Origin of the sequence: Aeromonas sp. JL9 (genome assembly GCF_024436075.1) — a bacterium.
Classification (GTDB): Bacteria; Pseudomonadota; Gammaproteobacteria; order Enterobacterales; family Aeromonadaceae; genus Aeromonas; species Aeromonas veronii.
Map to the genome: position 1 here is coordinate 1 of NZ_JANFNV010000014.1, position 57,120 is coordinate 57,120.

53 protein-coding genes and 1 tRNA gene (1 of these 54 only partly in view) are annotated in these 57,120 nt (G+C 59.0%); 20 read left to right on the plus strand and 34 right to left on the minus strand.

Features of this window, described 5'->3' with window-relative positions:
* Position 1 precedes the first annotated feature (1 nt).
* Both NOM06_RS11885 and orn read right to left on the minus strand, forming a co-directional pair.
* Positions 2-74, minus strand: a tRNA-Gly gene (locus NOM06_RS11885).
* A 178-nt stretch (positions 75-252) separates the two neighbouring features.
* The gene (orn, locus tag NOM06_RS11890) at positions 253-798 is read right to left on the minus strand and encodes an oligoribonuclease (protein ID WP_201994615.1); all 546 of its coding nucleotides are present in this window, start codon (positions 796-798) and stop codon (positions 253-255) included.
* A 91-nt stretch (positions 799-889) separates the two neighbouring features.
* Here orn and rsgA point away from each other — a divergent pair, with 91 nt between their 5' ends.
* The 5 genes from rsgA to NOM06_RS11915 are packed head-to-tail and all read left to right on the plus strand — an operon-like array spanning position 890 to position 3,724.
* Entirely contained in the window at positions 890-1,924 is a 1,035-nt protein-coding gene (gene rsgA / locus NOM06_RS11895) for a small ribosomal subunit biogenesis GTPase RsgA (protein WP_167565827.1), read from the plus strand.
* Between the two features lie 28 nt (positions 1,925-1,952).
* Positions 1,953-2,825, plus strand: coding sequence for an archaetidylserine decarboxylase (asd, locus tag NOM06_RS11900; protein ID WP_255911727.1), 873 nt, complete (start codon positions 1,953-1,955; stop codon positions 2,823-2,825).
* Positions 2,822-3,091, plus strand: a complete 270-nt coding sequence (locus NOM06_RS11905) for a VF530 family DNA-binding protein (protein WP_255911728.1) — start codon at positions 2,822-2,824, stop codon at positions 3,089-3,091. The genes asd and NOM06_RS11905 overlap by 4 nt, the downstream gene beginning before the upstream one ends.
* On the plus strand, positions 3,081-3,332 hold the full coding sequence (locus tag NOM06_RS11910) for a DUF2960 domain-containing protein (protein WP_005338984.1): 252 nt from the start codon (positions 3,081-3,083) through the stop codon (positions 3,330-3,332). The genes NOM06_RS11905 and NOM06_RS11910 overlap by 11 nt, the downstream gene beginning before the upstream one ends.
* A gap of 2 nt (positions 3,333-3,334) precedes the next feature.
* Positions 3,335-3,724, plus strand: coding sequence for a hypothetical protein (locus NOM06_RS11915; protein WP_159162966.1), 390 nt, complete (start codon positions 3,335-3,337; stop codon positions 3,722-3,724).
* 96 nt (positions 3,725-3,820) lie between these two features.
* On the opposite strand, the gene NOM06_RS11920 is transcribed toward NOM06_RS11915, so the two are convergent.
* The 5 genes from NOM06_RS11920 to gpt form a co-directional block, all read right to left on the minus strand.
* Entirely contained in the window at positions 3,821-5,074 is a 1,254-nt protein-coding gene (locus tag NOM06_RS11920) for a glutamate-5-semialdehyde dehydrogenase (RefSeq protein ID WP_255911729.1), read from the minus strand.
* Positions 5,075-5,108: 34 nt separating this feature from the next.
* The gene (proB, locus tag NOM06_RS11925) at positions 5,109-6,212 is read right to left on the minus strand and encodes a glutamate 5-kinase (protein WP_005338991.1); all 1,104 of its coding nucleotides are present in this window, start codon (positions 6,210-6,212) and stop codon (positions 5,109-5,111) included.
* Positions 6,213-6,391: 179 nt separating this feature from the next.
* Entirely contained in the window at positions 6,392-6,784 is a 393-nt protein-coding gene (gene crl, locus NOM06_RS11930; protein ID WP_005341019.1) for a sigma factor-binding protein Crl, read from the minus strand.
* A gap of 62 nt (positions 6,785-6,846) precedes the next feature.
* Positions 6,847-8,115: an esterase FrsA gene (frsA, locus tag NOM06_RS11935; RefSeq protein ID WP_005349360.1), complete on the minus strand. Its 1,269-nt coding sequence runs from the start codon at positions 8,113-8,115 to the stop codon at positions 6,847-6,849.
* Between the two features lie 172 nt (positions 8,116-8,287).
* A complete protein-coding gene (gpt, locus tag NOM06_RS11940; protein ID WP_005339007.1) occupies positions 8,288-8,755 on the minus strand; it encodes a xanthine phosphoribosyltransferase in 468 nt (155 codons plus the stop codon).
* 947 nt (positions 8,756-9,702) lie between these two features.
* Here gpt and NOM06_RS11945 point away from each other — a divergent pair.
* Positions 9,703-11,154 (plus strand): aminoacyl-histidine dipeptidase, encoded by a 1,452-nt coding sequence (locus tag NOM06_RS11945; protein WP_255911730.1) that lies wholly within the window; start codon positions 9,703-9,705, stop codon positions 11,152-11,154.
* A gap of 81 nt (positions 11,155-11,235) precedes the next feature.
* On the opposite strand, the gene djlA is transcribed toward NOM06_RS11945, so the two are convergent.
* From djlA to NOM06_RS11960, 3 genes are read right to left on the minus strand one after another with little or no spacing between them, the layout of a single operon-like run.
* Complete coding sequence (gene djlA / locus NOM06_RS11950; protein ID WP_005358354.1) at positions 11,236-12,069, minus strand: co-chaperone DjlA; 834 nt, start codon at positions 12,067-12,069, stop codon at positions 11,236-11,238.
* A gap of 19 nt (positions 12,070-12,088) precedes the next feature.
* The gene (gene murU / locus NOM06_RS11955) at positions 12,089-12,757 is read right to left on the minus strand and encodes an N-acetylmuramate alpha-1-phosphate uridylyltransferase MurU (protein WP_139740053.1); all 669 of its coding nucleotides are present in this window, start codon (positions 12,755-12,757) and stop codon (positions 12,089-12,091) included.
* Positions 12,754-13,764 carry an aminoglycoside phosphotransferase family protein gene (locus tag NOM06_RS11960; RefSeq protein ID WP_255911731.1) on the minus strand — a complete coding sequence of 337 codons (1,011 nt, stop codon included), beginning with the start codon at positions 13,762-13,764 and terminating at the stop codon, positions 12,754-12,756. The genes murU and NOM06_RS11960 overlap by 4 nt, the downstream gene beginning before the upstream one ends.
* Positions 13,765-13,938: 174 nt before the next feature.
* On the opposite strand from NOM06_RS11960, the gene lptD reads away from it, so the two are divergent.
* The 6 genes from lptD to NOM06_RS11990 are packed head-to-tail and all read left to right on the plus strand — an operon-like array spanning position 13,939 to position 20,700.
* Positions 13,939-16,383 (plus strand): LPS assembly protein LptD, encoded by a 2,445-nt coding sequence (gene lptD, locus NOM06_RS11965; protein WP_255911732.1) that lies wholly within the window; start codon positions 13,939-13,941, stop codon positions 16,381-16,383.
* Between the two features lie 26 nt (positions 16,384-16,409).
* Entirely contained in the window at positions 16,410-17,708 is a 1,299-nt protein-coding gene (gene surA, locus NOM06_RS11970; RefSeq protein ID WP_005349338.1) for a peptidylprolyl isomerase SurA, read from the plus strand.
* Positions 17,708-18,703, plus strand: a complete 996-nt coding sequence (pdxA, locus tag NOM06_RS11975; protein WP_255911733.1) for a 4-hydroxythreonine-4-phosphate dehydrogenase PdxA — start codon at positions 17,708-17,710, stop codon at positions 18,701-18,703. The genes surA and pdxA overlap by 1 nt, the downstream gene beginning before the upstream one ends.
* Entirely contained in the window at positions 18,693-19,505 is an 813-nt protein-coding gene (gene rsmA, locus NOM06_RS11980; RefSeq protein ID WP_005339016.1) for a 16S rRNA (adenine(1518)-N(6)/adenine(1519)-N(6))-dimethyltransferase RsmA, read from the plus strand. The genes pdxA and rsmA overlap by 11 nt, the downstream gene beginning before the upstream one ends.
* A gap of 4 nt (positions 19,506-19,509) precedes the next feature.
* Entirely contained in the window at positions 19,510-19,872 is a 363-nt protein-coding gene (apaG, locus tag NOM06_RS11985) for a Co2+/Mg2+ efflux protein ApaG (protein WP_031227971.1), read from the plus strand.
* 6 nt (positions 19,873-19,878) lie between these two features.
* A complete protein-coding gene (locus tag NOM06_RS11990) occupies positions 19,879-20,700 on the plus strand; it encodes a symmetrical bis(5'-nucleosyl)-tetraphosphatase (protein ID WP_255911734.1) in 822 nt (273 codons plus the stop codon).
* Between the two features lie 76 nt (positions 20,701-20,776).
* On the opposite strand, the gene NOM06_RS11995 is transcribed toward NOM06_RS11990, so the two are convergent.
* Complete coding sequence (locus NOM06_RS11995; RefSeq protein ID WP_219269602.1) at positions 20,777-21,277, minus strand: 2TM domain-containing protein; 501 nt, start codon at positions 21,275-21,277, stop codon at positions 20,777-20,779.
* A gap of 226 nt (positions 21,278-21,503) precedes the next feature.
* A complete protein-coding gene (locus NOM06_RS12000; RefSeq protein WP_255911735.1) occupies positions 21,504-22,493 on the minus strand; it encodes a luciferase-like monooxygenase in 990 nt (329 codons plus the stop codon).
* A 305-nt stretch (positions 22,494-22,798) separates the two neighbouring features.
* Between NOM06_RS12000 and NOM06_RS12005 the strand changes: the two genes are divergently transcribed.
* Positions 22,799-23,137: a hypothetical protein gene (locus NOM06_RS12005; protein ID WP_255911736.1), complete on the plus strand. Its 339-nt coding sequence runs from the start codon at positions 22,799-22,801 to the stop codon at positions 23,135-23,137.
* An 85-nt stretch (positions 23,138-23,222) separates the two neighbouring features.
* On the opposite strand, the gene NOM06_RS12010 is transcribed toward NOM06_RS12005, so the two are convergent.
* The 4 genes from NOM06_RS12010 to rplU form a co-directional block, all read right to left on the minus strand.
* Complete coding sequence (locus NOM06_RS12010; protein WP_139493733.1) at positions 23,223-24,593, minus strand: YjiH family protein; 1,371 nt, start codon at positions 24,591-24,593, stop codon at positions 23,223-23,225.
* Positions 24,594-24,958: 365 nt separating this feature from the next.
* Positions 24,959-26,161 (minus strand): Obg family GTPase CgtA, encoded by a 1,203-nt coding sequence (cgtA, locus tag NOM06_RS12015; RefSeq protein ID WP_005339026.1) that lies wholly within the window; start codon positions 26,159-26,161, stop codon positions 24,959-24,961.
* A gap of 200 nt (positions 26,162-26,361) precedes the next feature.
* Positions 26,362-26,619 (minus strand): 50S ribosomal protein L27, encoded by a 258-nt coding sequence (gene rpmA / locus NOM06_RS12020; protein WP_005339028.1) that lies wholly within the window; start codon positions 26,617-26,619, stop codon positions 26,362-26,364.
* A 17-nt stretch (positions 26,620-26,636) separates the two neighbouring features.
* On the minus strand, positions 26,637-26,948 hold the full coding sequence (rplU, locus tag NOM06_RS12025; RefSeq protein WP_005304210.1) for a 50S ribosomal protein L21: 312 nt from the start codon (positions 26,946-26,948) through the stop codon (positions 26,637-26,639).
* 242 nt (positions 26,949-27,190) lie between these two features.
* Between rplU and ispB the strand changes: the two genes are divergently transcribed.
* Positions 27,191-28,162 (plus strand): octaprenyl diphosphate synthase, encoded by a 972-nt coding sequence (gene ispB, locus NOM06_RS12030; protein WP_255911737.1) that lies wholly within the window; start codon positions 27,191-27,193, stop codon positions 28,160-28,162.
* Positions 28,163-28,242: 80 nt separating this feature from the next.
* Here the strand turns inward: ispB and NOM06_RS12035 are convergent, their stop codons facing one another.
* The 11 genes from NOM06_RS12035 to NOM06_RS12085 all read right to left on the minus strand — a co-directional run bounded on the left by NOM06_RS12035 (position 28,243) and on the right by NOM06_RS12085 (position 39,054).
* Complete coding sequence (locus NOM06_RS12035; protein WP_005339036.1) at positions 28,243-28,431, minus strand: DUF2065 family protein; 189 nt, start codon at positions 28,429-28,431, stop codon at positions 28,243-28,245.
* Positions 28,432-28,536: 105 nt separating this feature from the next.
* Positions 28,537-29,421 (minus strand): protease modulator HflC, encoded by an 885-nt coding sequence (hflC, locus tag NOM06_RS12040; protein ID WP_005339038.1) that lies wholly within the window; start codon positions 29,419-29,421, stop codon positions 28,537-28,539.
* 3 nt (positions 29,422-29,424) lie between these two features.
* Positions 29,425-30,576: an FtsH protease activity modulator HflK gene (gene hflK, locus NOM06_RS12045; RefSeq protein ID WP_107682589.1), complete on the minus strand. Its 1,152-nt coding sequence runs from the start codon at positions 30,574-30,576 to the stop codon at positions 29,425-29,427.
* 91 nt (positions 30,577-30,667) lie between these two features.
* The gene (hflX, locus tag NOM06_RS12050; RefSeq protein WP_255911739.1) at positions 30,668-31,954 is read right to left on the minus strand and encodes a ribosome rescue GTPase HflX; all 1,287 of its coding nucleotides are present in this window, start codon (positions 31,952-31,954) and stop codon (positions 30,668-30,670) included.
* Between the two features lie 63 nt (positions 31,955-32,017).
* Positions 32,018-32,281 (minus strand): RNA chaperone Hfq, encoded by a 264-nt coding sequence (gene hfq / locus NOM06_RS12055; RefSeq protein ID WP_005339045.1) that lies wholly within the window; start codon positions 32,279-32,281, stop codon positions 32,018-32,020.
* 72 nt (positions 32,282-32,353) lie between these two features.
* Entirely contained in the window at positions 32,354-33,283 is a 930-nt protein-coding gene (miaA, locus tag NOM06_RS12060; protein WP_255911741.1) for a tRNA (adenosine(37)-N6)-dimethylallyltransferase MiaA, read from the minus strand.
* Positions 33,273-35,144: a DNA mismatch repair endonuclease MutL gene (mutL, locus tag NOM06_RS12065; protein WP_255911783.1), complete on the minus strand. Its 1,872-nt coding sequence runs from the start codon at positions 35,142-35,144 to the stop codon at positions 33,273-33,275. The genes miaA and mutL overlap by 11 nt, the downstream gene beginning before the upstream one ends.
* 3 nt (positions 35,145-35,147) lie before the next feature.
* Positions 35,148-35,327 carry a hypothetical protein gene (locus NOM06_RS12070; protein ID WP_255911743.1) on the minus strand — a complete coding sequence of 60 codons (180 nt, stop codon included), beginning with the start codon at positions 35,325-35,327 and terminating at the stop codon, positions 35,148-35,150.
* A gap of 16 nt (positions 35,328-35,343) precedes the next feature.
* Positions 35,344-37,035 (minus strand): N-acetylmuramoyl-L-alanine amidase, encoded by a 1,692-nt coding sequence (locus NOM06_RS12075; protein ID WP_255911745.1) that lies wholly within the window; start codon positions 37,033-37,035, stop codon positions 35,344-35,346.
* A gap of 23 nt (positions 37,036-37,058) precedes the next feature.
* Positions 37,059-37,532, minus strand: a complete 474-nt coding sequence (gene tsaE, locus NOM06_RS12080; protein ID WP_005339056.1) for a tRNA (adenosine(37)-N6)-threonylcarbamoyltransferase complex ATPase subunit type 1 TsaE — start codon at positions 37,530-37,532, stop codon at positions 37,059-37,061.
* A 10-nt stretch (positions 37,533-37,542) separates the two neighbouring features.
* Positions 37,543-39,054, minus strand: a complete 1,512-nt coding sequence (locus NOM06_RS12085; protein WP_255911747.1) for an NAD(P)H-hydrate dehydratase — start codon at positions 39,052-39,054, stop codon at positions 37,543-37,545.
* Positions 39,055-39,114: 60 nt separating this feature from the next.
* Between NOM06_RS12085 and queG the strand changes: the two genes are divergently transcribed.
* Positions 39,115-40,269, plus strand: coding sequence for a tRNA epoxyqueuosine(34) reductase QueG (gene queG, locus NOM06_RS12090; protein WP_255911749.1), 1,155 nt, complete (start codon positions 39,115-39,117; stop codon positions 40,267-40,269).
* Positions 40,270-40,380: 111 nt separating this feature from the next.
* Complete coding sequence (gene ppgK / locus NOM06_RS12095) at positions 40,381-41,121, plus strand: polyphosphate--glucose phosphotransferase (RefSeq protein ID WP_005339062.1); 741 nt, start codon at positions 40,381-40,383, stop codon at positions 41,119-41,121.
* Positions 41,122-41,225: 104 nt separating this feature from the next.
* Here ppgK and NOM06_RS12100 read toward each other — a convergent pair whose 3' ends face one another.
* On the minus strand, positions 41,226-41,681 hold the full coding sequence (locus tag NOM06_RS12100; RefSeq protein ID WP_043822996.1) for a hypothetical protein: 456 nt from the start codon (positions 41,679-41,681) through the stop codon (positions 41,226-41,228).
* A gap of 505 nt (positions 41,682-42,186) precedes the next feature.
* Here NOM06_RS12100 and metN point away from each other — a divergent pair.
* The 4 genes from metN to rfaH all read left to right on the plus strand — a co-directional run bounded on the left by metN (position 42,187) and on the right by rfaH (position 45,287).
* On the plus strand, positions 42,187-43,230 hold the full coding sequence (gene metN / locus NOM06_RS12105; RefSeq protein ID WP_255911750.1) for a methionine ABC transporter ATP-binding protein MetN: 1,044 nt from the start codon (positions 42,187-42,189) through the stop codon (positions 43,228-43,230).
* Positions 43,211-43,864 carry a methionine ABC transporter permease gene (locus NOM06_RS12110; RefSeq protein WP_005339070.1) on the plus strand — a complete coding sequence of 218 codons (654 nt, stop codon included), beginning with the start codon at positions 43,211-43,213 and terminating at the stop codon, positions 43,862-43,864. The genes metN and NOM06_RS12110 overlap by 20 nt, the downstream gene beginning before the upstream one ends.
* A 25-nt stretch (positions 43,865-43,889) precedes the next feature.
* The gene (gene metQ / locus NOM06_RS12115; RefSeq protein WP_005339072.1) at positions 43,890-44,690 is read left to right on the plus strand and encodes a methionine ABC transporter substrate-binding lipoprotein MetQ; all 801 of its coding nucleotides are present in this window, start codon (positions 43,890-43,892) and stop codon (positions 44,688-44,690) included.
* Between the two features lie 96 nt (positions 44,691-44,786).
* Positions 44,787-45,287, plus strand: coding sequence for a transcription/translation regulatory transformer protein RfaH (rfaH, locus tag NOM06_RS12120; protein ID WP_005339074.1), 501 nt, complete (start codon positions 44,787-44,789; stop codon positions 45,285-45,287).
* Between the two features lie 59 nt (positions 45,288-45,346).
* On the opposite strand, the gene NOM06_RS12125 is transcribed toward rfaH, so the two are convergent.
* From NOM06_RS12125 to arcB, 6 genes are all read right to left on the minus strand, one after another.
* Positions 45,347-47,323 (minus strand): methyl-accepting chemotaxis protein, encoded by a 1,977-nt coding sequence (locus tag NOM06_RS12125; protein ID WP_255911751.1) that lies wholly within the window; start codon positions 47,321-47,323, stop codon positions 45,347-45,349.
* 39 nt (positions 47,324-47,362) lie between these two features.
* Positions 47,363-48,574: an EAL domain-containing protein gene (locus NOM06_RS12130; RefSeq protein ID WP_255911752.1), complete on the minus strand. Its 1,212-nt coding sequence runs from the start codon at positions 48,572-48,574 to the stop codon at positions 47,363-47,365.
* Positions 48,555-52,796 (minus strand): transporter substrate-binding domain-containing protein, encoded by a 4,242-nt coding sequence (locus NOM06_RS12135; RefSeq protein WP_255911753.1) that lies wholly within the window; start codon positions 52,794-52,796, stop codon positions 48,555-48,557. The genes NOM06_RS12130 and NOM06_RS12135 overlap by 20 nt, the downstream gene beginning before the upstream one ends.
* 223 nt (positions 52,797-53,019) lie before the next feature.
* Positions 53,020-53,223: a hypothetical protein gene (locus NOM06_RS12140; protein ID WP_167565963.1), complete on the minus strand. Its 204-nt coding sequence runs from the start codon at positions 53,221-53,223 to the stop codon at positions 53,020-53,022.
* Between the two features lie 315 nt (positions 53,224-53,538).
* On the minus strand, positions 53,539-54,903 hold the full coding sequence (gene dgt / locus NOM06_RS12145) for a dGTPase (RefSeq protein WP_255911754.1): 1,365 nt from the start codon (positions 54,901-54,903) through the stop codon (positions 53,539-53,541).
* A 51-nt stretch (positions 54,904-54,954) separates the two neighbouring features.
* Positions 54,955-57,120, minus strand: the 3' portion of a protein-coding gene (arcB, locus tag NOM06_RS12150) for an aerobic respiration two-component sensor histidine kinase ArcB (RefSeq protein WP_005339096.1). The gene runs 147 nt beyond the window's last position; the window shows 2,166 of its 2,313 coding nt (coding positions 148-2,313); its start codon lies off the right edge, out of view — the gene reads right to left on this strand; it ends in the stop codon at positions 54,955-54,957.

The following is a 57,120-nucleotide window of genomic DNA, read 5'->3' on the forward strand; positions in this document are numbered from 1 at the left end:
GAGCGGGAAACGAGACTCGAACTCGCGACCCCGACCTTGGCAAGGTCGTGCTCTACCAACTGAGCTATTCCCGCAACTACCTTAAAACAGGCCGTACAGCATTTGGTTGCTTGCGCTACTGTACGGGAGCCGAATTATAAGAGCAGTCATTCCAATTGCAAGGGCTTTTTTGTCTGGTTGCGCGCGTTCGCTCAAAAGCTGGCCGAACTGTCGATTTTAGCAGCCAGAGTATGACAACCCCTTGCCGGAGAATCAGATCTTGAAGACGTGGCTGCGATAGAACTGCAACTCGGCGATGGATTCGCGGATATCGTCCAGCGCCTGGTGGGTGCCGCTCTTCTTGAACTGATCCAGCAGTTCCGGCTGCCAGCGGCGTACCAGCTCCTTGATGGTGCTGACGTCGACATTACGGTAGTGGAAGAAGGCTTCCAGCTCGGCCATGTGCTTGACCATGAAGCGGCGATCCTGACCGATGCTGTTGCCGCACAGCGGGCTGGTGCGCTCCGGCACCCACTGGCGAATGAAGTCGAGGGTCTCGGCAACGGCTTTCGCTTCGTCGTGCTGGCTCGCCTTGACCCGAGCCACCAGACCGCTCTTGGTATGGGTGTTGACGTTCCAGTCGTCCATCTTGGCCAGCTCTTCATCACTCTGATGAATGGCGATGACCGGCCCTTCGGCCAGTACGTTCAGATCCTTGTCGGTGACTATGGTGGCAATCTCCAGTACCACGTTCTCTTCGGGGTCGAGACCCGTCATCTCCATGTCGATCCATACCAGGTTCTGCGCGCTGACTGTCATGATTGCTCTCTCTATTGGGAGGAATGGCGGAATTTTGCCAATTTGCATGTATCATACTGGCTTTGGATCTGTTCATAAACTGGCGAATCGAGTGGCAAAGAAAGCAAAACTCAATCTGGGTCAACAAAGGCGCGTCCAGGCCAACCGCGAACGGCGGCTGCAAAAAGATCACACCACAGTGGTGGATGACACCCTGTTTGGCCCCGCCATCGAAGGGGTGGTGATCAGCCGTTTTGGTCAGCACGCAGACGTGGAAGCGGTCGATGGCACCATCCACCGAAGCAACCTGCGGCGCAGCAGCATCAGCAGTCTGGTCTGTGGCGACAAGGTGGTGTGGCGTCCCGGCCTCAATGCCGCGACAGCGGGCGTCATCGAGGCGGTGCATCCGCGCCACTCGGTACTGACCCGGCCGGACTTCTACGACGGGGTCAAACCCATCGCCGCCAATATCGACCAGATCATCATCGTCTCGGCGGTGATGCCCGAGTTCTCCACCAACATCGTCGACCGCTACCTGGTGGCCGCCGAGGATGTGGAGATCCGCCCCCTCATCGTGCTGAACAAGGTCGATATGCTCGATGATGCCGCCAGAGTGCGCATCGAAAGCCAGCTCGAAACCTACCGCAAACTCAATTACGAGGTGCTGCTGGTGAGCTGCGAGAGCGGCGAAGGGCTGGATGAACTCAAGGCAGCCCTGACCGACAAGATCAGCATCTTCGTCGGCCAGTCCGGGGTGGGCAAGTCGTCGCTCACCAACGCCCTGATGCCGGGGCTGGATGTACTCACCGGCGAGATCTCCGAAAACTCGGGGCTCGGCCAGCACACCACCACCACGGCGCGGCTCTACCACTTCCCGAGCGGTGGCGATCTCATCGACTCCCCCGGGATCCGCGAGTTCGCCCTCTGGCATCTGGAGGCCGACCGCATCACCTGGTGCTTCGTCGAATTCCGCGACTATCTGGGTGGCTGCAAGTTCCGCGACTGTACCCACAAGGACGATCCCGGCTGTGCCCTGCGCGCCGCGGTCGACGCGGGCGCCATCAGCGCCGATCGCTTCCACAACTATCACCGCATCCTGGAAACCATGCAGGAAGCCCGTCACGGTCGCCAGCAAGCGCGCCTGTGACCCTAATAAACCTACGTTGATGATGAACATGAGCATTACTGACAACCTGAAAATTGCCGGTCAATACTGTCTGCCCAAGCACGCCCTCTCCCGTCTGATCGGCAAGTTTGCCGCCGCCGAAGCGGGCAACATCACCACCAAAGTGATCGAGGCCTTTATCAAGCAGTATCAGGTCGACATGAGCGAGGCACTGCACGAGAGTCCGGCCCACTACAAGAGTTTCAACGAGTTCTTCACCCGCGAGCTCAAGCCCGGCATCCGCCCCGTGATAGAAGATGCCATGACCCTGGCGCTGCCGGTCGATGGCACCGTCAGCCAGCTCGGCCCCATCCAGCAGGGTCGCATCATTCAGGCCAAGGGCCACGACTACAGCGCCCGCGAACTACTGGGCGGCTATGAGGATCTGGTGACGCCGTTCAAGGATGGCGACTTTGCCACCATCTATCTGGCGCCCAAGGATTATCACCGCATCCATATGCCGCTGGACGGTGTGCTGGAGAGCATGGTGTTCGTGCCGGGGGATCTCTTCTCCGTCAACCCGCTCACCGCCGAGAACGTGCCCAGCCTGTTTGCCCGCAACGAGCGGGTGGTCGCCACCTTCCGCACTTCGCACGGCCCCATGGCGCTGGTGCTGGTCGGTGCCACTATCGTGGCCAGCATCGAGACCATCTGGGCCGGCAACATTGCGCCGACCAAAGAGAAGAAGGTGGTGCGCTGGGACTACACCGGCGACGAAGCCATTACCCTGCAGAAAGGCGCCGAAATGGGCCTGTTCAAGCTGGGCAGCACCGTGGTCTGCCTGTTTGGCCCGGGCATGCTGGCCGGTTTTGAACCCCATCTGGCCAATGGCGTCACCACCCGCATGGGTCAGCCCTTTGCCAAGCTGGCGGGGCAGGCATGAGCGAGCAACCGAACGCCTCGCAGAAGAACAACCCGCTGCACGGGCTGACGCTGGAAGCCATCGTCACCGCGCTGGTCGAATACTACGGCTGGGAAAAGCTGGGGCAGCAGATCAATATCCGCTGCTTCACCGATAATCCCAGCATCAAGTCCAGCCTGAAGTTCTTGCGCAAGACCCCCTGGGCTCGGGAGAAGGTCGAAAGCCTCTACCTCTACGTCCAGCGCAAGCAAGCCAAATCGAAGAAGGAAGGGCAAGATGGCCTTTAAGATTACCTACACCTATAAAAAACAGGCCAAAGAGATCGGCTACGCGAACGACAAGTTCCGCAGCATCTACGACGCCATCGCCGCTGCCGAAGGGCTGGATCTCACCAGTTTTCACGCCATGGAGGCCCAGCTGGCTCAGGTTTGTCGCCGCGACAAGAAAAGCGTGAAGGATTATCAGGAGAACTACTTCAAAGAGTTGGGATTCTCCAACATCGTCATCGAACGGGATCTGCAGGAGTAACCATGCGCACCTTGACCCTGATGGCCGCCTCTCTGCTGCTGGCGGCATGCAGTACACCGGAACAACATCTGGTGGGCGGCGATCGTGACAGCCACGGCTGTATCGGCAGTGCGGGCTATCAGTGGTCAGCGCTCACAGGCAAATGTGTGCGCCTTTTTGAAGAGGGTATCCGGCTCAATCCAACCGATGCCAGCCAGACCAGCAGCGCCTTCGTGATGTTCAATGCCGACCAGACGCAGGCCGAACTGCATCTACCAAGCGGCGAGCAGCACCTGCTGACCCGTCAAGGTGCGGAGGGCAATTGGTCGTGGCAGGGCAGCGGCTACACCCTCTTTATCTGGAAGGGTTATGTGCTCAAGTCCGGTGACAAGGTGCTCTATCACGGGGAATAACCCCGAGGGATAGTGCACTGCGTGGTATCGGCGCGATGCCAGCGAAAAAAATGCCGACCCTGTGGTCGGCATTTTTGTATCTGACACAACCGGTTATCAGGCGCGGCTGAGGTAATCGGCCTGCCCTACCCACTTGTAGCTGGTGAGCTCGGTCAACCCCATGGGGCCACGGGCATGCAGCATCTGGGTCGATACCGCCACCTCGGCCCCCAAACCAAACTGGCCACCATCGGTGAAACGGGTAGAGGCGTTGACATAGACAGCCGCCGAACCGGCCCCATTGACGAAACGCTCGGCGTTGGCCAGATCGTTGGTCAGGATGGCATCGGAGTGACCGGCGTTGTGCTCGCGCATATGGGCCAGCGCTTCGTTCACATCCGCCACCAACTTGACCCCCAGGGTCAGCCCGAGCCACTCGGTATCGAAATCCTCCGCCCCCGCCTCGCACAGGTTGTCGGCACCCGCCAGCCGCGCCATAGCGTTGGGCGCGGCCACCAGCGTCACCTTGCGCTCGTTCATCAGCGTCACCAGCTGCGGCAGGAATGTCGAAGCGACTTTCTCGTGTACCAGCAGGGTATCGAGGGCGTTGCAGGCGGAGGGGCGTTGCACCTTGGCGTTGTCGATGACCGCCAGAGAGCGCACCAGATCGGCACTCTCGTCGACGAAAATATGGCTGATACCGAACCCGCCGATGATGACCGGGATGGAGCTGTTCTCCTTGCACATCTTGTGCAGGCCGGCACCGCCGCGGGGGATGATCATGTCCACATAGCGGTCGAGGCGCAGCAACTCGCCGACCAGCGCACGATCCGGGTTGTCGATATACTGCACCGCCGCCTCGGGCAGGCCGGAGGTCACCAAGGCATGCTGGATCACCCGCACCAGCTCCAGATTGGAGTGGAAGGTCTCGCGCCCGCCGCGCAGTATGCTGGCATTGCCGGTCTTGAGGCAGAGGCTGGCAATATCGATGGTGACGTTGGGGCGCGCCTCGTAGATGACGCCGATAACCCCGATGGGCACCCGACGACGGGAGAGCCGTAGGCCATTTTCCAGCACCCGGCTATCCATTTCGGCACCGACCGGATCATCCAGAGTAATTACCTTGCGCACATCTGCCACAATCCCGGCCAGCCGGGCCGGATTGAGCAGCAGGCGATCCAGCATCGCCTCTGACAACCCAGCCTCACGGCCTGCCGCGATATCCTTGTCGTTGGCCGCGAGGATCTGCTCACTGCGCGCCTCCAGCTCGTCAGCGATGGCGGCCAGCGCCCGATTCTTCTGCGCCGTGCTGATGGTAGCCAGCTGATAGGCGGCTTCTCGGGCCGCCTGCCCCATTTTCTCCAGACTCATCTCATTTCCCTTTGTTCATGCCGTGCCGCCCTGATTAGAGCAGCACCATGTCGTCTCGATGGATGGCCACAGAGCCGTAGCCATAGCCCAATACCTGTTCAATCTGATCCGAGTGGACGCCACGCAGCTTATCCAGCTCCAGATGGTCGTAACGGCAGATACCGCGGGCCAACTCGGCGCCTTTGGGATCAAGAATGCGCACCACATCGCCTCGAATAAAGTCGCCCTTGACGGCGACAATCCCCTTGGGCAGCAGGCTGGAGCCTTTATCCTTCATGGCGGCGACAGCCCCCTGATCCACATGTACTTCGCCGTGAGGGGGCGGGCCTGCCAGGATCCAGCTCTTGCGCCCTTCCAGCGGGGAGGCCAGCGCCGGGAACAGGGTGCCAATCCGCTCGCCCTTGGCGAGACGGCCGATCACCTCTGGCATCTGGCCGGTCGCGATCACCACGTTGACACCAGCGCGGCGCGCCACATCGGCGGCCTGCAGCTTGGTAGCCATGCCGCCGGTGCCAAGGCCGCTGACACTGTCACCCGCCAACGAGCGCAGGGTATCGTCGATGGTCTGCACCTCTTCAATGAGCTGGGCGTCCGGATTGGTGCGCGGATCGGCGGTAAAGAGCCCCTTCTGATCGGTCAGCAGGATCAGCAGATCCGCATCCGCCAGAATAGCGGCCCGCGCGGAGAGGTTGTCGTTGTCGCCGACCTTGATCTCGGCGGTCGCCACCGCGTCGTTTTCGTTGATGACCGGAATGATCCTGTGATCAAGCAGGGTGCGCATGGTGTCGCGGGCGTTGAGATAACGCTCCCGATCTTCCAGATCGGCGCGAGTCAGCAGCATCTGGCCGATATGCAAGCCATAGAGGTTGAACAGATCCTGCCATACCCGAATAAGCTGGGTCTGACCAACCGCCGCCAGCATCTGCTTGTTGGGCAGGGTTGGCGCCAGTGGCGGGTGGCCCAGATGTTCACGCCCGGCGGCGATAGCCCCTGATGTGACGACCACGACTCGATGGCCGTGACGGTGCAAGGCCGCACACTGTCTGACCAGCTCGACCATATGGGCACGATTGAGCTGGGAAGACCCCCCTGTGAGCACGCTGGTGCCCAACTTGACGACTATGGTTCTGTTTTCCATGGGAGCATAAAGGCTAAAAAGTAAGGAATATCTTTATACCCACGGCTATGGAGCCCTGCAAGGCAATTAACGCCAGGGTGAGGAGATGAAGCAAATGCCCGGATGATTGCGGGCGGTAGGGAAGATGGCTGACTGATGGCCCGGCAAACAGCGGGATGCTGCTCACCGGGCATCAGGGATCAAGCAGCGGTCACGGTCAACTCATTGGTGACCTGATCCGCTGGCGCTAACTGGCACTCCAGTGCCGTCAGTTTGTCGCTGATGAGCTTGTAGAAACGGTTGAGGGTCCGCTCCACTTCTACCTGGTGCTTCTTGGGGATCGGCTTGTCCAGCCACTCACCATCAGCATTGTAGAAACCGAGCTGATAGTGGTAACGGAAGTGGTGATCGTCCTGCTCCAGCACCAGCCACCAGCCCCAGAACTCCCGTTTGTCCGGCGCCGGCTTGGCGCTGACACAGACCGACAGGCAGTCGAAACGATAATGCCCCTCTTCGCAGAGATCTTCGCGCAAATAGGGGCCAATGGCAGCAAACTGCCTCAGCAGTCGCTTGTAGGTCACTCTTTCAGACATGTTAACCTCCCTGTTAAACAAGCCGCGCCACCTTGGGATGGCGTCAGTTCTTTAGCGCAATATCAGGTACACAAATGCTGTTTCAGCCACTCGACGATTTCGTCCAGTGCCTTGTCATACACCTCCAGCAAAGGCTGTTTGTCGAATACGATGGCCTTGCCGTTACGACTGGCCGCCGCCAATGCCCGTACATCCTGCTCGGGACAAATAAAATCTCGCTTGTGTCCAATACTCAATATCGGCACTGAGGTGCGAGTCCCCAGTAATCCTTGTGTTTTAAGTGAAAAAACCTGGCACTTGGTACGCATGCCGTCCCACTGCGCCGCATCCGCCCCCAACCGGTTGGCCAGACTGTCCCGCATCATGCGCGGACACTTGGCAAACAGCTCCTGATTGGTAAACACCTGATTGACACCGGCGCCGACACAAACCACGGTGCGCAGCTTAAAGGGTTCGATAAAGGCCAGTCTGGCTGCGATATTACCCGCCAGACGCATTCCCACCATGGCGATACGCTGATGATCGACCCAGGCCACTTCGGAGAGGTAATGGAGCACCGCCTGATGAAGACGGCTGGTATCCTGCACCAGTGGCCAATGCTCGGCATAGCCAACCCCGGGCATATCGAGGGAGAGCATGCCGATACCGTTGGGCTCGAGCCGTTTGAGATAGAAGTTGAGGAAATCGAGCTGCAGGGAGTCGATCCCGCCGCTGATGATCACCAGCGGCACCGGTTTTTCGGTCGTCGGCAGGTGGAGATAACCCTGAATATGCTTGCCGCGAAAAGGCACCTGGATCTCTTTGAGCGGCACCTTGAACAGGCGACCCGCCTCGCGATAGGCCATGTTACCGAGCAGCTGGGCCTGATCCGCCAGCTCGTCATCCTTGAGATGGGGATAGCTGGCGATGGAGTAGTAGCGCACCGCCTTGAGCAGCTGCTTCAGGGCGCCAGAAGGATCACCCTTCTCGCGCAGTTCGCGGCCCTGCTTGAAATAGTTGCCAGCCACCTGGCTCCACTCGTAGATCCAGTTGCCGGGCACATAGCCCTTGATGGTATCGAGATAGCAATCGTGGGTGCGCTCGCCGGTCGCCATGGCGATGCGGGCCAGGGTCTGCTCCACTTCGATGGGGTCTGCCCCCTGCCAAGTCCAGGAGGGGCGACGCAGCAGGCGATACCAGCTCTTTGACATGGATCCGTCGATAAACATCTCGTCTGACTCGGCTTGCGCCAGATCAGCCGCACTGGAGTTGGAGATCTCGGATGTTTCCAATACCTTCTTGACGCGGGTAAAGAGCTGTTCGGTCAGGTTTAGGTCTTCGTTCAAGTCCAAGATAGTGTCCCATTCATATCAGGCAATAGCTCATCTTAACCACTTTTACTGCCCATCAGCCACCCTGCAACAGATTGATACACAAAAAAACAGGGCTCCAAATTGGAGCCCTGTGAAACCATTATTGCCGGTTGCGACCAATGGACGCAGCGAGCGTCACATCCCGATCCCGTTACTTTTCGTCGCAGATCGGTGTGGCGAACTCCAGTGCCATATCCCACGGCTGTTCGATCCAGGTATCCTGCGGGATCGCTACTTCGAAATCGTCCAGCAGCGCTTCGCCCATCGGCTTGGCAAAAATCGCGATGAACTTGGCTTTCGGATAGAGCTCGCGGATCGCCTTGGCGGTAGTGCCGGTGTCCACCAGATCTTCCACCACCAGCCAGCCTTCGCCGTCACCGGCGGTGGTGGCAGCCTTCACGACCACCAGCTCGCGCTGGCTGTCATGGTCATAGCTGGAGATGCAGAGGGTTTCCACATTACGAATGCCAAGTTCACGGGCCATCAGGGCTGCGGGCACCAGACCACCACGGCTGACCGCGATGATACCTTTCCACTGGCTGACAGGCAGCTGACGACGGGCCAGACGGCGAGCTTCACGTTGCAGGTTGTCCCACGACACATAGAACTTTTTCGGCATGTTATCGATCTCGAATAGTTATTTAAAAACAATCACTTAAAATAACAACACCCGCAATTCTCCCTGCGGATGCCAGTAAATGGCGGCCCTTGCCCGACTGAATTCAGATTGCACTTCGGCTGCCTCAGGGCTAAGCCTCGGCAGCAAATCTGATAACAATGGAAGCAAGATGGGCTTATCCGGCGATCGGTTAGATGATGTGTCCAAACCGCGGACAGGCTGTTGGGCCGATATGATAACACCGTTTGCAGAGAAAATGCCTGGCAAACGTATGCCAAAAACAGGAAAAATCGGCATCACCCTCTCCATTCGGCACATCTAGAGCGCCAAACGACTAACCTGCCGTCCCTGCTGCCGAGTCCAAATGGGCTGTGCGGCAAATCGCAGATAAAAAAATAGCAGGGGGAGGATTTACCTCACGCACCTGCTGCTTTCTCGCCTCTGCCTGGTTGGGCAGCTCGTCTTAGCGACGAGTGACGAAGGGGTTAGGGTAGCTGAAACCCTGGGTATACAAAGAGGGGGCAAACCAATAGGTTGAGTTGCTGCCTGGCATATTGAAACTCCTGATTGCTTAACAAGTTACGTACCTTTAATGCGGGCTCAAATCCTTGAACGAACACTCGGTTCCATGGAGGCGCACTTGCTTTGCTTCGGTTCCCTGGAGGCTTTCATCGTCATCCTGACGGGTGGCGAACCACGGGAGCTAATTTACCAGTCGGTGCATTAAATTCAATATTTTTGTGAGATCGGTCACACATTTTCTTTTCTATTGGTCAGCGTCGTCCGAACCTGACGATCGTACTGCCTGGTTGCCATCAGCCAGCACAAGCTGCCTGCGATTTGCGCTGATTACTCACATTTTTGTGTGATTGACTGTATTATCGTTATCCTCTTCCCCGGCCCGCTGATGGGGCCCTGTTAATTCCGTGCTGGTAAGGAGTCCCGACGTGGCACAGCTTAGCTCTCTCTCTCCCAAACTGATTTGGCATTTCTTCGAACAGATCTGCTCCATTCCCCACCCTTCCAAACATGAAGCCAAACTGAGCGCCTGGATCATCCAATGGGCTCAAGGAGAAGGTCTGGCGGTCAAGCAGGACAAGGTCGGCAACATCATCATCAAGAAACCGGCCACCCCGGGGATGGAAAACCGCAAAGCCGTGGTACTGCAAGCCCACATCGACATGGTGCCGCAGGCCAACGCCGACACCAAACACGACTTCGCGACCGACCCCATCGATGCCTATGTCGATGGCGAGTGGGTCACTGCCCGTGGCACCACTCTGGGTGCCGACAACGGCATCGGCATGGCCGGTTGCCTGGCTGTGCTGGCTGACAAGACCATCAAGCACGGTCCGCTGGAAGTGCTGCTGACCACAGACGAAGAGACCGGCATGACCGGCGCATTCGGTCTGGAAGCGGGCTGGCTGGAGGGCGAAATTCTGCTCAACACCGACTCCGAAGAGGATGGCGAAGTCTATATGGGCTGCGCTGGCGGTGTGGATGCCAATATCCGCTTCCCGCTCGAGCTGGTTGACGCCAGCGAAGGCGAAGCGTTCGAGCTGGCCGTAAAAGGGCTGCGTGGCGGCCACTCCGGTTGCGATATCCATCGCGGTCGTGGCAACGCCAACAAGCTGCTGGTGCGTCTGCTCAAAGCAGCCGAGCCGATGGGTGTTCGTCTGGCCGAGATCCACGGCGGCACTCTGCGCAACGCCATCCCGCGCGAAGCCCGTGCCACCCTGCTGGTGCCTGCTGCCAGCGTAAACGAGTTCAAGGCGCTGGTTGACCGCTACACCGGGATCTACCAGACCGAACTGGCCGCCACCGAGCCGAACCTGACCGTGCTGGTCAACAGCGCCGCTAAACCGGCCAAGCTGATGAGCGTCTCCCTGCAGCAGCGCCTGCTGGATGCCCTGATGGCCTGCCCGAACGGCGTGATGCGTATGAGCGATGCCATGCCCGGCGTGACCGAAACCTCGACCAACCTGGGGGTCATCAAGACTCAGGATGGCGAAGTGTACGTCCAGTGCTTGATCCGCTCCCTGATCGACTCCGGCCGCGAGAGCATCGAGCAGATGACCCGCTCCCTGTTCACCCTGGCAGGCGCCAGCTGCGAATTCACCGGTGCCTACCCGGGTTGGGCGCCGAACGTGGACTCCCCCGTCATGGCGCTGGTACGCAATAGCTACCAGACCCTGTTCGGCACCATGCCCAACGTGATGGTGATCCACGCTGGCCTCGAGTGCGGTCTGTTCAAGAGCGCCTATCCGGAGTGGGACATGGTCTCCTTCGGCCCGACCATCCGCGGTGCCCACTCCCCTGACGAGAAGGTACATATCCCGGCGGTCGAGCGTTTCTGGCAACTGCTGGTGCACGTGCTGGAAGCGATTCCGGCCAAGTAAGCCAGCCCGGATAAAACAACAAAACAAAGCCCCGCACTGCTGCGGGGCTTTTTATTGTCTGTTCCAATCCGACGTTGGCACTTACCGGATGCCGCGGGCCTCGCGGATCCACTCCCAGGCTTGCTGGATCTCCTGGGTCTTCTCCTTGGCCATCTCCATCATCTCCGGCGGCAGCCCTTTGGCGGCCAGCTTGTCCGGGTGATGCTTGCTCATCTCCTTGCGGTAGGCGCGCTTGATATCCTGATCGCTGTCGCTCTCGCTCACCCCCAGCAGCTGGTAGGCATTCTTGAGGCGATCCGCCGAGGGTGCCGCCTGCCGATACTGCTGGCCACCGGAATGGCCCCCCTGATACTGGCCATGAGCCTGATTGAAGAAGTTCATCTGCGCTTCGGCCATCGCCAGAATGCGGGCCAGCTCGATGCGGCTGAAGCCCAGCTCGTCGGCAATGGTATGAAGAATGGCGCGCTCGCCCTCCTCCACCCGCCCGTCGGCAAAGGCCGCCTGCAACTGCACTTCAAGGAAGAAGCGCAGGATATCGCGCTGCCCCAGACTGGCACGGCGGAACTCGGCCAGGGTCTCGCGCAGCGGGAAGTCGGCCTCCTTACCGAGACGAAACGACTCCTGCGCCCGGGCACGCTGTTCGCCCGCCAGCCGCATCCGATCCATCAGGTTGGAGGCAACCCGGATCTCCTGTTCGGTCACCTGGCCGCTGGACTTGGCGATGTGACCCATCACCGAGAAAGTGGCATGGAAGAAGACGGCTTGCTGCTCCTGACTCGGACCGCGACGAAACGCCCCCTGCAGCCCCATGCCACGGTCGAAACGGTGGCCGATCCAGAGGCCAATCAGGGCGCCGATGATATTGCCGAGCAGAAAACCGAAGAAGGCGCCCAGCACCTTACCCCAAATACGCATGGTTCAAGACCTCTTGAAGTTAATGAGTGCGGGTCTGGAGCTGGTCATCCAGCTCGCGCAGTCGATCGACCGTGCCGATATCGCGCCACTCGCCAGCGAGCAGGCTGCCGCCCACCCGCCCTTGCGCCATCCAGTCACGGAGCAGGGGCGCCAGTTTGCGGGCGCCGCCCGCGAGACCGGCAAAGGCCGCCGGATCATATAGTCCGACCCCGCTGAAGGTAAACGCTGGCGTATCCACGACTCGCCCTTCTTGCAGGGCAAAATCCCCATTCGGGTGCTGGGGCGGATTGGGCACCAGCCAAAGGTGGGCCAAATCATCGCCAAGGGGCTGGCTGACCAGAGTGTGATAATCGAGATCGAGCCAGGTATCGCCGTTGATCACCAAAAAGGCTTCAGAGCCCAGCAGCGGCAGCGCCTGCACAATGCCGCCCGCGGTCTCCAGTGCGCTTTCCTCGGCTGACCAGTAGATGGTCACGCCAAGCGCACGGCCATCACCCAGGCTCTCAACCAGCTTGTGGCCAAGCCAGGCGTGGTTGATGACCAACTCGGTCACCCCGGCGGCTTTGAGTTTTTCGATGTGATGAACGATGAGCGGCTTGCCCCCCACCGCCAGTAGAGGCTTGGGCAGCAGGTCAGTCAGCGGGCGCATCCGCTCGCCACGGCCAGCGGCCAGGATCATCGCCTTCATGATTTAACTCCTGCATTGGCGATCCCCGGCAACACCACCTGCTCCAACCACTGACCAAAACGGGCCAATACCGGATAGGCACCACCATGAGTGCGACAGACATCCACCACGTAGCCGAGGGTACGGGGAATATCCTTGAGATAGCCGGACTTGCCGTCGCGATGATAGAGCCGAGTAAAGATTCCGGCCGCTTTGAGGTGGCGCTGCATGCCGGTCAGGTCGGCATCACGACGGAAACTGGCATAATCGAGCTCGCCAAGCAGACCCGCCTGTTGCAGGGTGGCAAAGCCGTGGCGCATCCCTTCATCGATCACCTCGTCCGGCCAGCGTACGTAGCAATCTTTCAGTAGGGAAACCAAGTCATAGGTAAGCGGCCCGATGACCATATCCTGAAAATCGATGATGGCCAGCCGGCTGCTCTCGGGGGTATCACCGCCACATACCATCAGGTTGCGACTGTGGAAGTCACGGTGCATGACCCCTTGCGGCTGAGCCAGATTGCAGGCGGTGAGGCAGGCAAAGGTCTCGTCCAGCAGTTGCTGCTCTTCATGGCTCAGGGTCAGCTGCAGATGATGACCCAGCAGCCACTCGGGGAAAATGCTGTTCTCCCGCGCCATAAAGGCGGCATCGAAGGGCTCAAGCGCCAGATCCACCGCCGCCAGTGTCGGCAACAGATCGATCGCCTTGCCATACCAGGCCAGCACGTTTTGCTCGTTCAGGCAGCTGATCAGCTGAGTATCGCCCAGATCGCTGACCGCCAGCAGCCCCTGTTCGTAGTCCACCGCCTTCACCTCTGGCGCCAACAGCTGACGCGCCTGCAAGGCAGCAGCGTTACGAACAAACTCATGATTTTTTTCGGTTTTCGGATTGGCATCCACCCACACCAGACCACCACCACGAGAGTAGCGGCGGAAGCTGGCATCACCGGAAATGAGGGTAAGCGTGAGAGTGGCATCACCGGAAATACGGCGTGCCCACTGCAATAGCAGGGAATCGCGATCGTGCATAAGTAGAGGACCAAGGTGGAAAGCAGCACTTGGCTGTTAGCCCTGGCCGCAATAATGCTTTATCATTGCCGGCTAACATAAAGCAATGACATGCAATGTCAACTCGATGAAACCTGTCGTAAAATGCATGCCTTGGATCAACCGTATCTATCACGGATTGCACGAGTCTTTCACATGACAAAATGGACACTGGGGTACCGCTATCCCATCGCCCTGACTATCAGCCTGGCCCCCGCACTCACCCCTATGATGGTGCAGGCGGCCCCGTTCGAAGCGCCGCCAGCCACCGGCATTCTCGATAGTCTCTGCTATGACTATGTTCCCAAGATAGAGAAGCCTGCATCGGATCAGGATGCCAACGCACAGCCGGTCGAGGTTGATGCTGACCGTCTCGAGGCCAAACAGGGCGGCACCGCCGTCTATGAAGGTGACGTCAAGGTTCGTCAGGGTGTTCGCAAGTTTGACTCCGACTATGCCCAGCTCGACCAGAAGAGCCGGGATGTCATCGCCATCGGCAACATCTATTACAACGACGGTCAGGTGACCGTCACCAGCGACAAGACCCTCAAATCCAACCTGGATACCAAGAACTCCGAACTGGAAGAGGGCAAGTATCAGGTGCATGGCTCACCGGTGCGCGGCTTTGCCAAGCGCGTGGTGATGACCAACAACAACCAGAACATCACCATGGAGGGGGCCCAGTACACCACCTGTCCCCCCGGTCAGGAAGTGTGGACCCTCAAGGCGGGCAGTATCGACATCGACCAGAAAGAGGTGTTCGGCGAAGCCTGGAACGCCAGCCTCTGGCTCTATGACTACCCGGTGTTCTACTTCCCCTATATCAACTTCCCCATCAAGGATGAGCGGAAGACCGGTCTGCTTTACCCGGGTTACAAGCAAAGCTCCAGCAACGGCATGGATATCACCCAGCCCTTCTACTGGAACATTGCCCCCAACTATGATGCCACCATCACCTCCCGTTTTATGGACAAACGCGGCCTGATGGAACAGGTGGAGTTCCGCTACATGCCGGACCCAGCCCACACCGGCACCCTCTATTTTGAAAATCTGGCGGATGACAAGCAGTACAGCCCGAGCAATCCGAGTCTGGCTGGCCTGTCCGATGGCCATCGCTACCTGATGAACGTCCGTCACAGCTCCGCCCTGATGGATGGCAGCCTGCGTTTTGGCATCGACTACACCCAGGTGCGCGACAAGGACTACAACTATTTCAACGACTTCAGCCCGCAAGTGGGCACTCAGGTCGACAGCCAGTTGCAGCAATCCTTTACCGCCGGCTATTACCAGCCTAACTGGAACCTCACCTCCGAGGTGCGCCGCTACCAGATCCTGAGCCCATATGCGCTGCTGCCCCACGAGATGCTGCCGCGTATCGACTACAACTACTATCAGCAAGGCAAGTGGTTCGATCTGGCATGGAACAGTGAACTAACCAAGTTTGGCTATGACAGTGGCAGTGCCGCCACTCTGCAAGCAGGTGAGCGCTATACCGCCACCCGCCTGCATCTGGCGCCAACCCTGACCGTGCCCCTGGTGGATGCACCGGGTTACTACCTGACCAGTCAGTACAAGCTGATGTTTACCTCCTACAACCAGGAGGTACCCGATAATCTGGTTAGCCAGGACCGCAGCCGCTTCACCGATGCAGACAGCAAACAGCTGACCCTGAAAGAGGGCACCATTACCCGTACTCTGCCCTCCTTCCGCCTCAAGGGGGGCGTCAACTTCGATCGGCCGCTCGACTGGTATGATGGCAAGGGCACCCAGACCCTGGAGCCCGAGTTCCAGTATCTCTATATCCCTTATAAAAACCAGGACGAGATCGGGATCTACGACTCCACCACCACACGTCAGGATTACTACAGCCTGTTCAGTGATCGCCGCTTTGCCGGTCTCGACCGCATCAGCGATGCCAACCGGGTCACCGTTGGCCTGACCAGCCGGGTCTATGACAATGTGGGTGATGAACGGTTGCGTCTGGCGGTGGCCCAGGCCTTCGAAATGACACCACCCAAGGTGCGCCTCTACCCTTCAAATCCGGAAAGCACCAACGCCCGCTCCCTGCTCTCGTTCGAGGGGGATGCCCGGATCACCGATGAGTGGTTTGCCCACGCGGGGACCCAATACGATACCTCCGAGGGTGAATTTACGGCTGGCAACGGTGCAGTCGAGTACCGGACCGGCAAGCTGACCACTCAGGTCAACTACCGCTACATCAAGGATGGCAACCTGGACTATCGCTATCCGACCAACACGGCGCTGGCAGAAGATCTGAGCCAGGCGGGCCTGGTGATGATGGCGCCAATCGCCGATCAGTGGCAGATGTATGGCGGTTACTACCGTGACATCAAGCAGGATGTGAACATTGACCGCAAGATCGGTGTCAAATACGACTCCTGCTGCTGGAGCATCAACATGAGCCTGGAGTGGCACAATCAGCCGGACAACGTCACCCTGAAGCCCACTTCGGAAAAAGTCATTGGTCTGCAGTTTGAAATGAAGGGACTTGGCAGCGTAGGTACCGGTGGCCGCAGCGTCACCCTGGATACCGAGCTGTTGCCCTATGTTCGCCCGTTTAATCTGAAAGGCCAGCAATGATGCTGGCCCAGCCTTGAGAGATGGATATGAAAAAGACCCTGATTGCCCTGCTGACCGCGGGAATGTTCGGTGCCATGAGCCAGGCCGCACTGGCTGCGCCCGAGCTGATGGACAAGGTTCTGGCCGTGGTCAACAAGGACGTGGTGCTGTCCAGCCAACAGGACGCACTGGTCAACAAGGTAAAACTCTCCGCCCAGGAGAGCGGCCAGTCCCTGCCTGACGATGCCACCCTGCGCAAACAGGCGCTGGATCGCCTGATCCAGGAGAGCCTGCAGCTGCAACTGGCGGAGCGCCAGGGGCTGAAGATCAGCGACACCCAGCTGGAACAGGCTATTCAGGGCATCGCTGCCGACAACAAGATGACCCTGGATCAGCTGCGCGCCCAGCTCGCCCGTGAAGGGATGACCTATGCCCAATATCGGGAAGAGGTGCGCCGCGAGATCCTGATGAACGAGGTGCGCCGCAACCAGGTGCGCCGCCGTATCAACATCTCCGAGCAGGAGGTGAAGCAGGTGGTGGAGATCCTGAAGAAACAGGGTCAACAGCAGAACGAATACCACGTAGGCCATATCCAGATTGCCCTGCCGGACAACCCCACTGCCGCCCAGCTGGATGCCGCCAAGAGCAAGATCGAGCGCATTCTGGCCGCCCTCAAGCAAGGTGCCGACTTCCGCAAACTGGCCATTGCCGAGAGTAACGGACCCAAGGCGCTGGAAGGGGGCGACTGGGGCTGGATGAGCCCGCAAGAGATGCCGACCCTGATGGCGGAAGCGGTACAGGGTGCCAAGAAGGGCGACATCGTCGGCCCGCTGCGCTCCGGTGCCGGCCTGCACATCGTCAAGGTGTTCGACACCAAGGGTCAGCAGCAAGTGATGCAGACCGAGGTGAAAGCCCGCCACATCCTGATCAAGCCGTCCATTATCCTGAGCGAAGAGAAAGCCAAGGGGATGCTGGATGGCATTCTGCACGACATCAAGAGCGGCAAGGCAAGCTTCGCCAGCATGGCGGAGAAGTACTCCGAAGATCCGGGCTCTGCGGTGCAGGGTGGCGAACTGGGCTGGTCTGATCCCAACGTCTATGTCCCCGAGTTCCGCGACATGGTCAACCGTCTGCAACCGGGCCAGATCAGTGCTCCGTTCCGTACCAGCCACGGCTGGCACATCGTGCAGGTGGAAGATCGCCGCAGCCAGGATGCGACCGACAAAGCTCAGGAGCAGCGCGCCTACCAGCTGATCTACAATCGACGCTTCGTGGAGGAGTCCCAGGCGTGGCTGGATGAGCTGCGTGACGAGGCCTACATCCAGATCGAAGGAGCCGGTAGCTGATGAGCTGCCGTCGCCTTGCCGTTACCCCGGGCGAACCGGCCGGGATCGGCCCGGATCTGGTGCTGCAGATTGCCCGGCAGGATTGGCCCCACCAGTTGGTGGTGATCGCCGATCCGGCGCTGCTGCGCGAGCGGGCAACCCTGCTTGGGCTGCCCATCGAGCTTGAGCCCTACGATGCCGCCGCCCCTGCTCATCCGCAGCGGGCGGGCACCCTGACCGTCTGTCCGGTCTCCCTCGGCGCCCCCGTGGTGCCGAGCGAGCTGAACGAAGGCAATGGTGCCTATGTGTTGGCGACCCTGCAGCGCGCCTGTGATGGCAACATGAGCGGCGAATTTTCCGCCGTGGTGACCGGGCCGGTGCACAAGGGGATCATCAACCAAGCCGGGGTCTCGTTCAGCGGCCACACCGAGTTCTTTGCACAGCAATCCAACACCGCCGATGTGGTAATGATGCTGGCAACCGAGGGGCTGCGGGTCGCACTGGCGACCACCCATATTCCGCTGGCCTATGTGGCGATGGCCATCACCGAGGATCGCCTCGGCAAGGTGATCCGGATCCTCAATGAGGATCTCGCCACCAAGTTTGGCATCGCCAAACCCCGTATTTACGTCTGCGGCCTCAACCCCCACGCAGGGGAAGGTGGCCATCTCGGACGTGAAGAGATTGACGTGATCGAACCCGCCCTGGCCACCCTGCGCCAAGAGGGGATCGATCTGGTCGGCCCGTTGCCGGCCGACACCCTGTTCCAGGAGAAATACCTCAAGGATGCGGATGCGGTACTCGCCATGTACCACGACCAGGGGCTGCCAGTGCTCAAATACAAGGGCTTCGGCAGTTCGGTCAATATCACCCTGGGGCTTCCCTTCATCCGCACTTCGGTGGATCACGGCACCGCGCTGGATCTGGCAGGCAAGGGCCTGGCCGATCCGGGCAGCCTTATCACCGCGATTAACCACGCCATCAAGATGGTAGAGAAAAAAAGATATGAGCAGTAAGGTGCACATGGGCCACACGGCCCGTAAGCGTTTCGGTCAGAACTTCTTGCACGACCGGTATGTGATCGATCAAATAGTCGCCGCCATTAACCCGCAGCCGGGTCAGAATCTGGTGGAGATCGGTCCGGGTCTGGCCGCGCTGACCGAGCCGGTTGCCGCCCAGATGGACAAGATGACCGTGGTCGAGCTTGACCGGGACCTGGCAGCTCGCCTGCGCGAGCACCCGACACTCAAAGACAAGCTGACCGTCATCGAAGCGGACGCCATGCGTTTCGACTTCGGCACCCTGATGGGTGAAGGCAAGGGGCCCCTGCGCATCTTCGGCAACCTGCCCTACAACATCTCCACCCCGCTCATCTTCCACCTGTGCGAGTTTGCCGACCGGGTTGAAGACATGCACTTCATGCTGCAAAAGGAAGTGGTGTTGCGTCTGGCCGCCGGTCCGGGCAGTAAGGCTTATGGCCGTCTGAGCGTGATGACCCAGTATTACTGCCAGGTGGTGCCTGTGCTGGAAGTGGGCCCGGGCGCCTTCAAACCGGCGCCGAAAGTGGACTCTGCCGTAGTTCGCCTGATCCCGCACAAGAATCCGACCATAGTCGCAAAAGACATTCGTTGTCTGAATCGCGTCTGTACCGAAGGCTTTGGCCAGCGTCGCAAGACCATCCGCAACAGCTTCTCCAACTTCATCACCGACGCCCAGCTAACCGAGCTTGGTATCGATGGCAACCTGCGCCCGGAGAATCTCTCCCTCGAGCAGTTTGTCATGATCGCCAACTGGCTGGCGGATCAGCAACAGGCCTGATCCTGTGGCACTCCCGCACATCGAGATCCGCCCATACCCCGTGTATGTGGCGGGCTCCAAAGACCCTTACCAGTTTCACTATCTGATCGAGATTGAGAATCTGGGGCCCGGCCCGGTGCAACTGCTGCATCGGCGCTGGCTCATCACCGATGCCAATGGCAAGATGCTGGAAGTGGCAGGCCCGGGCGTGGTCGGGGAACAACCCGTCATTGCCGAAGGTGAGACCTACCGCTACCAGAGCGGCGTGCCGCTGGCGACCCCGCTTGGGGTGATGGAAGGGAGCTATACCCTGCAAGATGGCTCTGGTCAGCAGTTTGAGGCGCCCATCGCCCCCTTCACGCTGGCCATCCCCAATATTATCAACTGAGGTTTCATGGCGAACTGTTTTGTCGGTGACATCCAGGGCTGTTACGACGACTTATGCCGTCTGCTGGATCTTGCCGCGTTCGATCCCGAAAATGACGTGCTCTGGCTCTGCGGCGATCTGGTCGCCCGCGGCCCGGACTCCCTCAATACCCTGCGTTTTGTCAAAGGGCTGGGCAACCGCGCCGTTACCGTGCTCGGCAACCACGACCTGCACCTGCTGGCGGTCGCCGATGGCGTTGCACCGCTCAAGAAGAAAGACAAGCTGCAAAGCCTGATGGATGCCCCTGATCGGGATGAACTGCTGGAGTGGCTGCGCCACCGCCCGCTACTGGCCGAACATCCGGATCTGCCCATCATGATGGTGCATGCCGGGATCTCCCCCGCATGGGATGTCCGCACCGCGCGCAACTGCGCCCGCGAGGTAGAGAGCCTGCTGCGCGGTGACCAGTACAGCTGGCTGCTGCACAACATGTACGGTGACCAGCCCGATGGCTGGAAAGATGATCTGGTCGGGATCGACCGCTACCGCTACATCATCAACACCTTCACCCGGATGCGCTTCTGCTATTTCGACGGTCGTCTCGACTTCAAATGCAAGAAGGGGCCCAAGGAGTCGACCCCGGGCCTGCGTCCCTGGTTCGAGCAGCGCGAACATCACGTGGATGATCCCATTCTGGTGTTCGGCCACTGGGCGGCCCTGATGGGCAACACCGGCAAGAGCGATATCAAGGCACTCGATACCGGCTGCGTCTGGGGCAACAGCCTCACCCTGTGGCGCTACGAGGATGATGCCCTCTTTGCCACCCCCTGCCCCACTCACGCCAGCTAGGGCAGTGATTGCAAAGACCTGAACCAAAAGAGAGCCCGGCAACTTGCCGGGCTCTCTTTTTCCACAACAGCTCTGGTTACAACTTGCGCCCCAACCGTTTCTCGATCTGGCGTCGCTCCCACTCCGGGCCAAACAGTTTGAAAGGCTCGAATATCCGAATGGCATGGGACGCCAACCCCAATCCCCACCCCAGCGCCGGCCACCAGGCCCAGATATAACCCGGGTTGCTCAGGTAGTTGATAACAAACAACCCGCCAATGACCAGCAGATAGCTGGCGACATGGTGATAGAAGCCCTTGAGCCCCTCCACATACTTCATGGCAGCTCGCTCTTCAGCCGATACCTGCAATCCATCCTGCTCCATCGCGTCACTCCCTCTCATCTCATGCTCCTGTTGCCGTGTGCCGTCCAGTTGCGCCACATCGAGCTCAAAGACGGCGGCCAGGGCCTTGAGGGATTCCAGTCCGGGTTGCTGACCCTGCTCGATCCGCTGGATGGTGCGAACGCTCAGGCCGGTAAAGGCGGCCAACTGCTCCTGTGACCAGCCCCGCTGCAATCTCAACTTCCTGACGATCATCTCGAACTCCTTGTGGTTGCTTGACGGAGCCAGCATAGGGGCCGGAGGGTGGCACGCGACACGACAGCAGCCTGACACCAACCTGACTTTCCTTTTAATTCAGTACATTAGATAAAGGCTTGATATCCGGGATCCGGTTCCCCAACCGCCCCTTGCGAGAACCTGACAGCAGGGCGACACCAGACTCTCTCTGCAAGATAGCGCCTTTGTATGCGGAGAGGCGAGCTTATAGATCCCGCATCAACCCGGCTGCGATCTCGAAAGAACGTAAGCGAGCCTGATGATCGACGATGGGGCCGTTGAACATCAGCTCATCGGCCCGGGTTTCCGCCAGCAGCGCCTTGAGGCCATGGCGGATCTGCTCCGGATCGCCCACCAGAGAACGGGCAAGGGTCTGCTCCATCGCCATCAACTCGCGTGGCGACCATTGCTCGCCCAACTCGGCAACCGGTGCTGGCAGCTTGCCCGCATCACCGCGATGGAGGCGTAAGAACTGCTGTTGCACGGTAGTGAACTGGAAGCGGGCCTCCTGCTCGCTGTCGGCGGCAATCATGTTGATGCAGACCACCGCATGGGGCTTGGGCCAGCGAGCGGAGGGGCGATACTGGCTGCGGTAGATCTCCAGCGCTTGCAGCAACATGGCAGGTGCGAAATGGGAGGCAAAACCGAACGGCAAGCCCATCACCGCTGCAAGTTGCGCGCTGTAGAGGCTGGAGCCCAGCAGCCAGATGGGCAGATGCAGCCCCTGACCGGGCACCGCCTGCACAGCGCCGATCTCGTCGCCAAAATAGCTCATCAGCTCGCGCACATCGGCCGGGAAATCATCCACCTCGCCACTGCGCATACGCCGCAGCGCCCGCATGGTGCGCTGATCGGTCCCGGGGGCGCGACCAAGGCCCAAATCGATGCGGTCGGGATAGAGAGAAGCCAAAGTGCCAAACTGCTCGGCAATCACCAGTGGCGAGTGGTTCGGCAGCATGATGCCACCCGCCCCGATCCGCAGAGTGGTGGTGGCTTCGGCCAGATGGCCGATCAGCACCGAGGTGGCGGCACTGGCAATGCCCGGCATGTTGTGATGCTCGGCAAGCCAGTAGCGCTGGTAACCCCAACCCTCGGCATGGCGGGCAAGATCCCGCGAACGGCGAAACGACTCGGCAGGTACAGATCCTTCGGCAACAGGTACCAGATCGAGCACGGAATAGGGGATGGCAGACATGGGTCACTCCATTGATTTACAGGCCAGTAACAAGTGGGGCAATGTAGCACGGGATACCTGAATGAATCACTATCTCCTGCCACACTCTGCCTGCCAAGCGGCAGCAATCGAACGGAACAAATCTCAGGCAAGTATTGTTTGAACGCTCATCCTGCTGGCCGCACAAGCCCGTGGGTGGATCATATTTTCTTACATTTGCGGGCTGGCCTGAGCGCCCCGGGCTGGTTATAACGGCGCCCCTATAGCGAAGGGGGAGCAACAGACTCCCCCTCACTCTTTGTCACACCACACTGTTCAGGTTATCTATGTCAAAACATCTCGTTCTGCTGGGCGCGCTGACTCTCTCCGGTTGCGCCCTGTTGTCTCCCCCCGCCCCTACCGTCACCCCGGTGCACCTTGCCGATACCAGCCAGCGCGGATTCTACATCGAGTGCAGCAGCATGAAAGCCTGCTTCCAGCAGGCCAACCAGACCTGCCCGCAAGGTTACAAGGAGACCGACCGCCGCCAGCAGACGCTCTACAGCACCCAGTATCTGGGGGGAATCTATGACGACGAGAAGAAGGTCTACAAGGCAGCCAAGCCCTATCGCATCGCCAACACAGTCCACTCGCTGACCATCCAGTGTCCCGTCACTACAGGCTAAACCAGCCGAAGGGAGATGCACTCCCCCTCACTGCGAAAAAGAAAACGGTCAACCGAGGTTGACCGTTTTCCACTGCGCTGCGCCCTTAGAACAGCAGGTGTGCCACCCCGGCGATAACCGGCAAGGTAACCAGAGTGCGCAGCAGGAAGATAACGAACAGCTCCCACAGCTTGACCGGGATCTTGCTGCCCAGCAGCAGGGCCCCCACTTCCGACATATAGATCAGCTGGGTTACCGACATGGCGGCAATCACGAAGCGGGTCATGTCACTCTCGATGGTCGAGGCCAGCACCGCCGGAATGAACATATCGGCAAAACCGACCATGATGGTCTTGGAAGCCGCTTCCGCCTCCGGCAGTTGCAGCAGCTCCAGCAAGGGGACAAACGGGGCGCCAAGCCAGCTGAAGATAGGGGTATGTTCGGCCAGCATCAGGGCGCAGGTACCGATCGCCATCACCACCGGCAGCACGCCAAACACCATATCCAGTGCATTCTTCACCCCTTCCCGTGCAACGGCTCCGAGATCAGTCATGCTGTCAGCCTTGGTCAGCGCACGCTCGAAGCCATAGCTCATCACGCTGTGCTGGTGCGGCACGGCTTCCTGCTTGCGGCACAGGGGAGTGCCATCGGCATAGATGTCCTTCTTCCAGCAGAGCGGTGGCAGACGCGGCACCACGATGGCGGCAACCACCCCCGCCAGACAGACGGTCAGGTAGAAGGGGACGAACATGTGCTCCAGCTTCACCTGGGAGATCACCACCAGACAGAAGGTGATGGAGACGGCAGAGAAGGTGGTGCCAATCACCGCAGCTTCACGCTGGGTGTAGAACTTCCCTTCGTACTGCTTGCTGGTCAGCAGGATGCCGACGCTGCCATCGCCAAGCCAGGAGGCAAAGCAGTCCACTGCGGAGCGACCCGGCAACCGGAACACCGGACGCATGATGCGGGTCATCATGGTGCCGACAAATTCCAGCAACCCGAAATCGAGCAGCAACGGCAGCAGCAGGCCGGCAAAAATGAAGACCGAAAACAGCACCGGCAGCAGATCGTTGAGCACCAGTCCACCGGTTGCGCCGGAGTAAAGCACCTCTGGCCCCACCTGGAAGAAGGTCAGCAGCACGAAGATACCGCCCAATACCCGCACGCAGGCCCAGAAAGGGGAGACATTGAACAAGCTGTTGAGGAAAGGACGACGCACCAGAATCGCCGGCTTGAACAACCAGGCAATCACCGTCATCAGCATGGTTGTGGTGATCACCGCACTGACCATGGCGACCAGATAATCGGCAAAAACACGCTGCACCAGCTTGGCCAGCACGGCCACCGGGATGGTGACGTTACCGTCATAGACGACCGGCGTCATGAACAACAGGATCCCGATAAGTGACGGAACCAGAAACATCAACAAGTTACGGCGAGTATTGACCGCAGGTGCTTCGAGACTCTTTTCCAACATGATATGACTGCCCTAATGTTACTTTTCCCTAGCCCGGCCAACCTGCGTATTCATGCATTAACCGGCAAAACGGGCGCAAGAATACTCTAAAAAAATGCACAAACAAGCCCTTAAGGCAGAAATCTGCGCATAAATATTTCCACAGGCAAACCTTCCATTAAAACAATAAGATACAGCGGCGCATATCGATTCAATCGACATCGCCAGATAATTGTTTCGTCATTGTTAATTTTGGTGGGCAGTATAATCGGTTATCAGTAGCAGGCAATAAGTGACATCACAAATATACCTAATGAGTTGCTGCTCGATAGACATAAAAAACCGGAGCCTGTTCAGGCTCCGGTTTTCAATGAGAGTGACGGGGATCAGTCACGGACGTAGATGACTTCAACGCCATCATCTTCGTCGTCATCCCAATCGTCATCATCAAGCCCTTCATCGAAGGCAAGAGAGGCAGCCAGAGCTTCCGCTTCAGCCTTGGCCAACTGGTTCTTGTGGTAGTCGTCCCACTTGAACTCCACCTTCTCGATGGCGTCTTTGGCATCTTCCGCCAGCTGACGGGGCATGGTATCCAGCAGATCCAGAATGTCGTAGCAGACCTTCTTGGTGCCTTCCTTGCTGATGGCAGTGATGGCATAGACCGGACCTTCGTGGTTCAGGGCCGCCTTGACGCGATCCATCACCTCCTGGGCTTCCTCTTCCAGGATCAGGTCCATCTTGTTAAACACCAACCAGCGCGGCTTGCCAGCCAGTTCCGGGCTGTACTTCTCCAGCTCCTTGACGATGGTCACGGCATTTTCAGCAGGATCGGAGCCATCAACCGGGCAGATATCCACCAGGTGGATTAGCACGCGGCAACGCTCGAGGTGTTTCAGGAAGCGGATACCCAGACCTGCACCTTCGGCAGCGCCTTCGATCAGACCCGGGATATCGGCGATCACGAAGGAGCGGGAGTTCTCACCACGCACCACACCCAGATTCGGTACCAGGGTAGTGAAGGGGTAATCAGCCACTTTCGGGCGAGCCGCAGAAACGGCGCGAATAAAGGTAGACTTGCCTGCGTTGGGCAGACCCAGCATGCCGACATCGGCCAGCAGCAGCAGCTCCAGCTTCAGGGTACGCACTTCACCCGGAGTACCGTTACTCTTCTGGCGGGGAGCACGGTTGACGGAGCTCTTGAAGCGGGTGTTGCCCAGACCGTGGAAACCACCTTTGGCAACCAGCAGCTTCTGCTCGTGGTGGGTCAGATCCCCCAGCAGTTCACCGGTATCTTCATCGGTTGCTCGGGTACCGACCGGCACGCGCAGGATCTTGTCCTTGCCGCGGCGACCGGTACAGTTGGCGCTCTGGCCATTCTCACCGCGCTCGGCAGCATGGAAACGCTCGAAACGGTAGTCGATCAGGGTATTGAGGTTTTCGTCGGCGATCAGATATACGTCGCCACCGTCACCGCCGTCACCGCCGTCCGGACCACCGTTGGGAATATATTTTTCACGGCGAAAGCTTACACAACCGTTACCACCGTCACCGGCATCGACTCGAATCTGGACTTCATCAACAAACTTCATAGGTAACCGTCACCTTAATTCGAAAAACCGATACGCAATTATAGTGGTACAGACCCCTGCGGGCGATACGCATCTTGCCAATCATGCCCGTCAGAGCCAAAGTCAGCTGCGTTCCGTTTTTTCGTCAACGACATCAGAAAGACGTCAGAAAAACAAAAGCCCCGCCTGTTGGCGGGGCTTCGGATCCTTGCGGTCCGTAATTACTCAGCAACGATGCTAACGTACTTACGATTCAGCGGACCTTTAACTTCGAACAGGATTTTACCAGTCGCGGTAGCGAACAGGGTGTGATCCTTGCCCAGACCAACGTTGGTGCCCGCGTGGAACTTGGTACCACGTTGACGAACGATGATGCTGCCAGCCAGAACTGTTTCGCCGCCGAAACGCTTCACGCCCAGGCGTTTAGCTTCAGAATCGCGACCGTTGCGGGATGAACCGCCAGCTTTTTTGTGTGCCATTTATCGGACTCCTCTAATTAAGCGCTGATGCCAGTGATTTTGACTTCAGTGAACCACTGACGGTGGCCCGCTTGCTTACGATGGTGCTTACGACGACGGAACTTGACGATAGTCACTTTCTCGCCACGGCCGTGAGCCACAACTTCAGCTACAACCTTGCCACCTTCAACGAAAGGAGCACCTACTTTAAAAGTGTCGCCTGCAGCAACCATCAGAACTTCGTTGAAGTCGATGGTAGCGCCAGTCTCAACGTTCAGCTTTTCCAGACGAACGATTTGACCTTCGGCCACACGGTGTTGTTTTCCGCCGCTTTGGAATACCGCGTACATTTGATTAACTCCGTAAAGGCATGTCTTTTGCTCAAGGCTAGACATGCGCAAAAACCTATAACAATGGGCGGGCATTCTACGCAAATCGATCTGCTCAGGCAAGGCCAATTTAGCAAAAAGTTTATTTTGTGCGCATATCTGCCGCCGTGGATAAACGCCTAACTGTAACCCATTGTGAAATCGTGTAGAATCCCTGCCATTACTAAAATCGCAGTTATTGCTGCTGTCACGTTACGAGACTTATGGACCAACAGACTATCCGTGCGCTCTGTGCCGCCGACATGACGGCGGTCAATGAACTGATCCTGGCCCGACTCCAGTCCGACGTTAGTCTGATTAATCAGCTGGGTTTCTACATTGTCAGCGCCGGCGGGAAACGGATGCGCCCCATGCTGACCGTGATGGCTGCGCGTGCACTGGGCTATGAGGGTGAGGATCACCTGAAACTGGCCGCCATCATCGAATTCATTCACACCTCTACCCTGCTGCATGACGACGTGGTCGACGAATCCGACCTGCGCCGCGGCCGGGAGACCGCCAACGCCATGTTTGGCAATGCCGCCAGCGTGCTGGTCGGTGACTACCTCTATAGCCGCTCCTTTCAGATGATGGCCGAACTCTCCAACCTGCGGGTGATGGAGATCCTCTCGGATGCCACCAACACCATCGCCGAAGGGGAAGTGTTGCAGCTGATGAACTGCAACGACCCGGATACCACCGAAGAGAGCTACATGACGGTCATCTACTGCAAGACCGCCAAGCTGTTCGAGGCCGCCACTCGCCTTGCAGCCGTGCTGACTCATCAGCCCGAGCCCGTCGAGCAGGCCATGACCGATTACGGCAAGTATCTGGGCACCGCGTTCCAGATCATCGATGACGTGATGGACTACTGCTCCCAGAGCGAAGAGATGGGCAAGAACGTCGGCGACGATCTGGCCGAAGGCAAACCGACCCTGCCGCTGCTGCGCGCCATGGAAGTGGGTACGCCGGAAGAGCGCCAGCTGGTGCGCGATGCCATCGAGCACCGCAACGGCATGGAGCATCTTGAGCAGATCCTCGGCATTCTCGACCGCACTGGCGCGCTGGAGTACTCCCGCATGCGTGCCAGGGAAGAGGCCGACAAGGCGATTGCCACTCTCGCCATCCTGCCTGACTCCCAGCACAAGCACGCGCTGGAAACACTGGCCCACATGGCCGTGCAGCGCAGTGCCTGAGTAAACGACATGCATGAAAAAGAGGCCTTCGGCCTCTTTTTTATTGTCTGCTATCTGCTGGACAGTGCATTGCGCCAGACTCAGCGACTCAGCATCCAGAGGATCACGCTACCCGCCACGACTAACGAGCCGCCGATACGGCGCAACTGCTCCGGTGGCTGATCGCTCAGCAGCCGCAACATCTGCTGCCATGCCCTGGGCATCAACAACGGGCCTAGCCCCTCGAACAACAACAGCAATCCCAACCCCATCAGCATGGATGTCAGCATCCGACCTCCTTCAATGCAACCAGCCCCTCGGGTCAACGGCTGGCATTGGCACCAAAAACAAAAGGGTCTGACAATGCAGACCCTTTGAATGTGACCTCGTGGCGATTACTGCTTGGTGCCGTGAGGAGACTTGAGGTAACGGAAGAACTCGCTGTCCGGCTTCAACACCATCAGGTCGTTACCACCGGCAAAGCTCTTGCGATAGGCCTCCATGCTACGCACGAAGCTGAAAAACTCGGGGTCTTTCTTGTAGCTGTCGGCATAGATCTTGGCGGCTTCCGCATCCCCTTCACCACGCAGTTGGCGAGCGTTACTCTCGGCGTCGGCGATCATGACGGTCACCTTGCGGTCGATATCGGCACGCAGGATTTCAGCCTTCTCGCGACCCTGAGAGCGGTGCTCACGGGCAACTGCGGTTCGCTCGGCACGCATCCGTTGGTAGATGGAGTTGGAGACTTCCACCGGCAGGTTGATCTGCTTGATCCGCACATCCACCACCTTGATGCCGAGCTCGGAGGAGCGCGCCATCTTCTTCAGGGCATCTTCCATCACGGTACTGCGCTCACCGGAGACGATGTCCTTGATGGTGCGGTTACCTATCTCGGAACGCAGACCGTTGTTGATCTTGCGTTTGAGCAGATCTTCAGCCTGCAGTTTGTTACCACCACCGGTTGCCAGGTAGTACTTGGAGAAGTCCTCGATCTTCCACTTCACGTAGGAGTCGATGATCAAGTCTTTCTTCTCGGAGGTGACAAAACGGTCGGCCTGGCTGTCAATGGTCTGGATGCGTGCATCCATCTTGCGAACCTGGTCGATGAGCGGCACTTTGAAGTGCAGGCCCGGCTCATAAAGGCGGGGTTCACCGGAGTCAACCCGCTTCACCTTGCCAAACTGCACCACAATCCCCTTCTGACCTTCATCAACGATAAAGACAGAGGAGAAGCAGACCATGGCCGCGACAGCGATTGCACCAATAGCTAGCTTTTTCATCTATCAGTTTCTCCCTGAGCTGAAGCGGTCACCGCTACGCAGCGGCATTGTCGGGGTAGAGTTGGCACCCTCGTTGGAAACGGGGACCTGCTCTGTGACCGGGGCGACAGTGGCACGATCAGACTGGGCAGCCTTCGGCTTGCCAGACAGCTTGTCGAGCGGCAGGTAGATCATGCTGTTGTTGCCAGCCGGCATGTCGACCACCACCTTGTTGGCCTGCTGATAGAGCTCTTCCATGGTTTCCAGATAAATACGCTCACGGGTCAGCTCGGGGGCAGCCTGATACTGGGGCAGCAGCTCGTTGAAGCGAGCGACTTCACCCTGGGCTTTCAACACGATCTGGGATTTGTAAGCTTCCGCTTCCTGCTCCAGACGCTTCACCTGACCACGGGCCTTGGGCTCGACTTCACGGGCATAGGCTTCTGCTTCACGAATGAAGCGCTGTTCATCTTCCTGAGCGGAGATGGCGTCATCAAACGCGTCTTTCACCTCTTCCGGCGGACGCGCCGGCAGGAAGTTGACGTCAACGATCTGCAGACCCATCTGGTAAGGCTCGATGATGCCATCGATCACCTGCCAGGTCTCCTGACGCACCTTCTCACGACCGGTAGTCAGGACGTCATCCATCCGGGTATGACCCACCACGTAGCGCAGGGCGCTATCGGTAGCCTGACCCAGACTCTCGTCGGCATTGGTCACGCTGAACAGATACTGCTCGGGATTGACCACACGGTACTGCACGTCCATCTCGACCCGTACCACGTTCTCATCCTGAGTCAGCATGAAACCGGAGGCAGGCAGAGAGCGCACGGACTCGACGTCCACCGGGATCACCTGATCAATAAAGGTCGGCTTCCAGCGCAGGCCCGGCTCGACAATATGGGAAAACTTGCCAAACCGCAGTACGGCACCACGCTCCGCTTCGCGAATGGTGTAGAAGCCGCTGACGACCCACACCACCACAGCCACAACCAGCGCGATGGAGATACCAAAGCGACCTACATCGCCGCCAGATTTGCCGCCACCAAACAAGCCACCGAAACGGCGACTCACTTTGCGCAGCATTTCATCCAGATCAGGGGGTCCCTGATTCTTGCCGTTATTCCCCCAAGGGTCACGGTCTTTGCCGTTGTTACCAGGCTCATTCCAAGCCATCAGCGTCTCCATTAATACATGCGGATGGATATCATCTCTATCGGGCCGTCATACGTTGCGAAGCCCCTAAGGATTCATCTTCATCAACGAATCAATGCCTGATAAAGCGTTGTAAACTCTCACCTTCCTGTTTCACGAGGCGGTTCCAGTCGGCCACTTGCAAGCGGACTTCCAGCACGAAATCACCCTCCTCGCTAAAACCTTCCTGCTCAATCCCTTTCAGCTGATAGAGCGCACTGCGCAATCTCGCGGCAGAAGGAGGCAACTGCAGGGTGTGATGCACCATAGAGCCAGCCAGCAATTCGGTCAGCGCCGTAAACAGATGCTCACAACCTTCACCAGTCTGGGCCGACAACCAGACGCGCAACGGGCGCCCCTCGTCATCTCGCTCCAGACCTACCGGACGATCCGCCAGCTTGTCTATCTTGTTGCAGATCATCAGCTGGGGCCTGTCATTGGCTTCAATTTCGGCCAATACCTGCTGCACGGAGTCGATATTCTCCTGCATCTGCTCATCGGCACAGTCCACCACATGCAGCAGCAGATCCGCTTCACGGGTCTCCTGCAGGGTCGCCTTGAAGGCCGCGACCAGATCATGGGGCAAGTGTCGAATAAATCCAACTGTATCCGCCAAAATCACATCACCCACATCCCGGATCACCAGTTTACGCAGGGTGGGATCCAGAGTTGCGAACAATTGGTCGGCAGCATACACGCTGGCAGCTGTAAGTTGGTTGAACAAAGTGGACTTTCCGGCGTTGGTATAACCAACCAGTGACACCGTCGGTACTTCGTTGCGGTTGCGGGCGCGGCGTCCCTGCTCCCGCTGCTTGGCCACCTTGTCGAGCCGACGCAAAATCGCCTTGATGCGTTCCCGCAGCAGACGTCGGTCAGTTTCAAGCTGGGTTTCACCCGGCCCACGCAGACCGATCCCGCCCTTTTGACGCTCAAGGTGGGTCCAGCCTCGCACCAGACGAGTGGAAAGATGGCGCAACTGGGCCAGTTCGACCTGCAGTTTACCTTCGTGGGTTCGGGCGCGCTGGGCGAAGATATCGAGGATCAGGCCGGTTCGGTCCACCACCCGGCACTGGAACAGACGCTCCAGGTTGCGCTCCTGGGCAGGGGTCAGGGCATGGTTGAAGATGACGACGTCGGCATCCAGCATCTGGACTTGGGACGCGATCTCTTCAGCCTTGCCACTGCCGACAAAAAATTTGGCACTGGGCGCACTGCGACTGGTGGTAATTACCCCCAGCGCATTGACTCCGGCCGAGCTCACCAACATCTTGAGCTCTTCCAGATCCTCCCGCTCACCCTCATCACTGAAGTTGACATGCACCAGAACGGCCTGTTCGCCAGCTTCATAACGGTCAAACAAGCGCTTGCTCCTTAACAGGAATCATGATGAATCTGAGTTGACGAGTCGACTCGCCCAAGGATATCACGCCTCGGCATCACCCTGTTCATCAGCCGCGCCACCCGGAGTGGGCTGGTGATGATTAACGGCACGGGCCGGTACGACAGTCGAGATGGCGTGCTTGTAAACCATCTGGCTCACGGTGTTTTTCAGCAGGATAACAAACTGGTCAAAAGACTCGATCTGACCTTGCAGTTTGATGCCGTTCACCAAATAGATAGAAACAGGAATCCGCTCACGGCGCAGCGCATTCAAAAACGGGTCTTGGAGAGATTGCCCCTTAGCCATTTTTCTTTTCCTTATAGTTTGTTGTTTTTAAACACCGAATATCAATATAACAACCTGATTATACAGGGAGTGTCAAGCCGCACCAGCGCGAGCAAGCACGCGGTCGAGATTGCCAGACTCACCAGATTCCAACCAGGTCACATCGGGCCAGCCGCGCAACCAGGTCATCTGTCGTTTTGCCAATTGGCGTGTGGCAACAATGCCACGATAACGCATCTCATCATACCCCACTTCACCGCACAGGTAGTCCCACATTTGGCGATAACCCACACAGCGAATGGAGGGGAGATCCGGGTGCAGATCGCCGCGCGCCATCAGCGCACGAACCTCCTGTTCAAAGCCACCTTGCAGCATCTTGTCAAAGCGCTGTTCGATACGCTGATGCAGCACGGCACGATCACTCGGGGCGATGGCAAACTGCTGCACCCGATAGGGCAAGCCCTCCCCCTGCACTTGCGTCAACTCGGTAAGGGTCTTGCCGCTGATGCGGTAGACCTCCAGCGCCCGGGAGAGTCGCTGCGGGTCATTGGGGTGGATCCGCGCCCCGGCCACCGGGTCGATGCGCACCAGCTCATCGTGCAGCGCCTGCCAACCAAGGCGGGCAGCCTCTTCCTCAATCCCGGCTCGAATGGCGGGATCGGCGGAGGGCAGCGGGGACAATCCCTCCAGCAGCGCCTTGAAATAGAGCATGGTGCCGCCCACCAGCAGCGGAATGCGGCCACGGTCGGCGATCTCTTTCATCTCCCGCAGGGCATCCTTGCAAAAATCTGCTGCCGAATAGCTCACAGCGGGATCAAGAATGTCGATCAGCCGGTGCGGAGCACGCGCCAGTTCATCAGCGGTGGGCTTGGCCGTACCTATATCCATGCCGCGATAGATCAGCGCAGAATCGACGCTGATGATGTCGCAGGGCAGCGTCTGGCACAGTTCAATGGCGAGATCCGTCTTGCCGGAGGCCGTCGGCCCCATCAGAAAAATTGCGGTCGGCAAGTCACTCGCCATGTTCAAACTCCTCCAGCACGGTCGCCAGCGAGAGCGGGCGCACCATGCGCATGTCTGCCAGTTGGTCACTGAAATCGGTCACAAGTTCCGTCAGCAGACGACTGGCAGTTGAAAAATCGTATATCTTCTCGCGGCTTATCCCCTGCTCCACCAGCCATTGGCATAATACTTCAGCCTGCTGACCAGCATCACTGTCAGATCCGCCCTCGATAATTTGCAGCAATTCGGGTAACAGACGTACCAGATCGGTCTGGCGCAGCAGAGCCGGTACCCGAGTCAGGATCATGGTGTCGCGCCCCCCGCTTTTCAACTCCAGCCCCATCCGTTTCAGCAAACGCTCCTGCTCGGTCACCAGCGCGATCAAATTCTTCGGCAATTTGAAGGAGACCGGCAGCAACAGTGGCTGGGCCGCCAGCCCCTGACCCCAGGTCTCCAGCAGCCAATGGCGCAGCAGCACCCGCTCGGCGCGCACCAGAGATAGCAGCGCCAGCTGATTATCCCGCTCGATCAACAGGTAGGCCTGCTCCACCAGTGTCAGGGCGCGACATCCCCCCTGTTTGGGTGACGGCACTGTGTCGGTGGACTGTGCGGGAGCAGCCTCAGCCGCAGTTGCGATAGGCAGCGTGGTGAGCAGAGCCCCCATGCCACGCATCGCCTCCCGGCTTGGGGGCTCGGGCGCTTGATAATTGCTGGCTCGGCCAGCCCCACCGCCGCCCTCCCGCACCTGTGCAGGTGCCCGGTAGCTGTGCTCGGCACCGTACCACTCCGGGCGTGGCGCCTGACCGGGATATTCGATCTGCGGACTGACCGGCAACTCGACCAGGGTTTCGGCCAGCGGCACATCCTGATGAGCGGCGCTGACTCCTTCGCGGCGCAGCGCAGTAAACAGCGCCTGAAAGATAAAGTCGTGGATCAGTCGCGCCTGATGGAAGCGCACCTCATGCTTGGCCGGGTGGACGTTGACATCCACCTGACGGGGATCCAGCTCGATATAGAGCACATAGGCGGCGAAGCGGTCGGGAGGCAGCAGCTCGTCATAGGCCTGACGAATGGCGTGGTTGATGAGCTTGTCGCGCATCATCCGGCCGTTGACATAGGTGTATTGCAGATCGTTTTGTGGTCTTGCCCCCTCCGGAGTCGCCAACCAGCCCCACAACCGCACGTCGCTGTGTTCGCTCTCCACCGCCAGCGCATGGTGCATGAAGGGGGTTCCGCAAACGGCGGCGAGGCGACGCTCCTGCTCCGGCACGGTATTGGCGGCCTTGTACTGGCGCACCACCTTGCCATTGTGGCGCAGGATCAGGGTGGCATCGAAGCGGGAGAGCGCGATGCGGCGCACCAGCTCGTCGATATGGGCAAACTCGGTCTTTTCACTGCGCATGAACTTGCGCCGCGCGGGGGTATTGAAGAAGAGGTCCACTACCTCCACCGTAGTGCCCACCGGATGGGCCGCCGGCTTGATGGTGACGCTCATCTCCCGCCCTTCTGCCTGGGCTTGCCAGGCTTCGGACTGCTCGGCGGTACGGGAGGTGAAGGTGAGACGGGAGACCGAACTGATTGAGGCGAGCGCCTCGCCACGAAAACCGAGGCTGTTGATCCCTTCCAGATCGTCCAGCGTGGCCACCTTGGAGGTCGCATGACGCGACAGCGCCAGCACCAGCTCGTCTTTGGCGACGCCACAGCCGTTGTCACGGATGCGGATCAGCTTGGCGCCCCCCTTGTCGATGTCGATCTCGACCCTGTCGGCCCCCGCATCCAGGCTGTTCTCCACCAGCTCTTTCACCACAGAAGAGGGCCGCTCCACCACCTCTCCGGCTGCAATCTGGTTAGCCAGAATGGGTGGCAAAATACGGATCGGCATCATTTACTCCTGAATTTCTATCTTGCGGATGGTCAGTCTCTTAAGGCTCCAGGAGGGCCGCACCACCACCTCTCCACCAACCGGAATCTGGTTAGCCAGGATAGGGGGCAATATACGGATCGGCATCACTTGCTCCTGAATTTCTATCTTGCGGATGGTATTCGCTAACAACGGGAGCGGCATCACCCGCTCCCGCGCGTCAGTTTTGCGGAATGTAGAGCACCTGCCCTACCTGAATATTCCGCGACTTGAGCTTGTTGATCTCTACCAGCCGTGCCTGGCTCACCCCATGTTTCTCGGCAAGGCGGGAGAGACTCTCCCCCCGCTTGACCACATGGCGGATCATCTGCGACTTGTCGTCACTGCGAACGGGGGCGGCACTGCGGCTCTGCCCCTGCTGGGGAATATAGATGGTCTGACCGATCTGAATATCCCGGCTGCGCAGCTGGTTGATCTCCACCAGAGTGGACTGACTCACTCCATGCTTCTCGGCAAGGCGAGAGAGGCTCTCGCCCCGTTTGACCACATGGCGGAGCATCCGCGATTTGTCATAGTCCCCCACACTGCTGACCGGTGCACCGCTCTCTTGCGCTGCCGCCGAGTAAGGCTTGATCACCCCGGCGCCAGAGCCGCTAGCCGCACCGCCGTCGCGGGTGGTGGCGGGCATCTTGTTGGTCACTACCGGCTGCGACTGTGTCTGCCTGGGCTGGCTCACCGGGTGCCGGGCTACCGGTGCAGGGCGAGTGTTCGCGACAGGTTGGCTCACCTGCCCCTTGCCGGTCAGCATGGCCCCCTTGGTCGGGTGGGCGCGGTAGTAGTTGCGGATCCCCTCGAAGATGGCGCGGGCCAGCTGGTCCTGATAGCTGGCGGTAGCCAGCAGCTTCTCTTCCGCATGGTTGGAGATAAAACCGGTCTCCACCAGCACCGAGGGAATATCCGGCGCCTTCAGCACCGCCAGACTGGCGTGTTCCGGCGCCTTCTTGTGCAGTCGGGCAACCTTGCCCATGGAGCGCAGGATCTGGCGGCTAACGTCATATCCTTCGGCACGGGACTTGTCCATGGAGAGGTCGAGGAAGGTCTGTGCCAGATAGGGGTTGGGATCGGATTCCGCCAACACCTTGCCGACACCGCCCAGCAGCTCGCCCTGCTTCTCCTGCTTCTCCAGCCAGCTGCCCATCTCGCGGTTGGCACGGTTGGTCGACAAGACCCAGACCGAGGCACCGCGCGGGGTCGAGTTATGAAAACTGTCTGCATGGATAGAGACCAGCAGATCCGCCTTAGCCTTGCGGGCGATCTCGGATCGCTTGTTGAGATCGACGAAGTAGTCGCCACGACGGGTCATCACGGCGCGCATCCCCGGCTCGCGGTCGATCAGTGCAGCCAGCTTCTGGGAGACCGCCAGCGTGACCCGCTTCTCGTAGGTACGGCGCGGGCCGATGGATCCCGGGTCTTCCCCGCCGTGGCCCGGGTCGATGGCAATCACCACCCCCTTGCCCTTGCCACCGACGGGCGTGGCTTGCACCGCAGCCGCCGAGCGCTTCTCTTCATAAGGGAGGTCGATGACCAGACGGTGGCCATAGGGCCCGGCTGGCGCCAGCGGAAAGACCACCGGCTTGATGGCGGAGCTGAGATCCATCACCAGTCGCAAACCGCCCTTCTCCAGCGGAGTGCTCTGGCGGATCTTGCGCACCAGTTCGCTGTTGTTCTCGATCCGAGCCAGATTGGCGGCGTTGCTCGCCCCTTTCAGATCGATCACCAGCCGATCCGGGCCGGTGAGGGTGAAGTAGTTGTAATTGGGGGCGCTGCTCATATCGAGCACCACCCGGGTGTTATCCGGTGATGGCCAGATTCGTACGCTCTTGAGCTGATTCGCCCAAGAGGGTAACGCCATCAAGGAGAGAGCAATAACAAGGATCAAGCGCACGTAGATGACAACCGTTCCAGAATGGCTTCGCCAATAGCAGTGCGAGCCTCTATCAGAACCTCGCGCTGCTCGCCTACATAGGTGAGGGTAATTTCCAGGTCGGGAGCCGGTAACCAGCCCTCGCCCTTCTCGGACCACTCCACCAGACAGAGTGTGTTGGCGGCAAAATAGTCCCGAATGCCCATGAATTCCAGCTCTTCCGGATCTGCCAGGCGATAGAGATCGAAATGGTAGACCTGCCAGCCATCGAGCTCATAGGGTTCGACCAGGGTGTAAGTCGGGCTTTTTACCTTGCCCTGATGGCCAAGGCCCTGCACCCAGCCGCGGGTCAGGGTGGTTTTACCGGCGCCAAGCGTGCCATGCAAAAACACTGTGGTCGCCTGCTGGCAGGCCTGTGCCAGACGGCCACCCAGTGCCACGGTTGCTGCCTCGTCCGGCAGTGTCATCATCAACTGTTTTGCCATGTTCTTCTTTTTAACTTGTAATGGTGTCGGGATTAACCAGTTTGCGGATCAGCGGCAGCAGATCTGACGCCAGCATGCCCCGCTCGCCGTCAGCGGCGGCCTGATCTGCAGCCTCGCCGTGGATCACGGCGCCCAGCCAGCTTGCCATGGTGGCAGACCAGCCCTGGGCCAAAAGGGCGGCGATTATACCAGATAACAGATCGCCCATCCCGCCACTTGCCATGCCGGGATTGCCTTCACAACAGAGAGCGACCCGCTCGCCGTCATAAATAAGTGTTCCCGCCCCTTTTAACAACACCACACCGCCATAACGCCGCTGCAGCGCCTGCACGGCGGCAAACCGGTCGGTTTCAATCTCGGCAATGGAGCATCCCAGCAGGCGCGCAGCTTCACCGGGATGGGGCGTGAGCACCCAATTATCCTGATGGCGGGGAGATTGCGCCAGCCAATTCAATCCATCGGCGTCCAAAACCAGTGGCAGCCGTTCGGTGAGATTACGAGCGATTTGCGCGCTTCCCCACTCATCCTGACCGAGCCCGGGGCCAATGACCCGCACCGACGCCCACCCCTCGTCATCTGCGGTAGTGAGACTCATCAGTTCGGGTTGATAGAGGCTGACCGGCGGATGTTCCGGATGCTGACATACCCGCACCAGCCCGGCCCCCGCCCGCAGGCAGGCGCGGGCAGCCAGCACGATGGCCCCCTGCATGCCGCGATTGCCCCCCACCAGCAGTACCTTGCCATAAGAGCCCTTGTGGGAAGCGCGCGGGCGCGGGGTCAGCTGCGTGCAGAGCTGCGGATAATCGATACGCCAGGCAGCGGGCAGCATAGTGTCATCAGGCGTGACGCCAAGGGGATCACAGTCGAGCTGGCCGACGCAATCCACCCCATCGCCGGTGAGCATCCCCTGCTTGATACCGATAAAGGTGAGAGTGCGCGTGGCCTGCACCACGGCCCCCATGGCACGGCCGGTATCGCCGTTGAGGCCGGAGGGGAGATCCACCGCCAGCACGGGCACAGCCAAGCCATTGATTGTTGCGACGATCTTTGTCAGTAGTGGCGAGAGGGGCGTGTTGACGCCGGTGCCAAGCAGGGCATCGACCACCAGCTCCGGGGTGGAGTGCTGGTCCTTATCAAACTGCTCGGCCAGCCAGACCCGGCCACCGGCCGCCAGCCACTCATCGGCGGCCCGTCTGGCATCCCCCTTCAGCTGGTCGGGTGCTCTGGCGGCAATCACCACCACCTCGATGCCAATCTGGCGGGCAAGGCGGGCCAGCACATAGCCATCACCGCCGTTATTGCCGGGGCCGACGAAAATCCACCAGCAGCGACTGTCGGGCCAATGCAGAGTGGCATAGGTGCGCAGCGCAGCACCGGCTCGCTCCATCAGGGCATAGAGAGGTTGCCCCTCGCGCGCGGCCCAGTTGCGCTCCAGTGCGCGGATCTGTTCAGTCTGCCACAGCCCCTGTGGTAAACTGCCCCCCTCTTTTGTGCCCAATGCGCCCCTGATGATCTCTACCATGACGGCTCCCGCCTATTATCAATCGACCCACGCCAGCAAACGCCGGCCAGGCCAAGCCGCATGAGCGCACCAGACTTCCACCAGCTGGCCCACGATATCAAGCTCTGGGCACGGGAGCTAGGTTTTGACCAGGCGGGCATCACCGACACCGACCTGCGTATCGAAGAGCCGAGATTGCAGGCCTGGCTGGATGCGGGCTATCACGGCAGCATGGATTACATGGCGCGCCACGGCATGATGCGCGCACGCGCCCACGAGCTGCTGCCGGGCACGGTGCGGGTGTTGTCGGTGCGGATGAACTACCTGCCGTTCGAGGCGGGTTTTGCCGCCACCCTGCGCGATCCGACCCTCGGCTATATCAGCCGCTATGCCCTCGGCCGTGACTACCACAAGGTGCTGCGCAACCGGCTCAAACAGCTGGGTGATCGCATCGAAGCGCGCTGCGCCGAGCTGTTTCAAGGCACTGAAGAGACCTTGGGTGAGTGGCGCCCCTTCGTCGACTCCGCCCCCATCCTCGAGCGGCCACTGGCAGCCAAGGCGGGCCTCGGCTGGGTTGGCAAACACTCACTGCTGCTCAACGAATCGGCCGGATCCTTCTTCTTTCTCGGTGAGCTGTTGCTCAACCTGCCGCTGCCGCTCGACCAGCCAGTGGAGAAGGAGCAGTGCGGCAAGTGCGTCGCCTGCATCAACATCTGCCCGACCGGCGCCATTGTCGCCCCCTATGTGGTGGATGGCCGCCGCTGCATCTCCTATCTCACCATCGAGAACGACGGTCCTATTCCGGAAGAGTTCAGGCCCTTGATGGGCAACCGTATCTACGGCTGCGACGACTGCCAGCTTATCTGCCCCTGGAATCGCTACGCAGATGCCAGCCCGGAACCCGATTTTAGCCCCCGCTCCAGCCTGCACCGCCCGCCCCTGCTGGCGCTGTGGTGCTGGAGCGAGAGCGATTTCCTCAAACAGACCGAGGGGAGCCCGATCCGCCGCATCGGCTATCAACGCTGGCGCCGCAATCTGGCAGTAGCCCTTGGCAATGGCCCGGCGACCCCCGAGGTGATCGCGGCCCTGCAACTGGGGCTGACCACCGCCGATCCCATGGTGGCCGAACATATCGAATGGGCGCTGGCCACCCTTGCCAGGCGTCAGGATGAAGAGAACAAGAAGACCCGTTTGCTGATCCGCTGCATCGAAAAAGGTCTGTCGGATCACGCATAAGTGATCTGCCCCTTGCCGGATTGCAGCACTTTTTTCATGCTCTGCCGACCTGCAGTGCCCATAACAGCGTGGTCACTGCAAACTGGTCGGCACACAACAAGGACAACACAGATGCATATGTTGGGAGTGGATATTGGAGGCTCAGGGATCAAGGGCTGTCTGGTCGATACCAAAACCGGCGAATTGATTGGCGAGCGCCATCGCATTGCCACACCGCAACCGGCCACCCCGGCCGCCATCGCCCATACCCTCAAGGCGCTGGTCGAACACTTCGACTGGAAAGGGCCGGTGGGCTGCGGCTTTCCCGCCACCATCCACAACGGGGTTGCCAAGAGTGCCGCCAATATCGACAAAAGCTGGATCGAAACCGATGCCGAGCATCTGTTTGCCGATGTCACCGGCAAGCCCTGCTATGTGCTGAATGATGCCGATGCCGCCGGTCTGGCCGAGATGCGCTTTGGCGCCGGCAAGGATCGCAAGGGGGTCATCATCCTCATCACGGTCGGCACCGGTATCGGCACAGCTATCTTCGTCAACGGCCATCTGCTGCCCAACACCGAGCTGGGCCATCTGATGCTGGAAGGAATGGTCGCCGAGCACTACTGCTCCGATGCGGCGCGCAAACGGGAGGATCTATCCTGGAACCGCTGGGGCAAGCGCTTCAACAAGTATCTGGCGCGCCTCGAGTTTCTCTTCTCCCCCGACCTCTTCATTCTGGGGGGCGGCAGCGCAGCCAAGCTGGATAAATTTGTCGATCGCATCGAGACCCGGGCGCCGCTTATTCCGGCGGCCAGCCTCAATCAGGCGGGCATTATCGGGGCCGCCCTCTACGCGGCCGAGCAGCAGGGCTGACCGACGTTCACTGCAGATCAGCAGATACCAATGGAAAGGGCCCGGCACTGCTGCCGGGCCCTTTTGTTTTGCGGTCATCTTGCGTGTTTGGTGCTTATCACCCGTTACATGTCGTCGAGTCGGTGCACCCCGTGCACCAGTCGAGTCAGGCGGGTCTGCTCCAGCCCGGCCAGATTCTCGAGCAAAGCGGTGGTGGCCGGTGTCGGGCACTCCCGGGCCAGATGGCTCAGCTCGCCCACCAGCTGCTCTTCCCAGCGGCATACCTGAGTGACGATATCCTGAGTCTGGACTGATGCCGGCAGCTCGAAGCGGGTAATGGCAGGCAGCATATCCTCGCTGAAACTCTGGTTCAGCCAGGTCTCCCTGACCGCCTCTCCCAGCTGAGCGGCATATTCGTGCAGATGGGCGCTGGCCGCATCCTCACGCCCTTGCAGATAGACCAGCAACATCCGGCTGCGTTCGCTGTCCACCTGACTGGTCAAACGCCCGTAACAGAGTCCGAGCTGATGGTGAACCTGTTCAAGATAGTGCAGCAACTCTTTGATCTGTTGGAATCTCATCGCACTGCCCTCCATGCTTGTCGACATCATCAGTATAAAAAACCGGCGCCCCCGACCCAATCCCTATCCGAGCCCCCCTTGCGCTGCATCAAGGTTGACACCGACAAAGTGGCCGTCAGGTGAGCCTGTCACGAATAGGGAACGATTTGTGCAGCTATTTGTGCAACGATGGAGGAGCATTAAGCTCGACAGCAGATGTGAACAGAAACGGGCTGGCACACTAATAAAACCAGCATATACCCGATATAAACCATCTTTAATTCGGTCATATCCCGTAGGGACGAAACAGGATCTGGAAGAGCAACAATACCATCCTGATCGTTATCCGCCTGACAGAAATCCTTATCACTTTTTTAGACGTCTAGACGTAAAAACATGCGTTGACATGGCCATCCAGACATCTTAGCATCATCCTCCATGATGACAGAGTAACCCAGTGGAACCTCTGCCCAATTTCCCCGCCTGTAGCGCCCTGTGCTTTAAGGCTGTTAGCACGGAAGAATCCATGATTAAGTTGATCGGTCTCAACAAAGTCTACGGTACAGGCAGTGACGCCGTGCACGCCCTGCGTGATGTGAGTCTGCATGTACCCCAAGGCAAAATTTTCGGGGTGATCGGTGCCTCCGGTGCCGGCAAGAGTACCCTCATTCGTTGTGTCAACCTGCTGGAGCGCCCGACAGAGGGTCAAGTCATCGTTGATGGCCAGGATCTGGTCGCCCTGAGCGAACGGGATCTGACCCAGGCTCGCCGCCAGATCGGGATGATTTTCCAGCACTTCAACCTGCTTGCCTCCCGTACCGTGTTTGCCAACATCGCCTTTCCGCTGGAGCTGGCAGGCTGGAGCAAAGAGAAGATCCAGCAACGGGTTGCCGAGCTGCTGGCGCTGGTCGGGCTGGAAGCCCGTGCCCATGCCTATCCGTCCGAGCTTTCCGGCGGTCAGAAACAGCGCGTCGCCATTGCCCGCGCACTGGCACCGGCCCCCAAGGTACTGCTGTGTGACGAGGCCACCTCTGCTCTCGACCCGCAGACCACCCGCTCGATCCTGACCCTGCTCAAGGAGATCAACGTCAAGCTGGGGCTCACCATCCTGCTCATCACCCACGAGATGGATGTGGTGAAAGGGATCTGTGACGAAGTGGCCATCATCAGCGACGGCCGTCTGATCGAACAGGGCGAAGTGGCCTGGTTCTTCAGCAACGCCAAGACCCAGCTGGCCCGTGACTTCATCCACTCCACCATCCATCTGGAGGTACCGCAGGAGTATCAGGATCGGATGAGCAGCGAGCGGGTGCCGGGCAGCTACCCGCTGCTGAAGCTCGGCTTTACCGGCAGCACGGTCGATACGCCGCTGATCTCCGAGGCGAGCCGCCGTTTTAATATCGACATCAGCATTCTGAGCGCAGACATCGAATACGCCGGTGGCGTCAAATTCGGTTTCCTGCTGGCCGAGCTGTTCGGGGATGAAGCCCAGTGCGAGGCCACCCAGCAGTTCCTTATCGACAACCACATTCAGCTGGAGGTAATGGGTTATGTCCGAAGCCATGATTAATCTGCTCATCACGGCCCTGGGCGACACCCTGATCATGGTGTTTGCCTCCGCTCTGTTCGGCTGCCTGCTGGGCCTGCCACTCGGCGTAGCGCTGCATGTGACCAAGGCGGGCCAGATCCTGGCCAACCCCTTGCTCAACCGTACTCTGGGCATGGTGGTCAACGTGGGTCGCTCGGTGCCCTTTATCATCCTGCTGGTCGCCATCATTCCGCTAACCCGGCTGATTGTCGGCACCAGTATCGGCACCATCGCTGCCATCGTGCCGCTGACTGTCGGTTGCATCCCTTTCATCGCTCGTCTGGTGGAAGGGGCCCTGATGGAAGTGCCGGACGGCCTGCTGGAAGCGGCCAAGGCGATGGGCGCCAAACCGCTGCAAATCATCACCAAGGTGCTGCTGCCCGAGGCTCTGCCCGGCATCCTCAACAGCGTCACCATTACCCTCGTCACGCTGGTGAACTACTCGGCCATGGCTGGGGCCATCGGTGGCGGTGGTCTGGGGGATGTGGGTATTCGTTATGGTTATCAGCGCTTTGACCCGACCGTCATGCTGGTGACTGTGGTTATCCTGGTAGTGCTGGTTCAACTTATCCAGAGCGCGGGTGAGCGCCTGGTCAACAAATGTGATCATCGTTAATCGTCGATTTCTGACAGGAGGTTTTATGAAATTTGGCATCAAATCCGTTGCGGCTGCCCTGCTGGCTGGTCTGGTTCTGGCCGGTTGCGGTCAAAAAGAAGAGAGCAAGGTTCTGAAAGTGGGCGCTATTGCCGGACCGGAGACCGAACTGGTTGAAGTGGCTGCCAAGGTAGCCAAAGAGAAATACGGTCTGACAGTCGAAGTGGTCAACTTCTCCGACTACGTCACCCCGAACGTGGCGCTGAACGATGGCAGCATCGACGTCAACGCTTTCCAGCACAAACCCTATCTGGATGCGCAAGTACGTGATCGCGGCTTCAAGCTGGTGCCGGTTGGCAACACCTTCGTCTATCCGATTGCCGGTTACTCGAAGAAAATCAAGGCGCTGAGCGAGCTGCAAGATGGCGCCCAGATCGCGGTACCGAACGATCCGACCAACCTGGGCCGCTCCCTGATCCTGCTGGCAAAACAGGGTCTGATCACCCTGAAGGATGGTGCCGGTCTGGAAGCGACCGTGCTGGATATCGCCAGCAACCCGCGCAACTTCAAGATTGTCGAGCTGGAAGCAGCCCAACTGCCGCGTTCGCTGGAAGATGTGGATCTGGCTATCATCAACAACACCTTCGCCGGTCAGATTGGTCTGACCCCGACCGAGAACGGCCTGTTTGTTGAGGACAAAGAGTCCCCCTACGTCAACCTGATCGTCGCCCGTGACAACAACAAGGATGACGAGAAGGTCAAACAGTTCGTACAAGCTTTCCAGACCGATGATGTCTACAAGAAAGGTCTCGAGCTGTTCAAAGGCGGCCTGGTAAAAGGTTGGTAATTGCTCACTCGGCAAAAAAGGCCACGCAATGCGTGGCCTTTTTTATTGGCGCCGCTATCATATCCGCGAGCACGGCAACACGAACATACTCATAACATGAAAAAATGGTATCTGGCCTACTGCAAGCCAAAAGAAGAGGCCCGCGCCCGCGCCCACCTCGATGCCCAGGGTATCGAATCCTATTACCCCATGGTGGAGATCGAGAAGCTGCGCCGGGGCAAAAGAGTTCCGGTACGGGAACCCATGTTCCCCAACTATCTGTTTATCTTTGTCGATCTGGAAGAGGTGACACCGGTCACCCTGAAATCGACCCGCGGCATCAGCAGAATCATCCACTTTGGCAGTGAATGGACCCCCATCAGCAGCAAGCTGGTCTATCAGCTGATGAGCCGCGATGACAGCGACGAGGCGAGAGCCAGCTACGCCAGCCTGCCCTGCTCGGGCGACAAGGTGCTGATTGAAGAGGGGCCGTTGGCAGGTTTCGAGGCCATCTATATGGAGCCGGATGGAGAGAAACGGGCGATTTTGCTGGTCAGCCTGCTCAACCGGGAGACCACCAGCAGCTTCGACAACCACACCTTCAGACGTCTGGACTAAACCCACGGGCCAGACGGCTCGGTGCATGGCAATAGCAATGGCGGGATGATCCCGCCATCTCACGCATCAAGATCAAAGCGGGCGATGACCGCCTTCAGCTTGCCGGTATCACCAGCCAGTCTGGCTACGATCTCCTCCCCCTGCTGACTGCGCTGACAGGATTGCCGACTGAGCGCGGCAATGTCGTCGACCGTCCCGGATACCTCGGCGGCCACCCGCGACTGCTGCTCGGTTGCCACCGAAATGGCCTCCAGCTGGCCCGACAGCGACTGTACCAGCTGGTTCATGGCACTCAGGGTATCGGTCACCAATCCAACAGCATCCCGCCCTTGCTCCACCAACCGGGTACCGCTGCTGACGGTACTCACCGTCTGGCGAGTCTGCTGGGAGATGGCCGCAATGGTCTGGCTGATCTCGGCGGTTGATTGATGGGTGCGAGTCGCCAGTTGGCGTACCTCATCGGCCACCACCGCAAAACCGCGCCCCTGCTCGCCTGCCCGCGCCGCCTCGATCGCCGCGTTGAGGGCCAGCAGGTTGGTCTGCTCCGCAATGGTGGCGATCACCTCGGTGATCTGCCCCACCTGTTCACTCTGATGCTCCAACAGCCCCATGGCTTCGTTAGCTTGTCCAATCATGGCAGCAATCTGCTGCATGGTATCGATCATTCGTGCCAGCGCAGCCTCTCCCTGACGGGTCTGTTGCTTCACCTGATGGGCTCCATCCGCCACACCGGCAATGTTGCCAGCCACATCACGAGCACTCACTGACATCTGATCGATAGCCGCCGCCACCGCATCGACCCGCTGATCCTGCTCAGTCAGATCCGCCACTATGGCTCTGGTGGTGCTGCCCACATCGAGACAGGCCACCTCGACCTGCCCCACAGCCCCCTGCAACTCCCCGACCAGATGATGTAACTGGGCAGACATCCGGTTGATGGAACCGGTTAACTCTCCCAACTCATCCTGCCCTGTGATTGGCAAGGGCTCGGCCGCCAGCCGGCCATCCGCAACCTGCCCCGCCCGGGTCACCAGACAGGCAATGTCACGGGTCAGACGACGACTAAAGAGCCAGGCGACCAGCATGCCAAGCACGATGGCGCTGCCGGTAGCCAACAGCAGAGTCTGGTTGATGGCCCTCCCGGCTCCGGTCATCTGCGCCGAAATCTGATCCACCTCGGCACGGGTTTTCCCCACCTGCTGGACCAGCTGCTCGCTGAGGCTGGACTGCATCGGCTCGATGTCGGTGGCCATCAGGTAGTTTGCCTGATCCCAATCCGGCGCCTGGCGCTTCTCGATCACCTGCCCCACCAGCTCGGAGAAGGGGGTAGCCATCTCTTCAAACAGCTGCCAGAGGCTCTGCTGGGTGTCGGTAAAGAGCGCGGCTTGCTGTTTAACCTCAGCCACACGCTGCTGATGAAACTGGTAGTAATCCTGATACTTGCTGCGGTATTCGGGGTCGCCTGAGATGAGAAAATCCCGCAGGGCTGAGAGAGAGTTGGCGAGGCTGTTGTAGGCATCCCCCACCTGTTTGAGCAGCATGCGGCGATCGCCGGAGAGTTGATCCTGCGGAGTGCCAACTTCTTCATTGGCAAAGGATTGCAGCTGATCAAGCGCCGCCTCCGCCAGCGGACCCGCCTCCTGCAGCATCAGGGTGTGAGCGGGCAGATTCTCTTCACTCTGGGCTATGGTCCACACCTTCTCCTGATGGCTTTTGAAGGTCTCGAGAGACTTGGCGAGCGTCGGACTGAAGGCCTGATGGGCAATGGCCTGCCAGGCCGACTCCCACTCCTGCTTGAGGCGGGAAGCCTGAGCCGGATCCTTGCCGAGGATCAGATAGCCACGCAGGGCAGAAACGGTGGCAACCAGTGCCTTCTGGCTCGCCTCATCCCGCTGCAAAGCGGGCAGCGCCAGCTCCAGCAGGGTGTGTTGGGCCTGATTGATCTGAGTCAGCCGGTAATAGACCAGCGTGGAGGAGAGCAGGATCAGCAGGTTGATAAAACCGAAGCTGAGCAGCAACTTGCTTGAGATTTTCATGAACATCCTTGTTCAAACGGAGGGATCCAGCCAAAAGAATCAGATAGATATCAGTGTAGGCAATCTATCTTGCCAAGTCCGGTGCCAATTAGCCAATTCACTGCGCGGCATCGGGTGGGCAGAGAAAAATCCCTGACAGAGGTCGCAACCGAGTTGGGCCAGCACTCGCCAGGTAGCCTCATCCTCTACCCCTTCCGCCACCGACTTCAGCCCCAGCTTGCGGGCCAACTCGATGCTGGACTCGATAATAGCCAAACGTGACGGATCGGCATGGCAGCGATCGACGAAAGAGCGATCCAGCTTGAGTTCGGTGAACGGCAACAGTGCCAGCTGCTGCATCGAGGAGTAGCCGGTACCAAAATCATCGATGGAGAGGCCAAAACCATGCATCCTCAGCCGGGTCAGCACCTCCAGAGACTTGCCCAGATCCTGCACGAATGCGCTCTCGGTCACCTCGAGGGTGATGAGTTCAGGATTGATACTCCAGCGCTTGCACTGATCAATCAATAAGTTGCAAAGATCCCCTTCAATGAGTGAGGTGGTGGAGAGGTTCATCGACAGATTGAGTGACAACCCGGTTTCCTCCCATAAATGGCCATCACTCAGAGATTTGCTGATGATCACCTCGGTCAACGGATCGATAAGCCCGTTGTGCTCCGCCAGTGAAATAAAACGCCCGGGAGGGATCAGGCCAAACTCGGGGTGTTGCCAGCGGGCCAACGCCTCCATCCCGACCCACTCGCCGGATGCAAAACTCACCTTGGGCTGATACCAGGGCAGCAGTTGATCTTGTTCGATCGCCCGACGCAACTCATCGAGTCCTATTCTGTGCCCCTCTTCCTCCCTGAGGGGTTCCTGCCGGGGTGACCAAGCCTGGATAAGCCGCTGGAGCTGCTGCGGCGTTGAGGGTTTCTCTATGCGACCGAGCACCTGCAGGCCATAAGCGGTACTCATACGCAATACTGCTTCGACCACATCCCCCTCAAGCGCGCTGGAGAGGATAATGCCGCCCTGAAAACCACCCAGCGACAGGCGGCGCAACAGCGCCATGCCATCCATTCCGGGCATTCGCAGATCGCAAAACAGGATATCGACGTTGTGTTGCTGGCTAAGCGCCAACGCCTCGATACCATCAACCGCTTCCAGCAGATTCGGGTAACCCAGGCTGCGGATCTGGTGCAGCAGCGCCTTGCGCTGAAATCCATGGTCTTCCACGACCATGATGACCAACTCATGTTGTGCTTTTTTCATCGAGCCATAATCCAATGTCGTGGGTAATCGCCGTCATCAGCCTCTGCACTGTGCTGACCAGATCGTCGAGCTCGTCGAGCCGCTTCAATCGCGCTGCCGATTCCAGCATGGCAGCCTGGCTGGCAAGCTCCTCCAACCCGACCATTCGGGCAGCCCCCTTGATCCGGTGGGCTGTCTCTACCAAAGCGCTAGCATCATGACAAATCAGTGCTGCCATCATGGCCTCGCCATCCTGCCGGTTGGAATCGAGATACTCCACCGCCATGGCTCGCGCGGTCAGCTCGTCACCAAACAGCGCCAACCAGCGCTCAGCCTGCATGCCTGTAGCCCCAACAACGGGCGCAACCGCGCTTCTGGTTGGCGTCCTCTCTGCCAGCCAATGGGCCAGCATCTGGCGCAAGATATCCAGCGGGTAGGGCTTCAGTAACATGTCACTCATGCCAGCCTCTACCATACGAGCACTCGCCTCTTCCGACGTATCTGCCGTTACCCCTATGATGGGAGCCGTCACTCCCGCAGCCCGCAGCGCCTTGGTCAGGGCATAACCATCCATCACCGGCATATGGCAATCAGTCAACAGCAGAGAGAATTGCTGTCCCTGCCAGGCCCGCAGAGCCTTCTCGCCATCTTCCACGACCTGAGCCTCGATACCAAGAATGGCTAACTGCCGTGCCAGCAAGGCACGATTGACCGGATGATCATCGGCCACCAATACTTTGCCACCCAGCTTCTCTGCAAGCGCAGGGAGGATTGGTGTGACCCGCTCCTGTAGCAATTCGTGGCAGCTCTCCAGCAGAAGATCCGGATAGAGAGGAGATAGACCTAGGCGCCACCATTTCTGTTCACCAATCCGACCCCGTAACGCCTCATCGGGTGACGCAATGATCCCCTTCAGCGCAGAGTGTTGCAGCCAGCTTTGCCATTCCCCCCCAAGCGCTTGCTCAAGCCACCGTTGATCGGCCAACAGCAACCCTTCCAGTGAGCGACTGAGCTCATTGGCCCCCAAGTACCTGAGCTTGGCCCCCTGCCGCACCATGGCCGCTTCGAGGTTGGTGTCATCGCTGAAAAACCACCATTCTGTGTCTGCCAGAGCAGGGGGATCCCACTGCGGATTGGTTAGCGGTACGGTAAAGCGGAAGCAGGAGCCCTCTCCTGCCTTGCTGGTCAGTGTCAGTGCCCCCCCCATTTTGCACACCAGCTGCTCACAGATTGCCAACCCCAGTCCGGTGCCACCAAAACGACGGTTGATATCTGACTCCACCTGCTCAAAAGGCGTGAACAGCAGCGCCTGCTTCTCTTCGGCGATCCCGATACCAGTGTCACTGACACTGATGGTCAGTTGCTCGCTCAGGTAGCTGACCCGAATCGTAATCCCCCCTTGTTCGGTAAACTTCACCGCATTGTTGAGCAGGTTGGAGATGACCTGACCGATACGCACCCCGTCGATGTCGGCCCAATCCGGCACATGATGCTCCCACTCCAGCACCACGTGGAGCCCCTTGTTATGAGCCAGTGCCGCATGGCCACGAATGGCATCGCAGATCACCGTTTGCAACCGGCTGCTCTGGTAATTCAACTGCAACTGACCCGCTTCTATCTTTGAAAAATCGAGGATGTCATTGACCAGATAGAGTAGGTTATTGGTCGAGGTGACCACATTGCGCACCATAAAACGCTGGTCGTCGTTGAGCTCGCTCATTTGCAGCAATTCGAGCATGCCATGCATGCCTGAGATGGGTGTTCGTAGTTCATGGCTCATGGTTGCCAAAAAGCGGCTACGAGCCTGCATCGCCTGCTCGGCATAGGCGCGAGCTTCGCGCAGCTCGTATTCCTGTTGCTTGAGGGCCGTAATATCCTGAATGACCCCATTGAGGATCAGTGCCTGCTGCTCCTGACGGACAAAGTTGCCACGCACTTGCAGATAGCGATCTCCAACAGGTCGCTCTACCTTGACCTCCAGATCGAGGGGCGCCAGAGTCTCGGCATGATTGGCCACCTTGCTGACAAAATCCTGCAGCGCCTCTTCGGTAAAGCCGAACACCTCACCACCCGATTCGGCATTGAACAGGTCCTGCCGGGAAGCCCCGAGGATCTCGCTGGCACCCTGAGAGGCATACAAAAACCGCCCCTTGCCGGGTCCTTGCCACAAATACTGATAGACCACCCCAGGCATGCTGTCGGTAATCTGGGTAAGGCGATTTTCAGCCTGACGGGCGCGCTCCTCCGCCTCCTTGATCCGGCTGACATCGGTCAGTACTGTCAACACCCCCAGCATATTGCCATCGGGATCGCGATAAGGGCGTTTGGCATAGATAACATGGCAGGGCGTACCATCAGCTCGCAGGTTGCTCCCTGCCCCCTCCAAATCCTGTCCTGTCTGCCACACTAAACGCTCTTCTTCCAACACACTGTTTCTGAGTGTCTCTGGCATGTTTTGCAGCTCCTCACTGCAACTGCCAGCACCGAGAAAAGCATCGCGATAGGCCTGATTGCACAAGGTGATCCGCTGCTCGCTATCACGTAGCGCCACCATGGTTGGCAGTGAGTTGAGCAAAGTCTGCACAAACAGCAACTGTTCGTTCAGCTTGTCCTCTGCGATTTTCCGCTGCGCAATCTGGCGACGCAAACTACGAGCCCAGAACATCACCAGCAAACCGCTGACGAGCAAGGCGCCCCCCCCTATGGCCAACCATTTGTAAATCAGGGTGTAATCGGATTCGATATTGACCGACACATTGAGCCAGCGTCGCTCCAGCAGTTGCCATTCCTCATCCGTGATGGTCAGCAGCAACTTGTCCATGATGCGGAGCAACTCGGGCTGAGCATTGTCGACAGCCATACTGATAGGTACGGAAAATTCGGGAGAGCTCAGCACCACCTGATACTTCTCATTGAAACCCTTCATTGCCTGCTGTCCCAGATTGGTCATGGTCAACAGCACATATTCAGCTCGCCCAGTGTCAAGCAAGGTCAGTAAATCGGCATCCTTGCCCACTTCGATAATATTGGCGCCCAGCGCGTGAATAAGAGAGGCTTCGTAAGAGCCCGTCACACCACCAATCAGACGCCCTTTCAGCTCGACCAACGACTTCAGCGGGCGAGCACCGTGTCTGGCTACGACATAGCTGTCGAACTTCAGATAGGAGGAGGTAAAAGAGGCAAAGGACTGACGATCCTTGAGCGGTGTCATCAAGGGAATAAGGTCCACTTTATGCTCTTTCAGCAGTTTAAGTGACTCCTGCCAGGTATTTGTCGACACCAGCTCAAAGCGGATCCCGGAGCGCAGACTCAACAACTTCATCAGGTCTGCCGTATAGCCATGCAATTCACCTTCGTCATCAATTTCGCTGATGCCGGCAAATCCGGGGGCAACGGCGAACTTGATGACCTTGTTTCTCTGCTTCAGCCAACTAGCCTCATCTGGTTCCAGCAACAGACCTGCGTTGGCGCGTTCATTTTTCTGATGCAACCGTAATCGTGAGTCTGCAACGGGTATCCGTTGATATGCCTGCCAAAGCTTCTCGCTCAGCTCTGGCTGGCGGGAGCTGGTCGCCATCGTCAGCGTGCTGCCAGAAAGCCACCCAGGAGCGACAACCCCCATTGATGCAGGCATTCTCTCCATCTTGAGGGAAACAATGGGTTCCAAATCAAGATATGCATCGACAGCGCCCAGCTTGACCATATAGGTCGCCTCAGTGCGGCTCTCCAGCTCAGTTACATCAGAGATCCCCAAACGAGCCAATTCATTACAACTGCCAAACCCGCGAATACAGACCCAGCGTAACTTGCGCGCCTGCTCCAGGGTCAATCGCTGATCCGGGGTATGCATTAAAATGGAGCGAGCATAAGAACCGATACTGCCAATAGGGTTTATCCCCTTCAATTCAAGAGCATTACGTTCAACCCCGATTAATGCATCGATCTGGCCGCCTTGGAGAGCAATCTGGGCATCCACGTAGGAGTTGTAGGGGATATAACGCAATGACACGCCCATTTCGGCTGCAATGCGCGAGGCCAGCTCCTTGAGCGGACCGGCATAACGCAGGTTGGGGAGTTGATAGATGAAAGGGAGATAGCCGCCACGGGGAACCCCAACCAGCAGCTCCTTTTGTGCAGAAATCTCGTTACTTGTGCTCTCATCTTGCGGTTGGGGAGCCGCAACAGCCAACATGCCCGAAAACAACAGCAACATGGGAAGAAAAAGCTGACGAAGGAGTGGCATAAGGTCTTGTCCTGATAAGTAAAACAGATAGGGCTGCCACCTCTAATCTTGCAGATCCTGACGACGCAAGGCGAGAAAACAATCACAGCTGTTACAAAGAGGGCAGAGAGGATAATACTGAGTCACCAACATGTGAACCTGGAATCAACCGTAAGATGGAAAAATGGCAGGCATGCAGCCTGCCATTTCACTAGCGAGGGGGATCTTATTCTCCCCCTCGCGATCAGGTTATTCGATTCCCGAGGCGGAAGCCGGTTTGATACTCCCGCTCGCGAACGAGGGCGATTTGACCCTGATATCCTTCCAGCCCGATATCCCTGAGCAGGGCGGGTGACAGATTGACCTGCACGAGACGACGCTCGACCCAGGCAATCCTTCTCTGGACCAGGGATTCAACACTGCGCAGTAAAACCAGTTCGATAGACATGACATTCTCCAGTTGAACATGCGGTTCTCCCGGAGAAAGTGGATATCACCCTGCGGGACGAACCGCGGGTGATAAAAAGACAGGGGTTACCTGTTTACGCCACGCGGTAAAAGAGCACGAGATTTCACGCCGCACGCAGTGCCGCGAGAGAATGCAATATTGAGCATCAGATGTTGCATATTCGTCTCCTTACCGGATAAAAGTTGAACAGGTTGCAGAAGTCTAAAAAATATCCGAATTTAAAACAAGCCTCTTGCGACTCCTTTTTAAACGTTTTTACGGTATTTTATGCTGTCCGAAGGGGAGCTTGGGGCATCAGATCCCCGAGAGTAGCCGGTACTCCTCCAGCACGTAGGTATCCGTCATGCCGCTGACATAATCGAGCAGCAACCGCACCCGGTAATACCACTCCTGCTCGTTCTGGCAGGCAAAACGCGGATCCGGGGTGGCGATCGCCAATCGATAGGCCTTGAGATGGCGGGCCGAGAGGCGGTGATAGAGGCGGCGCGCAAAGAAAAGCGCCTGACTCCCCTCCCCGGCCAGCAGACGGGCAAACTGTGGCGCTGGCAGCGCCAACAGGCAGGCATAACTGGTCAGCACCCCGCGCAGCGCCGCATACCCCTCCAGCTCAAGCGCTTCCACCTCGGGGCGCATAAAGACCAGCTCGCGGGCCACCCGTTTGAGGATATCGAGCACCCGCGCCGCCGGCGCCTGACCGTGCAGCAGCGCTTGCGGATAGGATCCCTGCAAAATGGCCTGATGTTCGCTGACATAGCTCTGCGCCGCCAACGCCACCAGATCCCGGGTCAGCTGCTGGCGAAAATGGGGGAAAAAGCCCCGACCACTGGCAAGCGCCTCACCCAGCAAGGTGCCCATGTAGTCACTCTGGTCAGCAGCTCGCAGCGCCGCCAGCAGTTCACCAAGAGTCAGGATCCGCCGATCTACCGCATCTTCCAGATCGGCGATGCAGTAGGAGATGTCATCGGCCGCCTCCATGATGTAGACCAGCGGATGACGGCAGCCGGGGGCTAATCCCAGGCTCTGGCCGAGGGCACGGTAGAGCGGCTGCTCGCTAAAGAAGATGCCCCGTTTGCTGCTCCAGCCATGATGCTGGCCATAGCTCACGCCGGGCCGGGGCTGCTGCGGGTATTTGCAGAGCGCTGCCAGTTGTCCAAGCGTCAGGTTAAGCTCGTGCAGGCTGTGCACCAGCCGCAGACTCTGGGCGTTGCCATCAAACAGTTGCAGGTCCTGACGCAATTCAGCCCACTGGGCCGAGGGGGGCTGCGCCAGCGCCTGCTGATAGAGGGGATCAAGCATCTCGCCGAGCCACTGGCTCATCACCTGCTCGCCAAAGTGGCCGAATGGCGGGTTGCCCACGTCATGAAGCAGGCAGGACATCTCCACCAGATTGATAAAAGCCCCTTCACAGACCATCCCGGCAGGCAAGGCAGCCAGAATGCGGCGGCTGATCTGGCGACCGGTCTCCTGCACCTCCAGCGAGTGGGTGAGGCGGCTGCGCACCGAGGCCTTCACATCGAGCGGAAAGACCTGGGTCTTCTGCTGCAACCGGCGCACCGGTGCTGCCTGCACGATACGGGTGCGATCCTGCTCGGTCGCCTCCAGCAGCTCCTCATCCCCCCAGGGGTGGATGCGCGCAGGGGTAATCAAACGGCTATACATCTCGCGGCTCCTTGCCAGCAACTTCCATCAGACTCAAGACAACCTCCAGCCTCAAGACAGCAACCAGCGCCGCAGACGGGCGATATCGCCGGGATATTCGCGGCGCAGCGTCTCAATCCAGTCTTCCACGTTTTCCCACCAGGCGGGGTGATCCGGGCTCTGGATCAGCTGAGCCGTCTGCTGCAAACGGCGCAGGCCAATGGAGCCTGCCGCCCCTTTTATCTTGTGCGCCTCTTCCACCACGCCAGCTTGATCCTTGGCAATCATGTTGGAGTCGAGCACTGCCATGTAGTCCGGCATCATCTTCTCGAACAGGTCGACGCTGGAGAGCAGCACCGGCTTGCCCACGGTATCGGCGTAATCGGTGAGGAAGGGGATATCCAGCAGGGCATCCTGATTGCCCGCATCCGCCTGCTCGTCCGCTTCATCCTCGGCCAGATCGGCAAACAGGTGACCAATCACCTCCCGCACCGCTTTGGAGCCAAGCGGCTTGTTGATCACATCCTGCATGCCGTGATCCCGGTAGTACTGGCGATCGCCGGTGGAGTTGGCGGTGAGCGCCACCATGGGTGGCAGGCTGTCGCCATAACGCTCCAGCAGGGTTTTCGCCACATCGAAGCCGGTCATGTCCGGCAGCTGGATATCGAGCAAAATGAGGTCGAAATCATCCGGGTTGGCCATCGCCAACGCTTGGGTACCATCTCGTGCCACCTGCACCTGATGACCCAGCTTGCCCAGCAGGGCGCAGGCTACTGTCACGTTAAGCTCCACATCCTCCACCAACAGGATATCGAGGGAGGGCATCTCCTCCTCCTGCTCTGGCAACACCGGCTCGGCGCAAGCCACTTCCAATTCGGCAGTAAAGCAGGAACCTTCGCCCGGATCGCTGTCCACATAGAGCTGGCCGCCCATCGCCTGCACCAGCTGACGGGAGACCGCGAGGCCAATGCCGGTGCCGGTGGCGTGCTTCTTGCCCTGCACCTGATAGTACATGGCGAAGATCTTCTCCTGCTGGGCGCGCGGGATGCCGATGCCGGTATCCTCCACCTCGAAGTGCAGGGCCAGCTTGCCCGGCTCGTCGGCGGGATGGGATAGGCAACGCACGGTGACGCCCCCCTCATCGGTAAACTTGACCGCGTTGCCCACCAGATTCCACAACACCTGACGCAGGCGGGTGCCATCAGCCATCACGAATTGCGGCATGTCGCCATCGCGATCGAAATGGAGATAGAGCCCCTTCTGCTCCGCCTGAATGCGCGACAGGGTCTCCAGCTCGTCGAGGAAGGCGGGCAGATCGATACGGGTCGGCGCAATTTCGAGGCGACGGCGATCGAGTTTGTCCAAGTCGATGATGTCATTGAAGATATTGCCAAGGGTCACCGCACTCAGGTGAATGGTCTTGAGCTGCTGATGCTGCTTGGGATCGAGGGGGGTATCCATCAGCATCCGGCTTAAGCCCACGATGCCGTTGAGCGGAGTACGCAGCTCGTGGCTGATGGTGGAGATAAAGGTGGTCTTGTCGCGGCTCGCCTTCTCCAGCTTGTCCTGATACTGCTTGCGCTCGGTGATGTCGCGGCCAAAACCGAGCAGGCCGAGTCGCTTGCCGAAGCGGTCGAAGAAGGGCACCTTGCGCAGCTCGAAGTAAGCCTTGCGGCCATCGGGATACTCCAGCCACTGCTCGTAGGTGAGGGGCTCATTGCTGGCAAAGACCTGCTTGTCGGTCTCCACCACCTTGTTGGCGATCTCCTGCTTGTAGACATCGAACGGGGTCAGACCGATCAGCTCGGCCTCCACCTTGCCGGTCAGCTCCTCCATAGCGCGGTTGCAACCGGAGAACTGCTCATCCTCGTTGCGGTAGTAGACCAGATCGGGGGAGCAGTCGATAAAGGAGCGCAGCAGCGCGGTGCGCTCCCCTAGATGGAGCTGGGCTTTCTCTCGCTGGAACACCTCGTTCTCGAGATCCTCGATGGCCTGCAGGCGCAGGCTCTCGGCCCGGTTGGTCTCGGCAATCTGGGCGTTGAGGCGGCTGATGTTCTCCTGCAGCTGGGTATTGAGCTCCAGATCCCGCTCGCGCATATCTTGCAGCTTGCGCACCATACGGCTCAGTCGCTGACGGGAATCCTCCAGCTGATCCACCACGATGGAGAGAAAATAGACCGCCCAGGGGGTCACCAGCAGGCCAAAAAACACCGAGCGAACGAAGTCGATCACATCGAT

Excerpts from the sequence above, each read along its gene's own strand:
- orn (WP_201994615.1), bottom strand. The coding sequence starts at position 798 with ATGACAGTCAGCGCGCAGAACCTGGTATGGATCGACATGGAGATGACG.
- asd (WP_255911727.1), top strand. The coding sequence starts at position 1,953 with ATGAGCATTACTGACAACCTGAAAATTGCCGGTCAATACTGTCTGCCC.
- NOM06_RS11905 (WP_255911728.1), top strand. The coding sequence starts at position 2,822 with ATGAGCGAGCAACCGAACGCCTCGCAGAAGAACAACCCGCTGCACGGG.
- NOM06_RS11910 (WP_005338984.1), top strand. The coding sequence starts at position 3,081 with ATGGCCTTTAAGATTACCTACACCTATAAAAAACAGGCCAAAGAGATC.
- NOM06_RS11915 (WP_159162966.1), top strand. The coding sequence starts at position 3,335 with ATGCGCACCTTGACCCTGATGGCCGCCTCTCTGCTGCTGGCGGCATGC.
- NOM06_RS11920 (WP_255911729.1), bottom strand. The coding sequence starts at position 5,074 with ATGAGTCTGGAGAAAATGGGGCAGGCGGCCCGAGAAGCCGCCTATCAG.
- proB (WP_005338991.1), bottom strand. The coding sequence starts at position 6,212 with ATGGAAAACAGAACCATAGTCGTCAAGTTGGGCACCAGCGTGCTCACA.
- crl (WP_005341019.1), bottom strand. The coding sequence starts at position 6,784 with ATGTCTGAAAGAGTGACCTACAAGCGACTGCTGAGGCAGTTTGCTGCC.
- gpt (WP_005339007.1), bottom strand. The coding sequence starts at position 8,755 with ATGCCGAAAAAGTTCTATGTGTCGTGGGACAACCTGCAACGTGAAGCT.
- djlA (WP_005358354.1), bottom strand. The coding sequence starts at position 12,069 with ATGCGTATTTGGGGTAAGGTGCTGGGCGCCTTCTTCGGTTTTCTGCTC.
- murU (WP_139740053.1), bottom strand. The coding sequence starts at position 12,757 with ATGAAGGCGATGATCCTGGCCGCTGGCCGTGGCGAGCGGATGCGCCCG.
- NOM06_RS11960 (WP_255911731.1), bottom strand. The coding sequence starts at position 13,764 with ATGCACGATCGCGATTCCCTGCTATTGCAGTGGGCACGCCGTATTTCC.
- lptD (WP_255911732.1), top strand. The coding sequence starts at position 13,939 with ATGACAAAATGGACACTGGGGTACCGCTATCCCATCGCCCTGACTATC.
- surA (WP_005349338.1), top strand. The coding sequence starts at position 16,410 with ATGAAAAAGACCCTGATTGCCCTGCTGACCGCGGGAATGTTCGGTGCC.
- pdxA (WP_255911733.1), top strand. The coding sequence starts at position 17,708 with ATGAGCTGCCGTCGCCTTGCCGTTACCCCGGGCGAACCGGCCGGGATC.
- rsmA (WP_005339016.1), top strand. The coding sequence starts at position 18,693 with ATGAGCAGTAAGGTGCACATGGGCCACACGGCCCGTAAGCGTTTCGGT.
- NOM06_RS11990 (WP_255911734.1), top strand. The coding sequence starts at position 19,879 with ATGGCGAACTGTTTTGTCGGTGACATCCAGGGCTGTTACGACGACTTA.
- NOM06_RS11995 (WP_219269602.1), bottom strand. The coding sequence starts at position 21,277 with ATGATCGTCAGGAAGTTGAGATTGCAGCGGGGCTGGTCACAGGAGCAG.
- NOM06_RS12000 (WP_255911735.1), bottom strand. The coding sequence starts at position 22,493 with ATGTCTGCCATCCCCTATTCCGTGCTCGATCTGGTACCTGTTGCCGAA.
- NOM06_RS12005 (WP_255911736.1), top strand. The coding sequence starts at position 22,799 with ATGTCAAAACATCTCGTTCTGCTGGGCGCGCTGACTCTCTCCGGTTGC.
- NOM06_RS12010 (WP_139493733.1), bottom strand. The coding sequence starts at position 24,593 with ATGTTGGAAAAGAGTCTCGAAGCACCTGCGGTCAATACTCGCCGTAAC.
- cgtA (WP_005339026.1), bottom strand. The coding sequence starts at position 26,161 with ATGAAGTTTGTTGATGAAGTCCAGATTCGAGTCGATGCCGGTGACGGT.
- rpmA (WP_005339028.1), bottom strand. The coding sequence starts at position 26,619 with ATGGCACACAAAAAAGCTGGCGGTTCATCCCGCAACGGTCGCGATTCT.
- rplU (WP_005304210.1), bottom strand. The coding sequence starts at position 26,948 with ATGTACGCGGTATTCCAAAGCGGCGGAAAACAACACCGTGTGGCCGAA.
- ispB (WP_255911737.1), top strand. The coding sequence starts at position 27,191 with ATGGACCAACAGACTATCCGTGCGCTCTGTGCCGCCGACATGACGGCG.
- NOM06_RS12035 (WP_005339036.1), bottom strand. The coding sequence starts at position 28,431 with ATGCTGACATCCATGCTGATGGGGTTGGGATTGCTGTTGTTGTTCGAG.
- hflC (WP_005339038.1), bottom strand. The coding sequence starts at position 29,421 with ATGAAAAAGCTAGCTATTGGTGCAATCGCTGTCGCGGCCATGGTCTGC.
- hflK (WP_107682589.1), bottom strand. The coding sequence starts at position 30,576 with ATGGCTTGGAATGAGCCTGGTAACAACGGCAAAGACCGTGACCCTTGG.
- hfq (WP_005339045.1), bottom strand. The coding sequence starts at position 32,281 with ATGGCTAAGGGGCAATCTCTCCAAGACCCGTTTTTGAATGCGCTGCGC.
- miaA (WP_255911741.1), bottom strand. The coding sequence starts at position 33,283 with ATGGCGAGTGACTTGCCGACCGCAATTTTTCTGATGGGGCCGACGGCC.
- mutL (WP_255911783.1), bottom strand. The coding sequence starts at position 35,144 with ATGCCGATCCGTATTTTGCCACCCATTCTGGCTAACCAGATTGCAGCC.
- NOM06_RS12070 (WP_255911743.1), bottom strand. The coding sequence starts at position 35,327 with ATGCCGCTCCCGTTGTTAGCGAATACCATCCGCAAGATAGAAATTCAG.
- NOM06_RS12075 (WP_255911745.1), bottom strand. The coding sequence starts at position 37,035 with ATGGCGTTACCCTCTTGGGCGAATCAGCTCAAGAGCGTACGAATCTGG.
- tsaE (WP_005339056.1), bottom strand. The coding sequence starts at position 37,532 with ATGGCAAAACAGTTGATGATGACACTGCCGGACGAGGCAGCAACCGTG.
- NOM06_RS12085 (WP_255911747.1), bottom strand. The coding sequence starts at position 39,054 with ATGGTAGAGATCATCAGGGGCGCATTGGGCACAAAAGAGGGGGGCAGT.
- queG (WP_255911749.1), top strand. The coding sequence starts at position 39,115 with ATGAGCGCACCAGACTTCCACCAGCTGGCCCACGATATCAAGCTCTGG.
- ppgK (WP_005339062.1), top strand. The coding sequence starts at position 40,381 with ATGCATATGTTGGGAGTGGATATTGGAGGCTCAGGGATCAAGGGCTGT.
- NOM06_RS12100 (WP_043822996.1), bottom strand. The coding sequence starts at position 41,681 with ATGAGATTCCAACAGATCAAAGAGTTGCTGCACTATCTTGAACAGGTT.
- metN (WP_255911750.1), top strand. The coding sequence starts at position 42,187 with ATGATTAAGTTGATCGGTCTCAACAAAGTCTACGGTACAGGCAGTGAC.
- NOM06_RS12110 (WP_005339070.1), top strand. The coding sequence starts at position 43,211 with ATGTCCGAAGCCATGATTAATCTGCTCATCACGGCCCTGGGCGACACC.
- metQ (WP_005339072.1), top strand. The coding sequence starts at position 43,890 with ATGAAATTTGGCATCAAATCCGTTGCGGCTGCCCTGCTGGCTGGTCTG.
- rfaH (WP_005339074.1), top strand. The coding sequence starts at position 44,787 with ATGAAAAAATGGTATCTGGCCTACTGCAAGCCAAAAGAAGAGGCCCGC.
- NOM06_RS12125 (WP_255911751.1), bottom strand. The coding sequence starts at position 47,323 with ATGAAAATCTCAAGCAAGTTGCTGCTCAGCTTCGGTTTTATCAACCTG.
- NOM06_RS12130 (WP_255911752.1), bottom strand. The coding sequence starts at position 48,574 with ATGAAAAAAGCACAACATGAGTTGGTCATCATGGTCGTGGAAGACCAT.
- NOM06_RS12135 (WP_255911753.1), bottom strand. The coding sequence starts at position 52,796 with ATGCCACTCCTTCGTCAGCTTTTTCTTCCCATGTTGCTGTTGTTTTCG.
- NOM06_RS12140 (WP_167565963.1), bottom strand. The coding sequence starts at position 53,223 with ATGTCTATCGAACTGGTTTTACTGCGCAGTGTTGAATCCCTGGTCCAG.
- dgt (WP_255911754.1), bottom strand. The coding sequence starts at position 54,903 with ATGTATAGCCGTTTGATTACCCCTGCGCGCATCCACCCCTGGGGGGAT.